Annotated in this window: 47 protein-coding genes and 2 pseudogenes (2 of these 49 cut by a window edge); 21 read left to right on the top strand and 28 right to left on the bottom strand. The window is 58.1% G+C overall.

Going from position 1 to position 57,671, the window contains the following annotated elements:
- Positions 1-538, top strand: the 3' portion of a protein-coding gene (locus tag HMPREF0045_RS03970) for an ATP-binding cassette domain-containing protein (RefSeq protein ID WP_005985738.1). It extends 998 nt beyond the left edge of the window; only the last 538 of its 1,536 coding nucleotides appear in the window; its start codon lies beyond the left edge, outside the window; it ends in the stop codon at positions 536-538.
- A 72-nt stretch (positions 539-610) separates the two neighbouring features.
- Here HMPREF0045_RS03970 and HMPREF0045_RS03975 read toward each other — a convergent pair whose 3' ends face one another.
- The 8 genes from HMPREF0045_RS03975 to HMPREF0045_RS10410 all read right to left on the bottom strand — a co-directional run bounded on the left by HMPREF0045_RS03975 (position 611) and on the right by HMPREF0045_RS10410 (position 5,656).
- On the bottom strand, positions 611-1,081 hold the full coding sequence (locus tag HMPREF0045_RS03975; protein WP_005985740.1) for a hypothetical protein: 471 nt from the start codon (positions 1,079-1,081) through the stop codon (positions 611-613).
- Entirely contained in the window at positions 1,081-1,515 is a 435-nt protein-coding gene (locus HMPREF0045_RS03980) for a hypothetical protein (protein WP_005985742.1), read from the bottom strand. Before HMPREF0045_RS03980 ends, HMPREF0045_RS03975 begins: the two co-directional genes overlap by 1 nt.
- A gap of 8 nt (positions 1,516-1,523) precedes the next feature.
- Entirely contained in the window at positions 1,524-2,090 is a 567-nt protein-coding gene (locus tag HMPREF0045_RS10025) for a TadE/TadG family type IV pilus assembly protein (RefSeq protein ID WP_005985744.1), read from the bottom strand.
- The gene (locus HMPREF0045_RS03990; RefSeq protein ID WP_050807460.1) at positions 2,059-2,250 is read right to left on the bottom strand and encodes a hypothetical protein; all 192 of its coding nucleotides are present in this window, start codon (positions 2,248-2,250) and stop codon (positions 2,059-2,061) included. Before HMPREF0045_RS03990 ends, HMPREF0045_RS10025 begins: the two co-directional genes overlap by 32 nt.
- A gap of 72 nt (positions 2,251-2,322) precedes the next feature.
- Entirely contained in the window at positions 2,323-3,240 is a 918-nt protein-coding gene (locus HMPREF0045_RS03995) for a type II secretion system F family protein (protein ID WP_005985747.1), read from the bottom strand.
- The gene (locus HMPREF0045_RS04000; protein WP_005985749.1) at positions 3,240-4,088 is read right to left on the bottom strand and encodes a type II secretion system F family protein; all 849 of its coding nucleotides are present in this window, start codon (positions 4,086-4,088) and stop codon (positions 3,240-3,242) included. Before HMPREF0045_RS04000 ends, HMPREF0045_RS03995 begins: the two co-directional genes overlap by 1 nt.
- Entirely contained in the window at positions 4,079-5,311 is a 1,233-nt protein-coding gene (locus HMPREF0045_RS04005) for a CpaF family protein (protein ID WP_005985751.1), read from the bottom strand. Before HMPREF0045_RS04005 ends, HMPREF0045_RS04000 begins: the two co-directional genes overlap by 10 nt.
- 165 nt (positions 5,312-5,476) lie before the next feature.
- A complete protein-coding gene (locus HMPREF0045_RS10410) occupies positions 5,477-5,656 on the bottom strand; it encodes a hypothetical protein (protein WP_155813088.1) in 180 nt (59 codons plus the stop codon).
- Between the two features lie 105 nt (positions 5,657-5,761).
- On the opposite strand from HMPREF0045_RS10410, the gene HMPREF0045_RS09555 reads away from it, so the two are divergent.
- A complete protein-coding gene (locus tag HMPREF0045_RS09555) occupies positions 5,762-7,567 on the top strand; it encodes a phosphotransferase (RefSeq protein WP_005985753.1) in 1,806 nt (601 codons plus the stop codon).
- A gap of 216 nt (positions 7,568-7,783) precedes the next feature.
- On the opposite strand, the gene HMPREF0045_RS04015 is transcribed toward HMPREF0045_RS09555, so the two are convergent.
- Both HMPREF0045_RS04015 and HMPREF0045_RS04020 read right to left on the bottom strand, forming a co-directional pair.
- A complete protein-coding gene (locus HMPREF0045_RS04015; protein WP_005985755.1) occupies positions 7,784-11,212 on the bottom strand; it encodes an ATP-dependent DNA helicase in 3,429 nt (1,142 codons plus the stop codon).
- Positions 11,209-14,853, bottom strand: a complete 3,645-nt coding sequence (locus HMPREF0045_RS04020) for a PD-(D/E)XK nuclease family protein (RefSeq protein ID WP_005985757.1) — start codon at positions 14,851-14,853, stop codon at positions 11,209-11,211. Before HMPREF0045_RS04020 ends, HMPREF0045_RS04015 begins: the two co-directional genes overlap by 4 nt.
- 121 nt (positions 14,854-14,974) lie before the next feature.
- Here HMPREF0045_RS04020 and HMPREF0045_RS04025 point away from each other — a divergent pair, with 121 nt between their 5' ends.
- Positions 14,975-15,193 carry a DUF3107 domain-containing protein gene (locus tag HMPREF0045_RS04025; RefSeq protein WP_005985759.1) on the top strand — a complete coding sequence of 73 codons (219 nt, stop codon included), beginning with the start codon at positions 14,975-14,977 and terminating at the stop codon, positions 15,191-15,193.
- Between the two features lie 133 nt (positions 15,194-15,326).
- Here HMPREF0045_RS04025 and HMPREF0045_RS04030 read toward each other — a convergent pair whose 3' ends face one another.
- On the bottom strand, positions 15,327-15,974 hold the full coding sequence (locus HMPREF0045_RS04030; RefSeq protein WP_005985761.1) for a ferritin-like fold-containing protein: 648 nt from the start codon (positions 15,972-15,974) through the stop codon (positions 15,327-15,329).
- Positions 15,975-16,078: 104 nt separating this feature from the next.
- On the opposite strand from HMPREF0045_RS04030, the gene HMPREF0045_RS04035 reads away from it, so the two are divergent.
- The gene (locus HMPREF0045_RS04035) at positions 16,079-17,632 is read left to right on the top strand and encodes a DEAD/DEAH box helicase (RefSeq protein WP_050807462.1); all 1,554 of its coding nucleotides are present in this window, start codon (positions 16,079-16,081) and stop codon (positions 17,630-17,632) included.
- 390 nt (positions 17,633-18,022) lie between these two features.
- Here HMPREF0045_RS04035 and HMPREF0045_RS04040 read toward each other — a convergent pair whose 3' ends face one another.
- Positions 18,023-18,649, bottom strand: coding sequence for a MarC family protein (locus HMPREF0045_RS04040; protein WP_005985766.1), 627 nt, complete (start codon positions 18,647-18,649; stop codon positions 18,023-18,025).
- The gene (locus HMPREF0045_RS04045) at positions 18,649-19,494 is read right to left on the bottom strand and encodes a PHP domain-containing protein (RefSeq protein ID WP_005985768.1); all 846 of its coding nucleotides are present in this window, start codon (positions 19,492-19,494) and stop codon (positions 18,649-18,651) included. Before HMPREF0045_RS04045 ends, HMPREF0045_RS04040 begins: the two co-directional genes overlap by 1 nt.
- A gap of 229 nt (positions 19,495-19,723) precedes the next feature.
- Here HMPREF0045_RS04045 and HMPREF0045_RS04050 point away from each other — a divergent pair, with 229 nt between their 5' ends.
- From HMPREF0045_RS04050 to HMPREF0045_RS04065, 4 genes are all read left to right on the top strand, one after another.
- Positions 19,724-21,265 carry an aminopeptidase P family protein gene (locus HMPREF0045_RS04050; RefSeq protein WP_005985770.1) on the top strand — a complete coding sequence of 514 codons (1,542 nt, stop codon included), beginning with the start codon at positions 19,724-19,726 and terminating at the stop codon, positions 21,263-21,265.
- A gap of 174 nt (positions 21,266-21,439) precedes the next feature.
- A complete protein-coding gene (locus HMPREF0045_RS04055) occupies positions 21,440-22,732 on the top strand; it encodes a magnesium transporter MgtE N-terminal domain-containing protein (protein ID WP_005985772.1) in 1,293 nt (430 codons plus the stop codon).
- Entirely contained in the window at positions 22,725-23,333 is a 609-nt protein-coding gene (locus HMPREF0045_RS04060) for a DUF1003 domain-containing protein (protein WP_005985774.1), read from the top strand. The genes HMPREF0045_RS04055 and HMPREF0045_RS04060 overlap by 8 nt, the downstream gene beginning before the upstream one ends.
- Positions 23,334-23,459: 126 nt before the next feature.
- On the top strand, positions 23,460-24,602 hold the full coding sequence (locus tag HMPREF0045_RS04065) for a P-loop NTPase (RefSeq protein ID WP_005985776.1): 1,143 nt from the start codon (positions 23,460-23,462) through the stop codon (positions 24,600-24,602).
- A 295-nt stretch (positions 24,603-24,897) separates the two neighbouring features.
- Here the strand turns inward: HMPREF0045_RS04065 and HMPREF0045_RS04070 are convergent, their stop codons facing one another.
- The gene (locus HMPREF0045_RS04070; RefSeq protein WP_005985778.1) at positions 24,898-25,533 is read right to left on the bottom strand and encodes an O-methyltransferase; all 636 of its coding nucleotides are present in this window, start codon (positions 25,531-25,533) and stop codon (positions 24,898-24,900) included.
- A 167-nt stretch (positions 25,534-25,700) separates the two neighbouring features.
- On the opposite strand from HMPREF0045_RS04070, the gene HMPREF0045_RS09560 reads away from it, so the two are divergent.
- Positions 25,701-26,630, top strand: a complete 930-nt coding sequence (locus HMPREF0045_RS09560) for a twin-arginine translocase TatA/TatE family subunit (protein ID WP_005985781.1) — start codon at positions 25,701-25,703, stop codon at positions 26,628-26,630.
- A gap of 88 nt (positions 26,631-26,718) precedes the next feature.
- Here HMPREF0045_RS09560 and HMPREF0045_RS10030 read toward each other — a convergent pair whose 3' ends face one another.
- Entirely contained in the window at positions 26,719-26,880 is a 162-nt protein-coding gene (locus tag HMPREF0045_RS10030; protein ID WP_005985783.1) for a DUF3117 domain-containing protein, read from the bottom strand.
- A gap of 136 nt (positions 26,881-27,016) precedes the next feature.
- Positions 27,017-27,802, bottom strand: a complete 786-nt coding sequence (locus HMPREF0045_RS04080) for an LOG family protein (protein ID WP_005985786.1) — start codon at positions 27,800-27,802, stop codon at positions 27,017-27,019.
- Positions 27,803-28,047: 245 nt separating this feature from the next.
- Here HMPREF0045_RS04080 and HMPREF0045_RS04085 point away from each other — a divergent pair, with 245 nt between their 5' ends.
- Entirely contained in the window at positions 28,048-29,829 is a 1,782-nt protein-coding gene (locus HMPREF0045_RS04085) for a hypothetical protein (RefSeq protein ID WP_005985788.1), read from the top strand.
- An 18-nt stretch (positions 29,830-29,847) separates the two neighbouring features.
- The gene (locus HMPREF0045_RS04090) at positions 29,848-30,333 is read left to right on the top strand and encodes a metallopeptidase family protein (RefSeq protein ID WP_005985790.1); all 486 of its coding nucleotides are present in this window, start codon (positions 29,848-29,850) and stop codon (positions 30,331-30,333) included.
- A gap of 26 nt (positions 30,334-30,359) precedes the next feature.
- Here HMPREF0045_RS04090 and HMPREF0045_RS10415 read toward each other — a convergent pair whose 3' ends face one another.
- From HMPREF0045_RS10415 to HMPREF0045_RS10680, 3 genes are read right to left on the bottom strand one after another with little or no spacing between them, the layout of a single operon-like run.
- Entirely contained in the window at positions 30,360-32,120 is a 1,761-nt protein-coding gene (locus HMPREF0045_RS10415) for a DUF5719 family protein (RefSeq protein ID WP_005985792.1), read from the bottom strand.
- Complete coding sequence (locus HMPREF0045_RS04100; RefSeq protein ID WP_005985793.1) at positions 32,117-35,485, bottom strand: glycosyltransferase; 3,369 nt, start codon at positions 35,483-35,485, stop codon at positions 32,117-32,119. The genes HMPREF0045_RS10415 and HMPREF0045_RS04100 overlap by 4 nt, the downstream gene beginning before the upstream one ends.
- Positions 35,482-35,850, bottom strand: a complete 369-nt coding sequence (locus HMPREF0045_RS10680) for a WhiB family transcriptional regulator (protein ID WP_005985795.1) — start codon at positions 35,848-35,850, stop codon at positions 35,482-35,484. The genes HMPREF0045_RS04100 and HMPREF0045_RS10680 overlap by 4 nt, the downstream gene beginning before the upstream one ends.
- Positions 35,851-36,019: 169 nt before the next feature.
- Between HMPREF0045_RS10680 and HMPREF0045_RS09565 the strand changes: the two genes are divergently transcribed.
- The gene (locus tag HMPREF0045_RS09565) at positions 36,020-36,847 is read left to right on the top strand and encodes a TIGR03089 family protein (protein WP_155813089.1); all 828 of its coding nucleotides are present in this window, start codon (positions 36,020-36,022) and stop codon (positions 36,845-36,847) included.
- Between the two features lie 48 nt (positions 36,848-36,895).
- Here HMPREF0045_RS09565 and HMPREF0045_RS04115 read toward each other — a convergent pair whose 3' ends face one another.
- From HMPREF0045_RS04115 to manA, 3 genes are all read right to left on the bottom strand, one after another.
- Entirely contained in the window at positions 36,896-37,822 is a 927-nt protein-coding gene (locus tag HMPREF0045_RS04115) for a hypothetical protein (protein WP_005985799.1), read from the bottom strand.
- Complete coding sequence (locus HMPREF0045_RS10425) at positions 37,801-38,235, bottom strand: peptidase inhibitor family I36 protein (RefSeq protein ID WP_005985801.1); 435 nt, start codon at positions 38,233-38,235, stop codon at positions 37,801-37,803. The genes HMPREF0045_RS04115 and HMPREF0045_RS10425 overlap by 22 nt, the downstream gene beginning before the upstream one ends.
- Before the next feature lie 450 nt (positions 38,236-38,685).
- The gene (gene manA / locus HMPREF0045_RS04120; RefSeq protein WP_005985805.1) at positions 38,686-39,903 is read right to left on the bottom strand and encodes a mannose-6-phosphate isomerase, class I; all 1,218 of its coding nucleotides are present in this window, start codon (positions 39,901-39,903) and stop codon (positions 38,686-38,688) included.
- A gap of 224 nt (positions 39,904-40,127) precedes the next feature.
- On the opposite strand from manA, the gene rfbA reads away from it, so the two are divergent.
- The 7 genes and pseudogenes from rfbA to HMPREF0045_RS04150 all read left to right on the top strand — a co-directional run bounded on the left by rfbA (position 40,128) and on the right by HMPREF0045_RS04150 (position 48,348).
- Complete coding sequence (gene rfbA / locus HMPREF0045_RS04125) at positions 40,128-40,997, top strand: glucose-1-phosphate thymidylyltransferase RfbA (RefSeq protein WP_005985807.1); 870 nt, start codon at positions 40,128-40,130, stop codon at positions 40,995-40,997.
- A gap of 280 nt (positions 40,998-41,277) precedes the next feature.
- Positions 41,278-43,137 carry a phosphotransferase gene (locus tag HMPREF0045_RS04130; protein WP_005985809.1) on the top strand — a complete coding sequence of 620 codons (1,860 nt, stop codon included), beginning with the start codon at positions 41,278-41,280 and terminating at the stop codon, positions 43,135-43,137.
- Positions 43,138-43,177: 40 nt separating this feature from the next.
- Positions 43,178-44,110, top strand: coding sequence for a DMT family transporter (locus HMPREF0045_RS04135; RefSeq protein WP_005985811.1), 933 nt, complete (start codon positions 43,178-43,180; stop codon positions 44,108-44,110).
- Positions 44,111-44,146: 36 nt separating this feature from the next.
- Positions 44,147-44,998, top strand: a pseudogene (locus tag HMPREF0045_RS11310) (LicD family protein); the annotation flags it as partial.
- A 228-nt stretch (positions 44,999-45,226) separates the two neighbouring features.
- Positions 45,227-46,027, top strand: a pseudogene (locus HMPREF0045_RS11315) (LicD family protein); the annotation flags it as partial.
- Entirely contained in the window at positions 46,024-47,247 is a 1,224-nt protein-coding gene (locus HMPREF0045_RS04145; RefSeq protein ID WP_005985814.1) for a lipopolysaccharide biosynthesis protein, read from the top strand. The pseudogene HMPREF0045_RS11315 and the gene HMPREF0045_RS04145, both read left to right, overlap by 4 nt.
- Entirely contained in the window at positions 47,248-48,348 is a 1,101-nt protein-coding gene (locus HMPREF0045_RS04150) for a glycosyltransferase family 4 protein (RefSeq protein ID WP_005985816.1), read from the top strand.
- 61 nt (positions 48,349-48,409) lie between these two features.
- Here HMPREF0045_RS04150 and HMPREF0045_RS04155 read toward each other — a convergent pair whose 3' ends face one another.
- The 6 genes from HMPREF0045_RS04155 to HMPREF0045_RS04180 all read right to left on the bottom strand — a co-directional run bounded on the left by HMPREF0045_RS04155 (position 48,410) and on the right by HMPREF0045_RS04180 (position 56,421).
- Positions 48,410-48,790 carry a DUF2304 domain-containing protein gene (locus HMPREF0045_RS04155; RefSeq protein WP_005985818.1) on the bottom strand — a complete coding sequence of 127 codons (381 nt, stop codon included), beginning with the start codon at positions 48,788-48,790 and terminating at the stop codon, positions 48,410-48,412.
- Positions 48,790-49,512 carry a glycosyltransferase family 2 protein gene (locus HMPREF0045_RS04160; protein WP_005985821.1) on the bottom strand — a complete coding sequence of 241 codons (723 nt, stop codon included), beginning with the start codon at positions 49,510-49,512 and terminating at the stop codon, positions 48,790-48,792. The genes HMPREF0045_RS04155 and HMPREF0045_RS04160 overlap by 1 nt, the downstream gene beginning before the upstream one ends.
- 15 nt (positions 49,513-49,527) lie before the next feature.
- Positions 49,528-51,102, bottom strand: coding sequence for a DUF2142 domain-containing protein (locus HMPREF0045_RS04165; protein ID WP_005985823.1), 1,575 nt, complete (start codon positions 51,100-51,102; stop codon positions 49,528-49,530).
- A gap of 68 nt (positions 51,103-51,170) precedes the next feature.
- A complete protein-coding gene (locus HMPREF0045_RS04170; protein ID WP_005985825.1) occupies positions 51,171-52,580 on the bottom strand; it encodes a sugar nucleotide-binding protein in 1,410 nt (469 codons plus the stop codon).
- 81 nt (positions 52,581-52,661) lie between these two features.
- Positions 52,662-55,283, bottom strand: a complete 2,622-nt coding sequence (locus HMPREF0045_RS04175; RefSeq protein WP_231196673.1) for a DUF6541 family protein — start codon at positions 55,281-55,283, stop codon at positions 52,662-52,664.
- Between the two features lies 1 nt (position 55,284).
- On the bottom strand, positions 55,285-56,421 hold the full coding sequence (locus tag HMPREF0045_RS04180) for a glycosyltransferase family 4 protein (protein ID WP_005985828.1): 1,137 nt from the start codon (positions 56,419-56,421) through the stop codon (positions 55,285-55,287).
- A gap of 142 nt (positions 56,422-56,563) precedes the next feature.
- On the opposite strand from HMPREF0045_RS04180, the gene HMPREF0045_RS04185 reads away from it, so the two are divergent.
- Both HMPREF0045_RS04185 and HMPREF0045_RS04190 read left to right on the top strand, forming a co-directional pair.
- Entirely contained in the window at positions 56,564-57,670 is a 1,107-nt protein-coding gene (locus tag HMPREF0045_RS04185; RefSeq protein ID WP_196793413.1) for a glycosyltransferase family 4 protein, read from the top strand.
- A protein-coding gene (locus tag HMPREF0045_RS04190) for a glycosyltransferase family 2 protein (protein ID WP_005985832.1) crosses the window boundary here: on the top strand, positions 57,667-57,671 show its 5' portion. Its footprint extends 1,129 nt past the window's final position; the window shows 5 of its 1,134 coding nt (coding positions 1-5); the start codon lies at positions 57,667-57,669; its stop codon lies off the right edge, out of view. Before HMPREF0045_RS04185 ends, HMPREF0045_RS04190 begins: the two co-directional genes overlap by 4 nt.

Genomic DNA, 57,671 nt, shown 5'->3' on the forward strand with positions numbered 1-57,671 from the left:
TGCTGTCTCGCCGGGTGAAATTGTGGGTTTAATTGGCGCTAATGGCGCCGGTAAATCCACCAGTATGCGCATTATTTTGGGTCTCGAAGCAGCCTCTTCGGGCCAGGTTAGCGTGCTGGGCCAACGCCCCGGTAGCTTGCAGGCACGCAAGCTTTTAGGGTACGTACCCCAGTTTGTGGGTTTGGCGCCATCGTTGAGCGCAAGTGAAAACTTGATTTTCAATGCGCGCCAGTATCAGTGCCAGGTCCCCACCCAGGTGGGCCGGTGGGCCAGCAGTTTTGGCGCCAACCCAGTAGTTAACTTGCCACTGTCTACTAGGCGCATGTTGGCCTGTATGAACGCCACTATGCACGCTCCGCAGCTGCTGATTATGGATGAGCCTACTTCCGGCATGGATCCGCTAGCCCGACTGCGGCTTTGGCAGTATCTGCGTCAGTTGGCCTCCAGTGGGGTGGGGATTTTGATTTCCACCCACTACTCCTCTGAGGCGGCCCAGTGCGATCGGGTGGTACGCATGCGTGCCGGCCAGGTTATTTAGGGCTCGACGGCGCCCGCGCCTTAGCGCGCCTGCGTAGTCAGCGGCTGTCCGATCCTCAGCAACGCCCGCGCCTTACTGGAGCAAGCTGAGGTGAGAAGAGGCGTTAGCGTGCAGGTTAAAGCCACTGGCAGGCAGCAAGCCCCAAGGAATCAGGGCCGGGCTGGTGCGGGCCGAAAGCTGCACCTGCACTTTGTCTCCCTGCACGCTTAAACCGCTAAGACTAACTGAGCTAAGGCGCGAACCAGCCAAGGGGCCATTAGGGTCACTGCCTTGCTGTGCCACGCATGAGCTGGCTGTTTTTTGGGCGGCAAGCGCATCTAACTGACCCTCACTGCCAACTTCACGGGCCGCTAAGGCCACGCAGTTGTCGGCCAGGTAGGTTAGGCGTTTAAGGTCAAGGTAAATCGCAGTGGCAGTAGCCAAAATCAGGATCAAAGCCAGCACCACTGCCCCTACCCCAATTCCTAGCAGCATGGTGCTGCCGGACTGGCTCGCACAGGCCCGGCGCATTCGAGAGGGCACTTGACAGTGTAAGGTGTGCATTATTTAGCCCCTTTCCAGCCGCGTGTGTCAGCTAGCTGCACCTGCCGAGTAGCACTTAAACTCACCGGAGCTAAGCCCTGACCTGCCCGGCCAGTTCCTGGCAGGGCCACTTTGGCGCTAATCGAAATGCTCACGCGCCCATCATCGCAACCTGGGCTAAGGCAACTAATGTGCATGGCTTGGCGGGCATCAGCGGGCACATCTTGATCATCCAAGGCCAGTTGGGCGGCGGTGTAGGCCTGCGAAACCTGTTCCGGGGTGCGTGCGTGCATAGCCACCTGACCCGCTGCCTGCACCGCAGACTCTAAAGCCAGCGCCGTGGCCTGCAGATACGACAGGTAAATAATGAAATACACCAGTGGGATCACGATTATGGCGGTCCAACCAATAAATTCCACTGTGGCACTGCCGCGTTGAAAATCTAGCTTGCGCATGCGAGCCCCTAACGCTGATAGCTACGCTGATCAACCGCATGGCCGCGCACCACCACGCTACCCGTGGGAGACCATAAGCCAATCACCGGTAAAGGGGCACTGACCTGCACCTGTACCAGCGACACTGAGCCGCGTTGCAGGTGAGAAACCTCAGATTTAGTCGGGTAGTTGGCACGCAAAGCCCCGTGGCATAGCTGTTGTACGCGCGCATTGGCTTCAGCGTCACTGGCCCCCACCAACGCAGCGTGACGGGCGGCGTCGGAGGCGGCGTCGGCCAAAATATTGCGCACATACAAGCTAAGCGTCAGCTGCAGCAAGGCCGCAGTTACCGCCATGACCAGCACCGCCACTAGCGACCATTCCACCAGCACCGAGCCTGCCTGATTAGAGCGCACTACCCGGTCTGCCTGGTTAGAGTCTGCCTGGTTAGCGCGCGCTTGGCGCAGCCGACAAGCCTGGCGTACCCGGGAAACTAGGCATACCCGACAAGCCTGGCACGCCTGGGAAACCGGATGTAGCCCGAAAACCTGGCGCAGCTGGTCGTTAACCCATGCCAGCGACTTTAGAGATGGCATTGTTGAACACTTCCACAAGTACCTTGCCGGCAACAGTCCACAACGCCACCACCAAACCGGCGCTCATCAAGGTGACCAGCACCCATCCGGGCACATCACCGCGCTGGGAGCCAACGGCCCCACGCAGCGCACGCAGCTTTGAGGCAGCCTTAACCACCATGTTTTTCATCAGTCATTCTCCTTTGAATTTCTTTATGGGTGCGCCCGCCCCGCCTTGAGACGGGCGTAAATTTCACAGCTTAAAGTGCAACACCGCCAATCCCGGGTAGAGCGCAAACACCACCGTTACCGGCAGCACTAGGAAAACCACCGGCACCATTTGGGCGATCTCTTTACGCCCGCCCTCCTCCATCAAGGCACGGCGGGCAGCTTCACGCGCGTCATAGGCTTGGGCGCGCAACACCTCAGCCATAGGCGTGCCGCGTTCAATAGCCACAATCATGGCCTGGCAAAAGCGGCTTAGGGCCGGCAACTGATTGCGTTCAGACAGATCCTCCAGGGCCACAGCCAAGCGGCTACCGGCACGCATCTGCGACAAGGTGGCTTGCAGCTGGTCATGCATAGGCCCGCTGGACTGCATACATACGCGCTCAATCGCGTTTTGCGGACTCAGCCCCGCCCCCACCGCCAGGGCCAACAGCTCTACCGTGTCAGGCAACTGATCCACCAGCTGTTTTTGGTAGCGGCGCACCTTAACACTCAGATACCAGTCGCGCGCAGACAGTCCCACAACCGCTGCGATCAACGCCAGCACCACTACCCCCAGCGGGGCCACATGGGTGAAACGGCTCGCCCCCACCCCAAAGGCGATGGTGGCTACCAGCGCGGCCACAGCGCAGGCCAGCTGTTGCAGGCGGAAATCCTCCACGCTCAGGGGGCTGTTAATGCGGTTTAGCCGACGACGCACCGAACCAGAGGAGGAACCAGTATTTTCTACCGCCCGCCCCAACTGCGCCACCAGGGCCCCCATAAAGGAACTGAAAGAACGCGAATTTTCCGCGCTAACGCTACGTTTACGTAGATGCACATAGGGCTCCACGCGGCTAGCCAAGGTAGGTGGGGAAGGGAAAAGGGCGCGGTAAATCAGCCATACCCCGCTAGAACCCAAGGCGCAGATAACAAAACCCAGTGCAGTTACTTGTCGCATCATCACCGCACCCGCTGTTCTTCATGCAAACGCCCCAGGCGCAGCATCAGCCAGTAGGCTCCCGCGCAGGTAAGCGCCCCAATCAGTAGCACCAGGGCACCTTGGCGGGTGGCGTAGGCACTGGCGGCACTAGGTTTAGTGGAAAGAAGCAGCAGCACAATCCAGGGCGCAGCCACGGCCACCTTAGCGCCGTTAACTGTCCAAGATTGGCGCGCTTCCAGCTCGCCGCGCGTGTGTAAATCAGCGCGCAGCATTTGCGAAAGTGACTGTAGTACCTGGTAAAGATCGTTGCCGCCCACCTCATGAGCCAGCGCCAGGGCTTGGGCAATACGGTCAGCTACCGGGTCTGCGCTGCGACGCTTGAAAGCTTCCAGCGAGTTTTCAAAGCTGGAGGAAACCGCATAGTCCACTGCGAAGGCAGCAAATTCGCCGCGTAGCTGCACCGGGCCATGCTCAGCTAAGTTAGCTAGGGCTTCGGGCAGGCTTAACCCGGCCCGGATGGAAGAAACCAGGGTGTCAATTGCGTCTGGCCACAGAGTGCGCAGCTCAGTGCGGTGTTTGCGGGCCCTGGAGTTAATCCAAACCACCGGCATGATCAAGGTGATTAGCGCAAATGCTAAAGCAATCGGCCAAGCTCCACTGACACCTAAAAAGACCAGGCCCACCACCAGCGCCCCCACCAGGCAGCCTGCACTAAAAGCAGCTGGCGAGGTTTTACCTACCCCGGCTTGACGCAAGTTGCGTTCCATGGCTTCGTTTAGGCGCGTCAGTCGTGGATTAGGTTCCGAAGTGCACGCGGCCAGAATGCTTAAACACCCCAGCGCAAATATCAGGCCTATGACTATCCCCATGGGCGCTCCTGTCGCAGTAGCTCGCTTAGGTCAAAACCGGCGCGGCTAAAGCGCTGTGCATCAGGCGCCCCTAGCCCCCGACGCAGCACGCCGTCGCTATCGGTTTTATAGACACTGGCAAGCTCTATCACACCATTCTCAACGCGACCTGAGAGTGAAGCGATTTCTTCTACGCGCCGCCTGCCACTGCGATCCTGGTTTAAATGCACCACCAAATCCACGCAGCTAGCTACCGTGGGCACAACGAATGCGGCAGAGACGTTTTCGCCAGCCAGCAGCGGCAAAGTGCATAGTTTCACCACGGCTTCACGCGCAGAATTAGCGTGAATTGTGGACATTGAAGGCAGCCCCGAGTTCATGGCGATCAGCAAATCCAGGGCTTCAGCTTCACGCACCTCGCCGATAAGCAGCCGGTTGGGGCGCATACGTAAAGATTCTTTAATTAAGCGTCGCAGTGGAATTTCACCGCGATCTTCAATATTGGCGCTGCGCGTTTGCATAGCCACACAGTCGCGGTTACGCAGCCCCAGCTCAAAGACTTCTTCGCAGGTCACCACCCGTTCTTGGGGTGGAATGGCGGCCGCCAGGGCCCGCACCATGGTGGTTTTTCCGGCTTGCGTGGCCCCTGAAACCACCACGTTTAAACCCACGGCCACGGCGGCGTCGAGAAAGCGGGCAGCTTGGGCGGTTAAAGAGCCCAAGCGCACCAGGTCGGCTGTGCGCGCCACTCTAGCTACGTGTTTGCGGATATTTACCGCCCATTTACCTGCGGTGATAGGTGGGATCACTACGTGCAGACGTTCGCCGCCGCGCAGTTGGGCGTCCACGAAGGGGCTAGACAGGTCTAGACGCCGTCCAGAGGCGCGCAGCAGACGCTCAATTATTTGCTCTAATTCTTGGCTTTCGAGGATGGTGGTAGTTAGTTCGCTGCGTCCACCGCGCGAAATAAACACCTGGCCGGGGCCGTTAACCCAAACTTCTTCAATGGAATCGTCGTCCAGGTAGCCTTGCAGCACCCCGGCGCCGGTCAGTTCTGCGCGGATTTGGCGGGAAAGCTGGTCTAAATCAACATCGCTGGGTACCAGCCCGGCATCTGCGCGCGCTACGTATTCTTCACGCACGTAGTTGATGATGTTATTGAGCTCGACGCTGTCTTTGAGCGGGTCAATTCCGGCCCGGCGCACAGCTTTGCGTACCTGCGTACCAAAAAAGTCTGTTGCCACCTTGGCCCCTAACTTCCCGCTCGATACCCCTATGAGCTGGGTAAATACCTTTCCAATTCCAGATTAACGCGCCCTTTAGTTTCCTGCATCACTTTTTTTGAACTTTGTCCGATTGTGACTTGATTGTGTCTTTCTTAAGGTAAAGCATGTGGGCATTACTTGGTACTAAAGTCCTATTTTGTTGCTGCTTACTTCTTCGTCAACGACGACGGCGCCCACCTGGCACCCGCCCGGTCCGGCATTTGAGCCCACCCTGGCACTCACTGCGGCGTCGCCGTCGAGCTTGACCCCCAGGCGCCGTCGAGACCAAACTGTGCCGGTGGCGTCGGCCCTAGGACCCAGCAAACCAGCCCACCAGCCACGCTAGCAACAGGCGTATCACGGGGGCTTATTCCCCAAGCGGCGGCGCGGCAAGGGTGCAACCACTAAGCCGTGTTTTACGCTATAGGCATGTCTCGTGAGCGTTCCTACCTGAACCTGGCTGCGCTGGCGGTTGTTGCCGCCCCCAATGTGATCCCCGCGCGGTTGGCCCTTCCCCAGCACCGAGACGCAGATCAGACCCTCACTGGACTGATTGACGTGCAAGGACGGCACTGGGAAGTAATCCACACCACCAACCCCACCATTGGCGCCGCACTGATTGCGGAGTCGCGGGTGCTTAAACAGATTGGCCGGCGTGTAGACGGTGGCTACGTGGACTTTGACGTGCCGCGCCCTGAAGGTGGGGTGACTCTTCCAGACAAGTCGTATGTGCAGGTCCGTAGCCACATCCCCGGTCACCCACTAGCGATTGAATCCCTGCGACCTGGCCCCGGCCTGGCTGCCGGCCTGGGACGCGCGCTAGCTCAGCTGCATGAAATTCCCCCCACCCTGATCGAAGAGGCCGGCCTGCCGGTGCTCACTGCCGCCGATGTGCGCAGCAACTGGCAGTCTTTATTCGACGATGCTGCCATGACCGGCAAGGTTGATTCCAACCTGTTGGCCCGCTGGGAGTCGGCGCTGGATGAGGATCTGTGGTGGCGCTTCCACCCCGTGGTAGTGCACGGTGACCTGGCCGAAGAGAACATCATTACCGGCGGCGGCTCAATTTTGGCTTTCAAAGGGCTAAGCCAAATGCGTGTAGGTGACCCGGCTGAGGATCTGGCCTGGGTTTATTCCAGCGCCCCGATTGACACTTTGGATGTGATCGAGGAAGCCTATGACCGTGGCCGCATTGAGGGCGTGGATAAATACCTGCGGTTGCGCGCAGAGCTGGTCAGCGAGCTGAACCTGGCGCGTTGGCTGCTGCACGGGGTGCGTACCAAGGATGACGCAATCATTGATGAAGCTGTAGAAATGCTCGAAGACCTGGCCGAGCAGGTGGGCGACGAGCTATTTGTGGAGCGCTCAAGGCCCATGGCGGTGGTGGCTTCCAACGCTTCGCCGGATATTTCCCCTGATGACGACCATAGCTATGACAGTGCTTATAGCGACGACGGCGATGACATGTCTAGCGACAGCACTTACGGCACTGATTACGACTCTGATGCCAAGACAGTTGGTAAAGAAGCTAATTACGACGACGCCGGGAACTATGCGAGTGCTGACAGCGCAGATGACTACCACACTGCGGATGGCTACCACACTGCGGATGGCTACCACACTAATGCTGGGGGCCAAGACGAGTCCGGCTCTGGGACTAGGGCCGATGAAGACTACTACGACGATTTAGATTACGAGTCCTACTCTGGCAACTACGGTAGCTCTTCTGGCCATGACGAAGAAAAACAGCCCGAAGCTAAGAAGTCTGAGAAGCTCAGTGTTGGCGCTCTGGGGTCAAAACTTAGCGCTAGCTTTAGTTCGAGGTTCAGCGCTGGCACTTGGCGCGGGCGAGAACCCAGCGCGGAGAGCAGCTCTACCTTGGATCTAAATACCGGGGGCCGCAGCGCAAGAAGCGCACAAGATGCAGCAGAGCAAACCCCGGATGTTCACAGCCCAATCATGGGGCTTAGCGCAGCTAGCCCAGATCTAGGTTTTGACACCTCAAGCCTGGGTATTGCCCGCAGTCCTTATAGCCCCTACAGCCCGTACACGCCTGCAAGTGCGCAGATCGAAATCGTCAGTGAAGAAAAGTTTACTGGCGGCGTCGATCTGCTGGCCCAGCGGGAGAAGAGCGCTAAAAACCAGGCCTGGGCGCGGCGTCATGCAGCCACACCAGACACGGCCACGGAGATCTACCGCATGGACACAGCGCCGATTGAAACTGAGGAGCGTTGAGCTTGCTGCCCTGAGTGATATCGGGCCGGGGCTCAAGCGCCGGCGCAGGCTTGCCAGCCACGATTACCGGCTCAGCATTTGATAACTGTGGGTCACATTTTGAAATGCCGCCCACAAATACTGACATTTCATCCCTTCCCTATAAAACCCCATGGAATTTTTATAGGGAAGGGATGATTTTGCCTGTGTTTGTTTACCTGTGTTTGTTTGCCTGAGTTAGTGCTGAGCGCGCAGGGTTTCTAGGCGCTCCTTGAAGACATCTAGGCCAATGATTTGGCGCGGTCGCAGCTCATCAACATGGCCGTCTTGCACATACACATAGGCCGCGCGCACCTGGCTGATATCCACGTTTTGGCTGGCCGCCCAGGCATGCACATACAGCGAAAGCTGATCTACCCGCACGCGCTGACCACCGGTTTTCCAGTCCACAATCAGCCACTGGGCGCGGCCTTTTTCAACCGCTTTAAACACGGCGTCAATACGACAACGCACATTGAATCCAGCCAACCTAATTTCCTGGTCAATTTCGGTAGCGTAGGGACTATAGCCTTGCAGTATCTCCAGGTCAGCGACGTTATCAAGCCAGTCGTTAACCTGCTTGCGGTCAGCGGGGCTCAGGCGGTCACTGCCGGCTTCAGCTAGCGAAAGCAAAGTGCCTTCACTGTTTAGACGCTGCGACATTTCCTCATGGAAGGCTGTACCTAACCGCGCTGCCTTGGAAGGTGGCGGCGGCAGGGGGCGACGCAAAGACATGATGAAGTCTTCTTTACCCACTTTGGCCATGGCCGTGGCAGCCAGGTGACTAGGCAAAACAATTTCCTGCCCGTTTTCTTGGCGGATTTGGCGCTCTTGCAGCAGCAGGCGGGCTTGGCGCCACCAATCATCAAGCTGCGGCGCTAAACCTTCCGGTATTTGTAAAGCCTCTTCGGAGCCAGCACCCTGGCAGCCGCCCGCCGCGCTGACTAGGGCAGCTGCGCGCAGCCGCAAACTCAGCCCAGCCTGCTTGCCCGGCACAGCTTGGCCCGGCACATCTGCAACACCTGGCTCTTCCAGACCGGCCAGGGCGTCGAGCTGGTGCGGCCATACAGACACCGAGCTTTGGTCTAAGGCGCGATTGCTTAAATCATCGTCGCGTTCATCATCTGCTAGGAACTGCACCATCTGTGAACGCTCTAGCTCTTTCAAAAACCGACTGGTCATCTTGGGGGTCTTTGAAAGCGCCGCATAGTGGCTGGTAGTCAGCAGCAGCTGGCTACGGGCCCGAGTGTAGGCCACATAGGCCAGGCGCCGTTCCTCAGCCACCTCCCATTTACCAAGCTCACTGCGGTATTCCTCGCCGGCAGCCAAAATCGCATCTTTACCGGCCTGGGGGCTAAGCCCAATAAATGGGCACGGCGGCAATGAGTCATAGTCGCGGCGCAGGGTATGGGGGAACTCGCTCACCTGGGTGATCCAGCTGTTTGCCAGCACCGTGTAGTCCTCTTTAGGCCGGCTACGGTAGCTGGGGAAATTGGCTTCCACCAGGCCGGGAACCACCACTATGTCCCATTCCAAACCTTTGGAGGCGTGCACGGTTAGCACTTGCACCGCGCCGGGGGCGGGCTCAACTTCAGGTAGTTCCAGCCCGCGTTCTTGGTCTTGGGCCGCGTTTAGCCAGCCTAAGAACACTTGCGCCCCAGCTTCAGGGTTTTGGGCTTTGAACGACGTCGCCTGGGCTCGCAGCGCTGCTAGCGCCCGCGCCCCCACCTCATTTACATCCACGCGCGCAGCAGCTTCAACATCCAACCCCAGGGCGCGCTCAGCCCAGGAGATGAAGTCCACCAGTTCCAAGTTGGCGGCCCCATTAGCTTCTTGCAGTATGCGCCCTAGGCGTTTGGCTTGGTATAGGCCCGCCGGTGACAGCGCGCAGGCATATTTTTTGCAGAAAGCTTCAAATGCTGCAAAGTTAACCACTATTTCGCTTAGGGCCTCAGCTAGTAGCGGCTCAGCGCTACTTTGCCCAGTGTTAGCGCGGGCGTTAACCAGTTCGCGGGCAAAGCTCCACACCACGTCTAGATCGGCGGCGTCGATCCCTACCAGGTCAATTAGCCGCATTAAGCGGTCGGCGCTGGTGGGGTCTAAAGCCACGCTCATCAGGGCGCGCACGTCAGCCACTTCAGGCACATCCAGCAGGCCCCCTAAACCCACCACCTCTACTGGAATGCCACGCTCAATCAGGGCGGCCACGATCGGGGTGAATTGGCTGCGGGTACGGCACAGCACCGCCATGGATTTGCTTGGAGACCAACGCTGGGCCAGGAATTTGGCGATCAGCTCAGCTTCAGCCAGGCCATCTTGCACTCTGGCAGCCCACACTTTGCCGCGCTCATCGCCCACCCCGGGGCGTTTAACCAGTTTTTCTACTTTCACCTGACCACTGGCACGCAGCGGATCACTGATGCGGTTGGCTGCCTGCAAGATTTGTGGATCGTTACGCCAGGCAGTGGATAGTTGCAGCACCGGGCCGGCACCGTTGCTGAAGTGGCGGTGGAACTGGCCTAGCGCCGCTGAGCTGGCGCCGCGCCAACCATAAATGGCCTGGTTGGGGTCACCCACAGCCACTACCCCGCAGCCGGCAAAGAGTCTGGAGAGCAAAATGGTTTGTGCCACCGAGGTGTCTTGGAACTCATCTAGCAGTACCGCTTTGAAGCGGTCACGGTATTGGGCGATTACGCGCGGCCCCACCCGCTCATCAGTAACGATCCGGCAGGCCAGTGCCACCTGGTCGCCAAAGTCCACCAGTGAGTTTTCACGTTTGTAGTCAATGTAGCGCTCTACCAGATCCAGCACTTGGATACGTTTGGTCATGGCTGGCAGGCTTTTGGCGTCAATGGCTTTGGCTGCCCCGCGCACTGAGCGCAGGTCTTTTAGGTTCTGGCTCAGATCTGCCATCAGTTCGCGGGCTTCATCTACGCTAAGTAGGTTTTCGTTAAGCGAGTTGGCTACCTGCAGGGCTAGTTCGGTGGCTGAATCTAGGGAACTGAAGGGTTCTTCAAATTCTTGGCCCCAGTTTTCCATCAGCTCATACATGATCTGCCAGGAGCTGGCGGGGGTCAGTACGGCGGTGTCGGTTTCCAGGCCTACTTCTAGGCCCCATTCGCGCACTAGGGAGCCGGCAAAGGAGTTGTAGGTGGCTACGGTGGCCTCCCCCGCCACTGCTGTAAGCTCTTGTACTTGGCTGTTACTGCCTCCTACCTCGGCAGCTGTGGACGGGGCGTCAGCTGACGCCGACTCAGCAGCATTAGAGCGAGTACTTGACGGTGTCCAGCCAGGATAGCGATACAGCTGGCCAAGCCGGTTTTCGATGCGTTCGCGCAGCTCATGGGTGGCTTTACGGGTGAAGGTTAGACCCAGTACTTGGCTAGGGTCCACCTGCCCACTGGCCACCAGGTAGGTTACGCGCGCACTCATGGTGGCGGTTTTACCTGAGCCGGCCCCGGCCACCACCAAAGTTGGTTTTAGGGGCGCAGTAATTACCTTTTCTTGCTGATCAGTGGGCATATGCTTTTCACCCAACGCCGTAAATAGCTGAGCGGGGGTTAAGCGTTGCGGCGGCGTAGGTAGGGCTAGAAACTGGGCCCCGGCTGCTGGTTTTGGTGCGCTCATAGGTAGTTCCGATCGCTTAGGGCGGGGCAGAAATCTTGGTAGGCGCAGTGGCGGCAGTGTTCTCCGGTGCGGGCCTGATAGCTGGGCCCTAAACTGTCGCGGGCGGCGGCGCTGATCAGGTCCGTGTCCCAGCCTTGGCCAGTTTCTAGGTAGTCACTGGGGGCTAATTCGCGCGAGCCGGGATAGGTTAAAGCATCCACCTGGGCTTTTTTGTTTTCTTTACCCAGCATGATGAGCGCCCCACCATGCACGTTTTCGCCGCGTGCCTGCAGGGCTACACGGTAAGTGGCCAGCTGAGCGTTGGTTTGGGCACCGGCAGAGTCCACACTGGCGCCGGTTTTAAAGTCGATTACGTCTATGCCTTGACTGGTGTGTTCTAGGCGGTCTGCGCGCCCGGAAATTTTGATTTTAAGCGGGGCGCCATCCACTTCTAGTTCCACCTGAGCGCGCACTGGGCACTCCACTTCTACCTGCATGTTTGCGGGACTGTTGGCCAGGTAAAGGGCCAGGTTTTCCACCATTTTCTCTACCCGCTGGTTTTCTTGGCGCCCATACCAACCCCCGGGTAGCTGCAGGCTGGAGCGTTCACGATAGAACAGGTCTAGTAGCTGTTCGCGGCTCAGCCCATGTTCTTGACCTTGCTGGGCCAGCCAGTGGATTAGCGCCCCGATCTGCTGGGCGCTGGAGCTTGCCGGCGAGCCCCCGTGGCGTTGCAGGTACCAGCGCAGCGGGCAGGTTTCAATGTTTTCCACGTCTGAGGGTGAGAGCCTAGCCCCGCGTTGGCGGGCTTGGTTTACGCGCTGGGCTTGCAATTGTTTAAGGGCGACGACGGCGTGGGTGGCCACCTGCGTGCCCAGGCGGTCTTGGCTTTCTAGCTGGGCGGGCAGCTCGGTGAGGAATTGACTGGCCCCAGCGATCCCCAGCCAGCTGCGTGGATCGGCTCCGGGCACCCCACGCTGGGCTAGGGCGGCTAGTAGCGCGGCGATTTGTGGGGCCCCGGCGCCGTCGTTGTGTTTTAAATCAAGCATTAGTTGCCGACGCAGCGTAGCTACCAGGCCGCGCAGAGTGTAGGCACCGCCAGGTTGGATTGGTTCAACCGGGATGCCGCTTTGGCGGCTTAGGTAGTTGAAGAAACTGGAAGGCCCTTGTTCGCCACCGTTAACTGCCCCTAACCACAGTTGACTGTTGGCTCGCGACATGGCGGCCACCAGCAGGCGCATCTCGTCGCTGCAAATCTGGGCGCGGGCTTGAGCTAGGGCTTGGGGGTCCAAGCTGGCAGTTAAGCTAGATAAGTTGACAGTGTCAGCTATGCGTTGGGAGACAATGTCGGTTAGTAAACCGGTTTGGGTGAGGCTGTCACGCAGGCGCAGGTTAGGCCACACGCCGTCGTCGATACCTAAAACCGCCACAAACTCCCACTGACGCCCCGCACAGGCCGCCACCGTCAGCACCGAAACACCTTGCGGCCGCGCCCCTAGAGCCGCCACCGAGTCCGAGGCCACCTGCTGGGCCTCTAGCTCATCAAGGAACTGCTGGCCGGGAGCTGAGGGGTTGCGTTCACTCCACACCTCTAGGCGTTTAAACAGGGAGATAACCACGTCCAGGTCGTGGTCGGCGCGTTGGCGCAGCAGCGAGTCAGCCTCAAGATCTAGGGCCAGTTGGCGCCAGTATTGGGCTTTGCCGCTGGCCTGCCAGGCCCCCCATACCAGGGCCTCTAAGCCCTCGCTGCGTTCTTTAGCCAGAGCCTCATTAATGGCTTGGGCCACTTTAGCTTTGGCGGCCAAGGTGGGGGCTGCCTCTAGCTGGTCAAATAGTTCTGAGTCACTAAGCACCCGGATGCTTAGGTGGTCTGGGCTCTCCCCCAAAATGCGTCGCAGCCGGCGTAGCTCAATGGCACTAAAGCCCACCAGGGGACTTAGTAGCAGGGCGCGGGCTGCTTCTTCTTGCACCACCGGCACGCCCAGTAGCTGCTCTAGGGCGGCGCGGGCGCAGTCAAGTAGGGCCTTCGCGGCTGGTTCACTGCGCAGCAGCAGGGCAGGGGTGTCTGGGGCTAGGGGTACTCCGCCTCGGCGTAGTTCTTGGCGGATCAGCTCCACCGAACTGCTTTGGCGCACAATCACCGCCATTTGCCCCCAGGCCAGGCCTTGCTCTAGATGCAGCGAGCGCATATGTGCGGCCACAGCCCCCACCTGGACAGTGTCATCTGGCGCCACTTTAAAGCACACACTTTGGCTGTTTTGCACCAAATGCTGGTAATTGGGGCGGCGTTGGCTGATGCATCCGGCTACCTGTACTTGCTGCACGGCCAGTTCAATTAGAGCAGCGATTTGGCGTGAGCCGCGATGCACTTGCGGCAGGGTTAGGGCGACGGCGTCAAAATCGCGTGCGGCACTGGCTAGCATTAACGGGTCTCCGCCACGGAAGGTTTCAACCGCCTCATCCGGGTTGCCTAGCACCACTATTTGGGTGCTGCGCCCGTCCTTGTGCTCGACGTCGCCGGGGCTAGTCACGCCGACGCCGCCAGGCTCCCCCGCACCAGTGGCGTCACCAGATCCATTCGCACTGCTGCGGCTGCCAGGTCCTTGCGCGCCACTGGCGCCACCGAGGCCAGCGCTTGGCATCTGGCCAGCAGACCAGCCTTGTCCCTCAGCCTCGCCAAGGTTTAGGGCAGCTAAAGCGTGCAGTAGGCGGGCGGTGGCCGCCGTGCAGTCTTGGTAGTCGTCTACCACCACCAGATCTGGCAGCTGCGGCGGAGCGGTTACATCGGCTTGATACCAATGCTCTAGTGCATATAGGGCCCGATCTTGCAGGCGGGCAGTGTCTAGTTTCAGCGCCATGGCCCGGTTGGCGGCGCTGATGTCACTTTGGCTGTCCCACAGTTTTAACAGTGGCGCCGCCTCACACCACAGCTGTACCTGGGCGGCCTGGCCCAGTTGCTCTAGCAGCTGGTAGTCAACCCCCAGCTCACCGCAGCGCGAGAACAGGTTACGGATTTGGGCGCGAAAACCGCGTGTTTGAGTTACTTCAGCTGGTTGAGACCAGCTGACCTGGCCAATTAGCTGTTCTAGGGCGGCGTCCTCATCAGCGCCCATCAGCAACACCGGGGCTGGCAGGGGTTGTAGGCGCTGGCTAAACCACTGGCTTAGGATACGCAGCGCAAAAGCCGCCGGGGTAAACACGCGCGGGGTGTCCACCTGCACCGACGCCGCCGGGGCGGCCCCCGCAGCATCCTGGGTATAGGTTTGGGCTGACGCCGCCGGGCCGGTCTGGGCCGGGCCGGACTTATCCGCTGGGACGCCTGAGTCTGCCGTCGGGCCGGTCTGAGCTGGGCTGGGCTGAGTTTGGGGTGACTGCGACGCCGCTTGGCCCTGGCGGCTGGCCAGCTGGGTTTGAGCCTGCACCAAATAAGTGCGCAGCTGATCTGCACGCACGCGTGTGGGGCTAAGCAACACTGCTTGACGCCCCTGCGCCACCGCCTGGGCCACCAGGGACACCGCTAAAGTAGTTTTGCCACTGCCCGGCGCCCCCAAAGCCACCAAATTTCGCCCTTCGCCAACTAGCTGGGAGGCTTTAGTGGTGAAAGCGTCTGGTTGTGGCAGCTCAAAGCGCTGCGACGGCGGCGTTAAGCAGAATTTGCTCATGTAACTATTGGAACACAGCTTATACACGCCAATTCGTGTATTTTTTGCATTGCAGTAGCATTATGTAAGTAAATTTCCCGCATTCCCTGCCGGCCCACTACTTCTTTACTAGGAGCTTTACATGCAGGTCACCATCGGCATCACCAACGTTGCGCGCGAGCTAACCTTCGAGACCAATGACAGCCAAGAGCGCGTACTTTCCACCATCAAGGCCGCTCAGGGCTCCCCCGCCGTAGTTCTCGACGACGACAAGGGCCGCAAGGTTTATGTGCCCACCTCCGCTATTGCCTACGTAGTGCTGGGTGAAAGCGAGCCGCGTCGCGTGGGCTTCGCCCTCTGATTCTTCAGGCGCCTTCTTTAGACTGCTGCTGGGCGCCACTTTTTAGGCGCCCCTAGGCGCCGCGCCGCCAGCTAGAGGCGCGCACAAAACCCCACCGGCCTAGCCGGTGGGGTTTGTTTTTATGCAGATAGCCTCATACGCGCAGGCCCAGGCCCTTCATGCGGGTGGCCGCCCCAGCAGACAGAGCGTCGTGGTAGCCCTGGCGGGCGGCGTCGTCGGCAGCTAAACCCTTAAAACGTGCCAGCAAAGCGTGGAAAGTACCCACTTCCTCACCAACCACGCGCCGCCCCCACAGCCCCAAGCGGGCCGCCAGCTGCGGGTCAGAACCGGCTGCACCCAAAATACTGGCAGAAGCAAAAGCATCCAGCTCACGGTGGTCCAGATAGGGCGCCAGCTCAGAGGCCAGCGCCGGAGGCAGCAGCGAAACCGCATGGGCCGCAAAGTCGCCCAGCAAACCCATACCCAAATAAGTCTTAAGCACACGCTCAGGCCAGTCAGCCGGGCGAGTACGCTCATCGTAATCACCCAGCGCCCCCATAAACGGCTGCGCATTATCTAGCGCATCAACCCCCAGCTCACGGCTACGGGTAGAAACCGCCTTAAAATCCTGCGTGGTTTGGGCACTTAGCCGCATCAACGCGGCCCGCGTGACCATGTCGGGAGCCATATAAGCATCCTTGCCCAGGCGAATGGATTGCACCGATAAAGACCAGGTAACCAGCCCAGCCACCAAATTAAACGCGGGGGCCCCAGAGGCTGAAACATTAGAAGCAGTGTCCATGGCAACAGTTTAGTCAAAGCCGCTCACATTAGTGAGGCGCTGACGTGAACTACCCCATTTACACTGCCATAAAGCCAAAAAAGCGCCTAAAGTTGAAGGCATATATGAGCGAGAACAATACTAACATTGAGGCCACAAACACTGGCCTAATTAACTCCGCTGCCGCCACCGCTGTGCGCCCCGATGAGGTAGACGCAGACATCAGCGCCACCGCCGACAGCCTTGATTTAGAGACCAAAACCTTCGCCCAGTACGGCGTAGAAGAGGAAATTACCAAGGCCCTAGACGAACGCGGCATCACCCACCCCTTCCCGATCCAGGCATTAACCCTGCCGGTGGCGTTAGATGGGGCAGACATTATCGGTCAAGCCAAAACCGGTACCGGTAAAACCCTAGGCTTCGGTATTCCGCTGCTAATGGACACCCTAGGCCCCGGCGAGGAAGGTTGGGATGAAGACCCAGCCTCCGGCAGCGCCCAGGCCCTGGTTATTCTGCCCACCCGTGAGCTGGCCAAACAGGTAGCTGAAGAGCTCAGCGCCGCCGCCAAATACCGCACCGTGCGCATCGCCCAGGTTTATGGCGGGCGTGCCTATGAGCCCCAAATTGAGGCCATTAAAGCTGGTGCGGAGGTTATTGTGGGTACCCCCGGGCGCCTGCTAGACCTGATTAATCGCGGCATTTTGCGTCTAGACCACGTCACCACCGTGGTGCTTGATGAGGCCGATGAAATGCTTGACCTGGGTTTCTTGCCTGACGTGGAAAAGATCCTGGCCGCTACCCGCCCCGACCGCCAAACCATGCTCTTTAGCGCCACCATGCCGGCCGCAGTGATTGCCCTGGCCAGGCGCTACATGAACCAGCCCACCCATATTCGGGCCCAGGAAGATCCCGCAGACGACACCCTCACAGTGCGCAGCGTCTCCCAGTACGCCTACCGCGTGCACGCCATGAACAAGGTGGAGGTTATCTGCCGCATTTTGCAGGCCCGCGAGCGCGAAGGCTGCATTATTTTCTGCCGCACCAAGCGCACCGCCGACACGGTCACCCGGGAGCTGTCCAGGCAGGGTTTCGCCGTGGCCGCGCTGCATGGTGACTTGGGCCAAGGTGCCCGCGAGCAGGCCATGCGTGCCCTGCGTAACGGCAAGGTGGATGTGCTGGTAGCTACCGATGTGGCCGCCCGTGGTATCGACGTCGACGACGTCACCCACGTTATTAACTATGAGTGCCCCGAAGACGCCATGACCTACGTGCACCGCATCGGCCGCACTGGGCGCGCCGGCAAGCACGGCACGGCGGTCACCTTTGTGGATTGGGAGGACCTGCCGCGTTGGCGCCTGAACTGCAAGACGCTGGGCTTGGAGTATAAGGAGCCGGTAGAGACCTACCACACCAGTCCTCACCTCTACAGTGACCTGGATATTCCTGAGAATGTGGGTAACCGCCTGCCACGCTCGCAGCGTAAGCGTGAGGGTTTAAGCGCTGAATATATTGAGGATCTGGGCACCACTGGCTCTCGCTCTGCCGCCCGTTCTCGCGGCCGCTCTCGGGGCCGGGGGCGCGCTCACCGTAAGGCCGACGACGCCGTGCGCACTAAGCAGGCTAAGTCGCGTCGTCCCCGTAAGCGCACTCGCGGTGCTCGCCGCACTAAAGCTGAGTAAAACCAACTGGGCAAAACCAGCTTGAAGCCGACTAGAAGCCTGCCGAAAAGGCTGCTTAGCCAAGGCTGCTGGTTAAGCCTGCTAGCCAAGCCACAAAAACTGGGTAGCTTCTTAAAACCCACTGAGTGAGCTCTAAGGAGTACACTGGCTCAGGTAGGCTCCTTTAAACGCCGCAAACCCCCGTGCTCTAACGAGCCGGGGGTTTGTTCTTGGTTTTGCAGCCAGCGGCATACGGTTTTGATTGGCCACGCGCCTAGGCGCCCTGAGCTGGGCCCTTGGCCTCCCGCACGGCGAACGGTTTGGCCGCCCGCGCGGCGGGATGCTTGTTGCGCACGGCGGGGCCAGCCGCTATGGACGGGCCAGTCCCAAGGACAGGCCCCACCGCTGAGGCTAGGCCCCGAACTGCTTTACAAAGGTCTCTACCGCGTCCACCATCATCTGCACCGCAATAGCTGCCAGCAGCAAACCGGCAATACGGGTTAGCAGGGTGATACCAGACTGCTTAAGAATCCGGTTAAGCACCGTGGAGAAGTGCAGGGTGAGCCAAATGACCACGTGTGACATCACGATAGCCACACCCACACTAATCCAACCGGCGGTGGAGCCAGAAGAATCAGCTGCCACCATGGCGGCCACAATCGCACCGGGCCCAGCCAGTAGGGGCGTACCTAGGGGCACTAGGGCTGCGTTAACCCCACCGGTAGCGTCAGGGTCAGGATGCTCATCCATTTTGTCAGTAAGCAGCTCCAAGGCCACCAACAGTAGCAACAGACCACCAGATAGCTGCAAAGCGGGCACGCTAATACCTAGAAACTCTAGAATGTAACGTCCAGCTAAGGCGAATACTAAAATTACGCCAAGGCTAACTAGCGTAGCTGTGCGGGCAGATCTTTTACGCTGCGCATCAGACTGTTTTCCAGTTAGTGACAGGAAGATCGGGATGGCCCCCACCGGGTCTTGAATAACTACCAGCGTAGCTAGCGAGGTAGCAAACACATGGGGTTCAAAGATTTCCACTACCCCTCCAGAATGGGTAGCAGCCCCTGCTCCACAACGCGCTCGTAGAACTCTACCGGCATTAGGTTTTCGCCTAAACGGTTAGGTTTACCCGCCCCGTGGTAGTCGCTTGAACCGCTAATTCCCAGCCCCAGATCCTTAGCAAGACGCAGGGCCTGCGCACGGGCGGCGTCGTCGTGATCGCGGTGATAAACCTCAAGACCAGCCAAACCAACCTCAGCCATGCGAGCAAATACCTCATCGGGAATTAGGCGCTTGCTGCGGCTAGCGGCACGCGGGTGAGCCACCACCGGCACTCCCCCAGCTGCGCGTACCAGGGCGCAGGCTTTGACCGGGTCGGGGGCGTAACGCTCCACGGTGTAGGGCGAGCCAGGCTTAAGCGGGCCGGCAAAAACCTCGCTGCGGTTTTTAAAAGCCCCGGCAGCTACCAGCGCGTCAGCAATGTGAGGGCGTCCCAAAGTGGCTCCGGGAGCTGTCTGAGCGACAACTTCTTCCCAGGTGATGGGGTAATCCTTGCTTAGTCGCTCAACCATAAGGCGGGCGCGCTCATGGCGGGCTTCATGCGAGCGCCTAAGCTCCCGATTTAAAGCCACATTGTCGGGGTCGTGTAGGTAAGAGAGCAGATGCAGGGTAATTCCCTGGTAGGAGCAGGAAATTTCCATGCCGCGCAGCAGTTTCAGGCTGGTGCCTTCGATTGCTTGCGCAGCTTGGTGCCATCCATCTGTGGTGTCATGGTCGGTCAACCCAATAACGTCCAGGCCGCATTCGAGAGCGGAAGCGACTAACTGTGCTGGGGTTTGGGTGCCATCGGAACAACTTGAATGAGTATGAGGATCAATGCGCACACTTGGATTGTATGGCCTAGGTGGCTCAGGCGCCGTTAGGCTCACCCGGTTGTTAAGATGCCGGCCCTAGAAGTCTTAACGCCTCACTGTCAGCGAGGTCCCAGCCTCGCCGCCCCCGCACTAGGAGCCGTAGCGCCCAACCCCACCGCCAGCACCGAGCCCAGCCGCGCCGGGGTCCAGCGTTTAAACGGCTTAGGGCCCAGCGCGTTAAACGGCTTATGATGGCTTTATGACTGAGGAAAAATCCGCCGCTTCCAGCGACAACCAGACTTTAGCTGACCGTGGTAACAACCGTTCACGTCAGCCTGCCAACTCCGCTTTCCGCGAGTTCATTGGCTCTAACTGGGGCCCGCGCCCGGAAAACACGCAGGGTCGTAATGAGTCTGCTCCTTGGGCTGCTGCCCGCCGTGAGGCTTTGGGCAAGCTGTTCCCCAACAAGCGCCTAGTGATTCCTGCCGGCCCGCTTAAGGTACGCAACAATGACTGCGATTACCGCTTCCGCCCACACTCGGCTTTTGCGCATCTGACCGGTACCGGCACTGATTTTGAGCCCGACGCCGTGCTGGTGCTTGACCCCATCCGTGACGGCGGTCAGGGCCCCACTCACACCGCTGTGCTTTACTTCCGTCCGCGCGCTTCACGTTCAAGCGAAGAGTTTTATGGCGACCCGCGCTACGGCGAGCTGTGGGTAGGGGTGCGTCCTTCCCTGGAGGAAGTTGAGCACGCCACCGGTATTGCTTGCGCCCACATTGACTCTCTAGGTGACGCCCTAGCTAAGGATGCGGGCACGCTAGAACTGTGTGTGGTTAGCGAGGCCGACCCCAGTGTCACTGAGCTGGTTAACCAGGTGCGCAGCCAAAACGGTGCAGTAGACGCCCAGGTTAACGCCGCTAACGACGCCAAGCTGCTAGAGGCTTTGGCTGAGCTACGTTTAATTAAGGACCAGTGGGAAATTGAGCAGCTGGAACTGGCTGTCTCGGTCACCAAGTCCGGTTTTGAAAAGCTGATTCGTTCCCTGCCGCGCGCCACTGAGCACTGGCGTGGTGAGCGTGTGCTGGAGGGTGCTTTTGGCGCCGTGGCCCGCGAAGAGGGTAACGGCCTGGGCTATGACACCATTGCCGCCTCCGGTAACCACGCCAACACGCTGCACTGGATTAACAACGATGGGCGCGTGCTTGAGTCTGACATGGTACTGGTTGACGCCGGCGCCGAGGTGGACTCGCTCTACACCGCTGACGTGACCCGTACCCTGCCGGTTTCGGGTACTTTCTCTGAGGCTCAGCGCAAGATTTATCAGGCAGTTCTCGACGCCGCCGATGCTTCTTTCGCTAAGGCTAACGAGCCCGGGGTGCGTTTCCGCGACCTGCACAATGCCGCCATGGAGGTTCTGGCTGAGCGTCTAGAGTCTTGGGGCTGCCTGCCTGAGGGCGTCACTGCTGCCCAGTCGCTTTCGGCTGAGGGCCAGTACCACCGCCGCTGGATGGTGCACGGCACCAGCCACCACCTGGGTCTGGATGTGCACGACTGCGCCCAGGCACGCCGGGAAATGTACATGGATGCGCTGCTAGAGCCGGGCATGTGCTTCACCATTGAGCCGGGCCTGTACTTCCGCGCCGATGACCTGCAGGTACCTGAGGAGCTGCGCGGCCAGGCTGTGCGCATTGAGGACGACATTGTCATTGACCCTGATGGCAGCGCCCGTCGCATCACCGCCGATATTCCGCGTGACACCGACGACGTCGAAAACTGGGTACGTTCTCTGCGCGGCTGATACGTAGTTAAGACCGGCGAAATTTAGCCATTAAAACTGTCTTTACTGGCTGATCTAGGTTTTGGGGTGGCACTTACTAAGAGGTGCCACCCCAAAACTATTTGGTTTATTTAGCCGATCTTTTCACACTTTTGAGGTTAGCTCTGGCCATAGCTAGGGGGCTAACCTAAGACCATGGAGGTTATGCGCACCCATTCCACAACCCGCGTCTACATCGCTCGCCTAGCCGGCACAGCGGTCTTTGACCCGCTTGGTGATCAGGTAGGCAAAGTGGTTGACGTGGTCGTTTTAATTAACCTACGCTCAGCCCCCCGCGCAGTTGGGCTGGTAGTTGAGGTACCCGGGCGCCGTCGAGTATTTGTGCCCCTTTCCCGCGTAACCGCCATGGAACCGGGGGCGGTAATTACTACCGGCGTACTTAACGTACGCCGTTTCTCCCAGCGTTCACTAGAGACCCTGGTGGTGGGTGAGCTTTTAGATAAGCGCGTAACCCTGCGTGACGGGTCTGGCACCGTGGAAATTCGCGACGTGTGCATCGAAAAAGACCGCAACCATGACTGGAATGTGACGCGCCTATTTGTGCAGCGCCCGGTCACTGGGCGCCTGGGGCTACGCAAGGGCGAAACTTTCACCGTTGAGGTGGGCGACGTCATCGGCCTGTCGCTACGCCCCAATGAGCAGGGGGTTAGCGCACTGCTGGCCACCATGGAGGATCTAAAGCCTGCTGACCTGGCTGATGCCCTGCACGAGTTACCCCCGGTACGCCGCCTTGAGGTGGCCACGGCCCTAACCGATGAGCGCCTAGCTGACGCCCTGGAGGAGCTTTCGGCTGAGGATTCGCTAGCTATTTTGTCTAAGCTTGAGGCCCCACGCGCCGCCGACGTTTTGGATGTTATGCAGCCTGACGACGCCGCCGACCTAGTCTCCGAGCTGCCCTTACCTAAAGCTGAAGCCCTACTGGCCCTGATGGAGCCCGATGAGGCTGCCGACGTGCGCCGCCTGATGGCTTATGACGACTACACCGCCGGTGGTTTGATGACCACTGAGCCTATTATTTTGCCTCCCGAGGCCACTGTAGCCACCTTCCTGGCCCACGCCCGTAAGGAGGAGGGCAGCCCGGCCCTGGCCACCATGGGTTTTGTGGCTCGCCCCCCGCTAGAGTCACCTACCGGCCGTTTTATTGGCGTGGTGCATTTACAGCGGGCCCTACGCGAGCCTCCCCAAACCCTGGTGGGCTCCATTATTGATCGGGATCTGGAATCAGTTTCCCCGAGTGACTCTATTGGTACGGTTACCCGTATTTTGGCTACCTATAACCTAACCGCCTTGGCTGTAGTAGATGATGCAGACCGCCTGGTGGGAGCCGTCAGCGTCGATGACGTTTTGGACCACCTCATGCCCGATGACTGGCGTGACGCTGACGATGACGTAACCGATGAGGCCATCGAAAAGAGTGCAAATGGCTGACTCTCTAGACACTCCCCTAGACCCTTCACAGCGCGGCTGGAAGCCGTGGCGGCGCGGCGGCGGCGATAAGGACGGTTTTGGCCGTTTTGCTGAGGCCACCGCCCGATTTATGGGTTCACCCTCATTCGTGCTGTATATGACCATTTTCGTAACCGCCTGGATCGTTGCGAATGTGGCCCTAGCTAGCGTGGGTTATGCCTGGGATGAGTACCCATTCATCCTGCTTAACCTGGCTTTTTCTACCCAGGCTTCATATTCAGCGCCGCTGATTATGTTGGCACAGAACCGCCAAGATGACCGCGACCGCGTAACTGCTGAGCAGGATCGTCAGCGCGCTGAGCGCAACCTGGCTGACACCGAGTTTCTGACCCGTGAAATTGCGGCGCTGCGTCTAGCTATGAACGATGTGGCCACCCGCGACTTTGTGCGTTCAGAGATGCGTGACTTGCTGATGGAGATTGTGGCTGAGGAAAGTAACCTGATCCAGGCCGCCGCCCAGCAGCAAGCCGAGTTTGCTCAGCGCCAAGCTCAGCTAGAGCAGCAGCATCAGTTAGATCAGCAGTGCCAACAGCAAAACAACCCTACTTCCAACCACGACTAGACGCCGTCTATCGGCCCAGCTAACACCCTTTTGGGGGCGGCAGCTTTTTCGCTGCTAGATATCTCAAATGTGATCTATGACCGCACTGCTTCTATAGAAGTGTTAGCTGGGCTTTAGTATTAGCTCATGACACTACCCACCCAAGAGGCTATTGAGGCCGCTCTAGAGCGCGTCATCGATCCTGAAATTCGCCGCCCAGTTACGCAGCTGGGCATGGTGCGTTCTATTGATATTGCCGACGACGGCGCAGTTACTATCGGTTTGAACCTCACCGTGGCAGGTTGCCCGCTTAAAGACACCCTAACCGCTGACACCCAACGCGAGGTTGGCGCCGTCGCTGGCGTAACCAGCGTCAAGGTGGAGCTGGGGGTTATGAACGACGAGGAGCGTGCCGCCCTACGCACAAAGCTGCGCGGTGGCGTGGCCGAGCCGGAAATTCCTTTCACCAAGCCCGGCAACCTGACCCGCGTCTATGCGGTCACCTCCGGTAAGGGCGGCGTTGGTAAATCTTCGGTAACCGCCAACTTGGCTGCCGCCATGGCCGCCCAGGGACTCAGCGTTGGCGTAGTTGACGCCGATATTTACGGTTTCTCTATCCCCCGCATGTTGGGCGTGGACCACGTACCCACCCAGCTTGACGGCATGATTGTGCCCCCGGTTTCCCACGGGGTGAAGGTTATTTCTATCGGCATGTTTGTGGGCGAACACCAGCCAGTGGTGTGGCGTGGCCCGATGCTGCACCGCGCCGTGCAGCAATTCCTCACCGACGTGTTCTGGGGTGACCTAGACGTGCTGCTGCTAGACCTACCTCCGGGAACCGGTGACGTGACCATTTCGGTGGCTCAGCTGCTACCTAACGCCGAGATTTTGGTAGTAACCACCCCGCAGACAGCTGCCGCTGAGGTGGCTGAGCGTACCGGCCTGATTGCCAGCCAAACCAAACAGAAGGTGGTTGGGGTAATCGAGAACATGTCCTACATTGAGCAGCCCGACGGCACCACCCTAGAGATTTTCGGTTCCGGTGGAGGCGCCCAGGTGGCCGCTAACCTGAGCCGTGAGCTGGGTTATGAGGTGCCGGTGCTAGCGCAGCTGCCGCTGGACATTAATGTGCGTGAGGGCTCTGACTGTGGGGTACCGGCTTCTATTGCCGACGACGGCCGCCCCGCCGCTGGCTCCAGCGCCGCCCAGGGTCTAGCTGGGGTGGCGCGCAAGCTGGGTCACCGTGCACGCGGCCTGGCTGGCCGCAGCCTAGGCGTCAGCCCGGTTTAAAGACACCGCGCCTTAAGCTGCACTTTTAAATCGCCTCTTTAATCTGGCGTTTTTTAACGAGCACGCTTTGAAACGAACGCGCTTTGACAAACCAAACCTTCACCAAACCAAGCTGTGGGGGGCCCGCTTGCAATGCAAGCGGGCCCCCCACGTCTAACCTGGTTTCGGACCTGATCAGTTTTAGACCTATTCGGTTTTGGACCTAACCAGTCTTGAGCCTAACCAGTTTTGGCCCTAAGTGGTTTTGGCTCTAATTAGGTCTAATCAGTTTGGGTCTCTAGCCGGGTTTGGCTATCTAGCTGAGTTTGACGCTAACTAGCAAGCCGTCGCCCACTGGCAAGATATTGGTCAGCAGTTGCTCGTGAGCGATAAGTTCACGCCCCAGTTGACGCATGATTACGGTTTGCGGATCGCGACGGGCCGGGTCAGCCACATTGTCGTTCCATAGCGCGCGCGTGATGGCTAGGATGCCGCCTACGCGCAGCATACGTAGCGCCATGTTGACTAGGTTGGCGCTTTCGCTGGGGCCGCAATCGAGTACCACCATGTCGTAAGAGTTGGCTGCCATACGTGGCATCACGTCGCTGGCGCGTCCGTTAATCATGCGGAAACGCGAAGCTTGGTAACCGGCATTCATAAACATGCGCCTAGCTTGGCGATGTAGTTCAGCCTCCAGATCAATGGTGGTTAGTACGCCGTCGGAACCCATGCCTGAAAGCAACCACAAGCCTGAGACTCCAACCCCGGTACCAACCTCAGCTACAGCCTTGGCTCGCGATGCGGCTGCCAGCATACGCAGCGCTGCACCTGTACCGCTGGAGACCGGGGTGGCCCCCAGTTCAGTGCCGCGCAGACGGGCCAGCGTCAGCACCTCGTCTTCGAAAGCCTGCTCCTCGGTATAGACCCAGGTGAGGTTTTTATCAGCACGCAACAGACACTCCTGGCATATGACGGGTGGGAACAGCGCTTACATAGTATCGCCTTAAGGAAGAAAATATGGCCAACTAGCTCACCAGGTGGGCAAGGCCATCATTCCTAGGGCATAAATTGGCCCCGGTTAGGCGCCGCAGCTGCATAGGGGAATTTATACTAGGAGACGTGTTTGGTATTAGCGGTGGCGAGTTCCTAGTAATCCTGCTGGTGATCATGGTGGTGATCGGCCCCTCCCGGCTGCCTGAATACACGCGTACTTTCGCCCAGTTTGTGCGTAAAGCCCGCGTGAGCTTGGAAGGCGCTAAGGCTTCGGTACGCGAGGAGCTAGGCCCAGAGTTGTCAGATCTGAAGCTGGCTGATTTTGACCCGCGCAATTACGACCCGCGCAAAATTGTGCGTGACGTTATGGGTGAGGATCTTGAGGCTATTAAGCGTGATCTGAGCAATCCGCTTGAGGCCCTTAAAGAAACTGTCACCGACACGGTTTCTGTAGCCGACGACGTCGCCACTAGCGGCCGCGATGCCCTGCAGTCCCAGCCTGGGCAAGCTCCCCTGGCTGAGCCCACTGATACTAATGACACTGCCGGGGTTAACGCTGACCAGGCCAGCGCGGCTGACACTGACGCTGAACAGGCCAGCACCAGCGCTAGCGCACAGGCTACTGACAGTGACGCAGCCAGCACTGAGACTGATTTTGCCCCTGCCGTTACTGACGCCCCCGAGGCCGCCGAGAGCGGCAATTTTGATGACACTGCCTACATAAACCCGCCCGACTCGGTCACTAGTGCCCAAGTAGACACCGGCAACTCAGCTAGCGCACTCAACCAGGCACTAGAGGGCCAGAGTCTTGATGATGAGCCTAGCGATGCTGACAGCGACGCTACAACCAACGCTGACGCCCCAGCGGCCACCGCCCCCACTGCGGCGGCTGTAGACGCTGCCGCAGCCAATATTGCGCTGGCTCCCCTAAGCGATGCTGATGCGGCTCTGCTAGCGCAGCTACGCAGCCAGGTGGAGCTAAGCCCGCGCGATATTTTGCGGGCCGCTAACGCGGCCAAGCGCCCCGCCCCGGCCGCAGCCGGCGTCGAGCTTTAAACTACGCAAAATTGGCTTAAAACCGCTATTTATAAAGCAAAAGGGTCACTCACAAAGAGTGACCCTTTATGTATGTTAGCGCTGAGACTTAGATGGCCTCTAACGCTGCGGCGAGGTCTTTGACCTCTTCGGGGCTAATTTCAAGCACCAGTCGGCCGCCGCCTTCTAGAGGCATACGCATAATGATGGAACGACCTTCCTTGACTACCTCAAGCGGACCGTCGCCAGTCCGAGGTTTCATGGCTGCCATGGCATCACCTTTCGCTAATCACGAGTATGGATCCCAAAACGCACACTCAACTGCTGCCAGTATAGTCTTGTAAACCTTTAAATGTGATCGCTAGGTGCGTAAAAACACCAAATTTCATGGCTGCTATTTAACGCTATCAGCACTGCTCAGCACGGCGATGAGCGCGGTTTTCTGCGGCTTTAGCGGCAATCCTGGCGCTAGCGCCAGAAACCACCAGGTCAACCGCCTGCTCAGCATTATCAGCTAGCTGCAATAAATTCATGTCATCAGCACTAATCATGCCTTCCGCAACCATTGTGGTAGACATCCAATCTAACAATGGCCCCCAATAATCTTCTCCCACTAACACAATTGGGAAAGAGCGGGCCTTTTGAGTTTGCACTAAGGTAGTAGCTTCAAACAATTCGTCCATGGTGCCAAATCCCCCTGGCATAACCACGAAACCATCCGAATACTTAATGAACATAGTTTTGCGTGCGAAGAAATAGCGGAAGTTAACGCCTAAATCAACATATTCGTTTAGGCCTTGTTCGTGCGGCAACTCAATTCCTAAGCCAACACTTAAACCGCCTGCCTCATGAGCCCCACGGTTAGCCGCTTCCATCATGCCCGGACCGCCACCGGTGATAACCGCATAACCGGCATTAGCTAAACTGGCCCCTACAGCGCGAGCTTGCTCATAGGCGGCCGCGTCTTTAGGAGTGCGGGCTGAACCAAAGACGCTGATAGCCGGGCCAATGCCAGTAAGCGCCCCAAAGCCTTCTACAAACTCAGACTGGATACGCAACACCCGCCAGGGGTCCTCATGCAGCCAGGCGGCGTCGTCGGAGCTAGCTAGCAGGCGAGCATCGGAGGTGTCTCGCGGGATCTGGCTACCACGCAGCAGCACTGGGCCACGGCGATAGGCTTCACGTTTGCTCAATTATAATTTCCTAACCTTAGGGCAAATGCCGTTCCATTACTAACAAAGTGCCACTAAAACCATACCGCCGATATCACTATCTGAACGCTTTTTGCGCCACCGGCGTGTAACAAAGTAAGGGTATGCAAATCCCCCGAGGTTGATTTGTATTACAACACGGTCTCTTTAGGACCTAATCGCTAACAGCCTTTTATCAGCTTTGCTAGGATACACACAGGTTAATTACTCCCTTAAGAGAGGAAGCCATGGTCCCGTCGTGGTTACTCGCCGCAAACCGGCGTCGCAACAGTGCGCTAGCTGGGCTTTGCATTGCAGCTCTAGCGCTCCCCACGCTAGCTAATGCAGCCCCTGAACAATCTGTCGAAAACGAGCGTACCTGGGTAGGTACGCAGATCGGCTCTACCATCGCCAAGGATCGGTTCTGTGATGTCAATGGCGATGGCAGGGGCTATGGCTCTACCAGCTCTGGTAAGCAAGACATCGTTACGGCCTCCCCTTCCGGCCTGGTTACCGTCATTCCGGGCGGCAACCCCGGCGGCAAAATGCCGGTGGCGGGCACAAGCAGCTTCAAGATTCCTGCTTCACCTAATGTTTCTGTCTCCTGCGTAGCTGACGTTGACCATGATGGCAAAGATGAGATCCTGGTTTCCTCATCAACTGCCGGTAAAGCTTGGCTAATTTACGGCAGGACTGACTTTTCTGACGTTGACTACACCAAGCTCTCAGAAAAAGGCCAGGGTTTCACTATCACCGGTACCCCGGGTACCACCAACTTCTCAGCCGTCTTCGCGAATAGAAAATACGACGGCGAGTACACTAGTGACATCGTCGTACTTAACCCTGAAGGCGACCACTCAGTGGCTTATCGTCTGAGTGCTGATAGGCGGGTCGATATAGATTTAAACGATCCCGAACACTATACGACCAACCAGAAGTTGTACAGCCCTACAGGCATGTTCTTTGATTCCATTCAACCCGTCAGCAATGTTGATGTTGGTGGCCGTACCTACTACGTGATTACCGCCTCTGATGCTAATGGCAAGCACGGTAAAGCTTGGTTAGTAGCCGATATTATAAGCTATCCTGACCTAGACGACCCTCTCCGTAGGGCCGTTGAAATCACTCTGGAAGGCAACACCTACCTGGGTAAGGCCACTACAGCTGCTAGCGCCGGAGACGTTAACGGCGATGGCTACGATGACACCCTGATTGGTTTTAATGGCGGCGTGGCGCTGCTTTATAGCGGTCACAGCACCTACACGATTAACAGCGCTAACCAGACTGACCCCAATGTTGCGGTGCTTACCGGCACCGGCTCTGGCTGGTCAGTGGCTTCTTATGCCCGTGAGGGTAAGCCTAATTTGGTGGCTGTAGGTGCCCCCCATGCAGGCGACGGCGAGGTCTACTACTTCCCGACCACTGCTTTTACCGCTGGTTCTCACCCCATCAGCGGTTTGGGTGACCAGGTAACCACCATTAAGGCTAAGCAGCCAGGTACTCGCTTTGGTATTTCTGTGGCCTTCTCTGGCGCGTGGCCTACCGAAACCCCTATTTTGGTAGCTGGCGCAGACAATGCCACCAAGGAAACGCCTGCTAGCGCCGCTGATTTTGGCCCCAACGCCTATATTCAGGCTGTGTATTTGGGCCCGGCAGCAACCCCCACGCCTGCCCCCACCGAGACAGCGCCCGCAGCCCCCACGCAGGAGCCCACGGCGGAACCTAGCCAGGAGCCTACTGCGGCCCCCACGCAGGAGCCCACGGCTATCGCTATCCCGCAGGAGCCTAGGACCCCGCTTTCGCCGCTGCCGGTTGTGCCCGCTAAGCCTTCACCGCTACCTGCCCCGGTTGACGCTGGCGTGTTGGTAACTGACAAGCTGCCTAGCGCTAACGCCAAGGTTAAGACTGGTGCTGTGCACTCTTCTAAGCTGGCTATCACCGGTTTGGATGCCGCCGCTGGCCTATTTGCCCTAGCTTTGTTGGCTACTGGTGCGGGCGCGCTGGTTTTGCGTTCTCGCCGTAGCGCCTGAGCTGAGTAAACTGAGGGCGTGAAAGACCCTCAGATTGCTCGCCGTAATCTATATGTACGCGTAGCCGCCTCACCTGGTTTCAGTGGGGCGGCTCGTGCTAAACGCGCACGTAGACGCGCGCGCCACGGGCGAAACCTGGGTCTACCTCTGCTGCGTCCCAACCACCCGGGCTGGAATACTCGCTCAGCCCAGTTTGATCAGGTGGCAGTGGAGATTTTTAGGGAGCTATCCCAGCGCCACTCTAAGCTTGGCCAAGTTGAGCTGGCAGTGGAGGCAGTGCCGGCTTCAGATCCGGCCCCCTGGGAGGATGCCACCTGCCTGGCCCGGTTCTTCCCGGCTGAACATAAAGCAGGTTTGCACGCTCGAATTGTGCTCTACCAGCGCCCTATCCGCTCCCAGTGTATTAGCCCTGAGCAGTTGCAAGAGGTGCTTTATATCGTGCTGTTAGAGCAGTGTGCCCAGGCCCTTGGGGTTTTACCCCAAGACCTGGACCCTGATTACTAAGCTGGACCCTGATTACTAAGCGAGTACTACAGCCGAATACGCCGCTGGGCGGTGGCTTCAGTCACTTCAATTCGGTCAATCACCGAGATCAGTGTGCCCGCCTGATCACCAGAGGTTTCGCGGCTAACCAAGGTGGCTGGAACTGCGCCGCTAACACTAACCGCCTGCACACTTTCAGGAACCTGCGCCACCTGGGTTGACAGCGCCGGCAAGGTCAGCGTGCTGGTCCAGTTAGAGCCGATCGCGCTAAGCGTGACCTGCTTGGGCTGGGCTGAGGGGTTAGTTAGCAGCAGCTGGCTAGTTACGTCTTGGCGCGGCAGCATAGCCACCCCACCTTGGCCAGTTTGGGCCTGAGACCAGGTGAAATCGTGGATGTGCTGGCCTGACAGCTCCGGGTATTCACTACCCTGCGAGGTAGACAGCGCGGCGGCGCTTACCGGCTGGTCAGAGTCAATTTTGACGCCGTAAGTACCCTGAGCTAGCCCGCCTAGCGGCAGGTCAGCCACTTGGCCAGCCTTAACGTTTAGGCCACTGGCGGGCGCGAACTGTACCGGCCCGCTTTTACCCAGCAGGGTTACTTTCACATGCGCGGTTTTGTCCCCGGGGTTAAGCACCCGCAGGCGCGGCTCGTTAAGGGCCCCGCTTAGGTCCAGGCTGTCTGCGCTTGCGCTGGGCGATGGCGTCGCTGCGGCTGTAGTCGCAGTAGCGCTGGGGGTCGCAGTGGCGCTGGGCTTAGCGGTAGCGCTAGGGGTAGCTTTGGCGCTGGGCTTAGCGGTAGCGCTAGGGGTAGCTTTGGCGCTTGCCTTAGCGCTGGGGGTGGCACTTGCTTTAGCAGCGCTGCTAGCTTTTGCACTCGCCTTGGCAGTGGCTTTAGCGCTGGGGGTAGCTGTGGCGCTGGCAGCTGCGCTGGGCGACGGCGTCGCAGCGGCATCAGCAGCAGCTGCCTGGGGGGTGATTTGCGAGGCAGCCTTATCAATACTTAGCGCCCCAATGGTCAGTGAAGTGCCCGCCGAAGCCGTAGAAGTAATAATGTCACTGCCTGCCGCAGATTCGCCGTCGAGCTTTTGTGAGGCTACCCAGGCGGCCACGCGACCACCTTCAGCCTGTACCCGTAAAGCTAGCTGAGGGTCGGCGTCGGCAGAGTTCTCCAAAGCCAACTGGGTGGCTTTACCGGGAGCAATAGACAGCTGGCCGTCGCTAGGCAAGGAAATCTCGCCGCTAGCACCCCAGGCGGTGACCTTAACGTTAACAGTGGTGTTACCCGGGTTGGCCACATACAGCGTCGAGGAGCTACCCACAATAGTGGCTCCACCAACAATCCAGCTGGTCACTGAGCTTTGAACGCAGCCGCCGGCAGTTAAAGAACGCAGGTCTCCACTATCGGAGTAAGCCACCATGGCCCCACCCGCTTTAGTTCGGGAGGCGGATTGATCCAGCTTAATGGTGGCGCCTGAAATGTCGTAGCTAGAGACTACTCCGTCTTTAATGGAGGCCTGGCTACCGCCGGCACGTTTAATGTCGCCAACGCTTAGGGTGTAGCCCACCGGCTGGGTGTAAGCCGGGGCCTGTAGGTTATTTTCGGCGCTAGCAGGGCAAATCAGATCATCACTGGCACTAGTAACCGTAACTGTTTGCTCAATACCAGGCGCGTATTTATATACCGACCAGCCATTAGCTTGCCAGGCCAGCGCTCCCCCACTGCAGGTCAAGGCTAGGGCCCCCACGCTAGAGAGGGCACCTTTCCAGGTCAGACGCTCAGGGCGGGTAAATATTTTGAGCTGCTTCATGACTGCTTCCTAAACGGCACGGCTGCCAACACATAGAGCCCGGCAAAAACCATCAGGGCCAGGCCCAGCGGGGCGCTAGTGCCGTATTTAATTTCAACGCGTCCAGTTTGAGAGGGCAAAACATAGGCTTGACGCCACTTATCCACCTTGGTGGGGGTTAAAGCCTGACCGTTGAAGCTAGCTTTCCAATGGCTAGAGGCACGTTCGTTAAGAATCAGGGTGCGGCTAGCGGAGCTGGCTGGCAGCTGAGCTCCAGAAGTGAGTATGGAGGCAGAAACTGCTTTGACCGTATTATCTGCGCCCTGCGCATGTACCCGCGCCGACAGGTCCGCATGGGAGGGGTTAACGCGCCAAACCATGGCGGTGGGGGTGTCAGCTAGACGCTCCAGGCCCGGGGTAGCATCCAGGGCGCTGGCGGTATCTGCCGCGATCGCGGTGGACTGGCCTTTTTGCAGCAAAATCAGGCTGACACCGTGGCTAGCTAGGCTATCGACAGCCCCTGACTGCTGGCCTTTAAGTAGCGCACCAACACTGTTGAGCAAAGCCAGGTTAGCTTCGTCGTAGCTACGGGCCGCGTTAATGACACTAGCCGGAGCTACATCAGCCAGCTGGACGCCGTCGCCACGCCACAACTGCACCCGCAGCTGATCTGCCTGGCTGGAAAGGTACAAAACCCGCTGCTTAGTGGTTGAATGCTGGGACTCTAAACCAATCGCGTTTAGCTGCGTGGAGCTTTGGCTAACCTCCAGCTGGGGGGCACTTAGCACGCCACCCACGCCGGCAGCCAAAATCGCTAAGGCACTAAAAGCGCTAATAGTGCGGCCAGGGCGAGCCAGGGTGAAACGCTTAGCGCGGCTAAACACGTCGGCGCTTACCAAAGCCCCAGCCAGGCTCAGCGCGAAGGCAAAACTGACCAGGCCAAAGGGGGTCTGCCCAAAGCGGTGGGCAAATACCACCAGCGCCAGGGCGAGCACCCAACCAGTTAGGGTCAGTCGCGCTAAGGCCAGCGCCCGCATTCCGCTAAGCGCCCCGATAACCATCAAAGTCAGCGCCAACAGCACGGTAAAGGCAGCCAGCACCCAGCCAGCTGGGCTCAGATCAGTACCCACCAGCAGTTGGTAGAGGCCGCGACGCGGGCCGTTAAGCTCCCCGGCTTGTCCCCAGGTAAGCGCCAGGGCACTGCCGCGCATACCGCTGCGCAGCAAGGACAAGCTGGCACCAATGGTGGGGATTAATACCACCAGGGTGGGAGCGGCCAGAACCCCTAAACGCACCCACTCTTTGTGATGCCACAGCCCATATAGCAGGGTCATTAGCACTACCACCGGGCCCACTAGCGGGGCCAGGCAGGTAATTAGCGCCCAGGCTAGGGCGGCGCTGGCTAGCGCATGGTAGTTAACGTCCCAGCGTTTGAGCGGGCGGGCCAGGGCCAGGGGCAGGGCTGTTTCGGGGGCCTCAGCTTCAGTGGCGTCCTCATCGTGTTCACGTGAGCCCACGGTTCCGGGTGCCACCGCTTCACGGCGTGCCCAACCCAGGCCACGCAAAGTGGCAGCTAGGGCGAAGGGAAGCAGTAGGTGTACTAGCGCCGAGTTAATACGCCCCTGCATCAGGTAGGTCAGGCTCAGCGGGTTAATCACCCAGGCAGCCGCCGCCCAGGCGCGCAGCGCGATACGCCGAGTTAACGCCCCGGCTGCTACCCAGGCGCCTAGCAGGCTCAGCGGTAGGAAGGCCACCAGCAGCACGTAGTTCAGGTTTGCACTGGTTAGGGCTAGGGGCGCGGTGATTGTGCGCAGCAGTGCAAAAGGAATGAAGGCGGTTACTGGCCAGGTGGCCACGCCGTCGCCGCTGGGCAACCAGTTACTGGTGACTAACTGCCAGCCCTCGTGCACGGAGTAGTCGTAACCAAAGGTGAAGTGGCCTGAAACTGCGCCTGCTAGCGCCACTGAGCGCAGCAGCCAGCCGCCCACTCCTAGCGTTAGCACCAGCAGTAGGCTGAAAACCTGTAGCCGGCGGCGAGCGATGAAGGTCAGTTCGCGGCTTTCGAGTTCGCTGGGGGCCTGTTCACGTTCGCGCTGTTGGCGCACCTGACGCACCTGGTCGCGGTTGACCTGGCGAATTTCGCTGGCCGGCAGGTACAGCTCATTTAGGGCGCGCCTGGGCAGGCGGGCGTTGCGCATAAGCCGGGCGCGCAGCCCGTGCACCACACGCGGGTGGCTTACTAGCCAGTAGGCTGAGGCGATTTCGTCTCGCGCCAGTTGCCCCTGGCCAGCCAGGGCGCGAGCCAAGCCACGGCCTAGACCTAAGGGAAGAATCCACAGCCACACCAAAATCGGTGCGGGCACTGCGCTTACCTGCAGCCAGTTCAGCAGCTGGGCGATGCGGCGCTGACGGAAGGAAAGTTCCGGGTTGGGGGTGGTTGCCACCTTGGTGCGCTCAGTGGTTTCGCTGTCGCCTACCTCGCTGGCACCTGCCGCGCCCGTTGCGTCAGGTGCAGTTTCTGCCCCCTGCGCGTCGTCGACGTCGTCAGGGCTGCCTGCGCTCTCAGCGTCTGTGACGAGCTTGGCGCCGTCGTCTGACGCATCTACAGCGGCGTCGGCATTGGAGCCAAACCCACGCAAGCCTAAATAGCTGGCTTGCCGGTGACGAATCACGGCCTCGGGAACCACAATTACGCGGTAACCAGCCAGGCGCATGACTTTAGACAGTTCCAGGCCGTCACCGAAGGGACCAAAGTGCTCACTAAAGCCACCAAGCTTAATGAAGGGGTGGTAATCCACCAGAACACCGGCGCTACCAACCGCTAGCACGTCAACGCGGTCATCGTATTGGCCCTGGTCAATCTCGCCGGGCACGATCTCATTGGCGCGGCGAGCACTGGCGGTAACGCGCAGCCCCACCTCTAAAAGTTTGCCGGGGTTATCCCAGTCCACCTGTTTGGGCCCAGCCATAGCTACTGAGCGGGCATTGGCGGTGGCGCTTTGTAGATTCTCTAGGCAGTCAACCTGTGGGGCACTGTCGTCATGGAGTAGCCACAGCCAAAGGGGCGTGTTGGTGTTTACGTGGCTGCGGTAGTGTCCGCTTTCAATTAATTCGACGGCGCGCGCTACAGCCTGACCAAAATTCATGGCTTCGGGGGCGTTTATCAGCTCTGTATGGCTTAGCGCGGTTAAACCGGAGGCTTGCACCAGTGCCTGTAAATCTGCGGTAGAGGCACTGGTGGCCTCAACATTAACCACCAGGATCAGCTGCGGAGTGCGGGTTTGTAGCGCCAGCGCAGTTAAAGTCTGGTTCAGATACGGGCTAACACCCGACGTAACCAGGATGGCAATGGTTTGGGTCAGGCTTTTAGTCGTTAGCACACTCATCGATTCTGCTTAATATCACGCCTTTCGCGCTCAGACAAGCCACCCCAGATACCGAAGCGTTCATCATACGCGAGTGCATATTCTAAACATTCGCGTCGCACCTTGCAGGTCTTGCATACGCTCTTAGCGTCGCGAGTGGAGCCGCCTTTTTCGGGGAAGAAAATATCTCCGGGCATGCCCTCGCAAGGTGCGCCTGCCTGCCAGCTTATATCACCCTTTTTGAAAATGGAGGTGAATACGATGGTTGGCTTGCGCGAAGAGTCTGCGCAGTCATCAGTTGACTGGACATCGACGTCACTGTCGGTGGTGTCCTCATCGCTGAGGCCACCACTAGCAATCGGTCCATTCGAGAAGATCTCGTACATAACACGCCCTAACGTTTTGTAATGATGAGCATAGTTGGGGTCAGTTAAAGACACATAGGTCTAGCTGGGACTAGATACCTACGCATCATTGACGTGATCCGCGTGTGGGGGAAAGGGGGGAATCTGGTCTAATTTTGCCATGGTCTCTAGAAGCTTGTCATTTGAACATTTGTTCGATTTGTTACCGAACCTTTATAAACCGGCCATCATCTGGTATGGGGTTGGCGAGCGCATCGAATTGAGTGGACACGTAGTCAATATGTGGTCCTCGAAGGTGGCCGCGCTACTAGATAGTGAGATTGGCACCCCCAGTCTAACCGTTCATATGGCTCTGCCGCCACACTGGCGTTCGATTGTGTGGGCGACTGGAATTTGGCGTGCTGGCAACGTTTTAACGCTAGACAGTGACCAGGAAGCAGAGTTGTCACTGGCTTGCAGCGAGGAAAATTTAAATCCTGGAGCTGAAGTTAGCGTGCTCACTCCCCTGGCTTCTTTGGCACTACGCTGGCCCGGAACACTGCCGCCACTTACTCTCGACGGCGCTGCCGATTTGATGTCTTATCCCGACAGTTTTGCACCAATCGCCTGCGCGCCAGGCGCGCCCGCTTGGCTAAGTAATGGCGAGCTTGAGTCGCGCCAGCAGATTTTGGATCGAGCGGGACTTTATGCCCAAACATTAGCGGACATTAACGATTCACAAAAACCCCAGGAGATAACAGCTTTAACAGCATCAAGCCCAAATCAAGCCACTATCAACCCCGGACAAACAAATAGGACCAGCCAGTCTTTGAGCCTGAACTCCAAGACGACACGCCCGAACAGCGAAGAAAGTTACGCTAACGAGATTACGCCATTAGCGATATCTACTTCGGATACCGGCCAGGCCCTGCTGGCAACCTTGGGGGCTTGGCTAAATGGACGCACCGCCCTACTGCTAGACCCGCAACTACCGGCAGACCAGATGCGCCGCGCCCTAGCCCAAGAAGGCTGCAGTTAGGCACAAACCATAGGGGCGAAAGCTAAGCTTTCGCCCCTATAGCACGCATTATGAAACGTAGTTGCCGTTTTCTTTTAAGAATTCGACCGCCCTAGCCTGAATTTTCTGCGATTTCTGGCGTAATGCAGTCAATTCAGATAAGTGCTTTTGTACATATATATAGCTAGCACTCCATTCGGTTTCATATTGCAATTTGGTGTATCCGCTTTCTGTGCGACACTTGGCATCTTGGGTAGCGACTTTTAACTCATAAGCCGATACAGGGTGCACAAATGGATCCTTGTACTGCACTTCGCCCGAAACCCCATTGAATTTGTCGTATAGCGATTTGGAAGGGATTCCATCAGGGTGCTCTGCTAAATCAGTTATTCCTAATGGTTCCATGCATTTACGCCAACGCTGGGCAGCTTCTTTAAGGCCGTCAGGTTCAGAGTACTGCGCTGAGGAAGGAGAAATTCCCCCATCATGTTCGATCTGCTGTGCAAGTGGCTCTTTAGTGGCCTCTTGCGAGCACTTTTCTTGAGCCCGTTTCCAAGCCTGGGGTTGCTGATCCTGCTTTTTCCAACGATCCAAGCGGGGTTGAATACTGTCTTCGCGCGGAACCGAATAGCCATATTTTGCAGCTATCTTTTCGTTAAATAGCAGCCGCCCACCGCCTGAAGCCACAATTGAGGTTCCTTGCGAGGGACTATAAGGCTCCACTTCGTACGACAAACCCTGTTTATTCATACAAATCTGAATATAGGTTTCAGTAACCGCAACTATCATGCCGTTATTGCTGCCAACATAAGGGTCTGTAGCAAGCGCCCAAGTTTCCTGATTCTTGGTCACTAAACCATCTGGAGAAACAGTGGCAGACACGCTTGGGGCAGATTGCTTAGAACCAATAATTCCACAGCCGCAGCAGTAGATGCATAGGCATAAGCAGAAAAACACGGCAAGTGGGCGCAAAATTACAGCTTTTGCGGTTTGCATGACATCCAGCTTTCTGTATAAGAACGGAAATAAGCGGATTTTGCTTTGTCATTCCAGTAGTACCGGCTTAGGGCTACAGTGTGATTACCCTTTGCTAGCTCCAAATGGGTACCATGTCCGCCAGTTTCTGAAAATAGGCAGGCATTATAGGTAGTCCCAAGATTTATTGTAGAGGATACTTCTTCTCCACCCCAGGTATAGGTACCTTCGAAAAAGAAATTATCCAGGTTTGGAATGTACCACTGAAAGTCTATCTGTCCACCACTATAACCTGCATCTTTATATAGACAAGTATAGCCGGTAGTGCAGCCGTGATCACTTGCTGATGCTGTAGGAACAACAGAAACAGTAAGCACTAAGCCTAGCGTCGCAGCAAATAAAAGTCGCAGACATTTGCTGAACAAGGTGTCCATGATAATTCTCCTATGAACTAGAGGGATGGGGAGGCCCTGTGATTAACATCTTAGTTGTGACGAACGTTCGTCATACAAGAGAATTTTCTAAATGTGATATTTATTATATTATATAACTCAAAGTAGTTATGTTTGTACATAATTTTTTGCACATAACTGCAGGTAGGAGCCACTTTGGTTACAATTACAGCAACACCAATCGAAATTATGACAACCAGAATGACTGCTAACACGAGCATGAAAAATGTTAGCAACTTACTTTAATGTTTATCGCGCTTCTTTAACTGGACCAGATCATATTTGTTACATAGATTGACGGTGGCCTAGTAACAATACAGAGCACCCGTCTACCACATAGGGGGCGAAAGCTAAGCTTTCGCCCCCTTGTTTAAGCGCAGCGTTTAGAGCGCCTTTGCAGTTAGCACAGGACAGCTGACCGCTTTAGCTGGTTTACGGTACGTCAGCCTGGACCAAGGTGCCGTGACCGCTAACGCTAACGGCGCCGTCGTCGGCACGCACAAAAACAGCCTGACCGCGACGCAGCAGCAAACTCTTACCGCCTGCATCAACAGTTAGCTCACCATCAACGTTTAGCAGCGTACGCGGCCCACGTCCGGGCACCTTAACAGAGCCATCTGCCTCACTGACCTTGGTAACTACCAGCTCAAAATCCTCCACCGGCACGTTATAGGCGCGGCAGTGCTCGCTGAGGCACTCTGGGGCCGGACGCATAGGCGGGGCCGCCACATAGTCCACGCAGGCCAGCATCTCGGGGGCATCAACATGCTTGTGAGTCAGGCCCGCACGCAGCACATTGTCACTGGCAGACATGATCTCCACAGCCAAACCAGAAATATATGCGTGCACCGCACCTGCGGGCACAAACAATGCCTCCCCCGGGTGCAAAGTAACCGGGTTTAATAGCAGCGCCGCCGCCACCCCCGGGTCGCCCGGGAAAGCCGCCTGCATAGCCATGATGTAAGTATCAAGGCGAGGAGACGGCGAGGCCCCCGCCGCCGCTCGCGCCGCAACCTCATCCACCAGCTGCTCAACCTGCTCAGCTGTAGGGCGAGTTTGCGGGCTAAGCAGCCAGCTAAAAGCCTTCTTAATCCCAAAACGGGTGGGGTTAGCGTGCAAGAACTCCGCTACCGCGCAAGCCAGCGGCGACTTAAGGCCGTCAACCACCTCAATGGCACGGCGGGGAGTACGGAAACCACTAACCGCCTCATAGCGGGTCAGGGCCAGTACCATTTCCGGCTTGTGGTTGCGGTCCTTGTAATTGCGGTTAGGGGCATCAATGGCAATCCCAGCCGCATCCTCATCATCAAAGCGAATGCGTGCCCGCTCAATATCAGGGTGTACCTGCAACGACAGCGGCTGGTTAGGAGCAATCACCTTAAACAAGTAAGGCAGCTGATCGCCAAAGCGCGCCACAATATCAGCGCCCATCACCCCCACCGGGTCGCTAGCTACCAGCTGGTCCAAGGTGGTAGGCGAGGTGGTTAATGCGCTGCCGTCATCTGCGAGCAGCTGGGTTGGGCCGCCAGCATGGCCGCCAAACCACAACTCCCCGAAGGGTTTACCGTCTGCGGGAACATTCAAAAACTCGGGGATAGCATTTGGGGAGCCCCAGTCATAGTTCTTAACCGCACCACTGAGTCGATCCATCGAATTTGCTTTCATCTGGTGTGTAAGACAGATCTACGCTAGCCGATAAGTCCTAAATTGTCAGTTAAACGTGGCCCGCTGTACCCGTTTTGTGGCGCACACAAGCCTTTAACCAGCATTTTCGCCTTAGCAAGGCCCCTTATGCCCCAACCACTACCCGCATTTAGCAAGCCCACCGGGGCAAATAGGTGCATTTAGAGCGCAAATAAGAAACAATGGGACTTATGCGTGGCATCGTACTAGCCGGTGGTTCCGGCACTCGACTAAACCCCATCACCCTTGGCACCTCAAAGCAGCTGGTGCCCGTCTACGACAAGCCCATGATTTACTACCCGCTGAGCACTCTTATGATTGCCGGCATTAGTGAAATCCTGGTTATCACTACCCCCCACGACGCACCGGCTTTCCACCGTCTACTAGGCGACGGCTCGCAGCTGGGCGTAAACCTGTCCTACACCGTACAAAAAGAACCCAACGGCCTGGCTCAGGCTTTCGTGCTGGGTGCAGACTTCATCGGTAATGAGTCTGCCGCTCTGGTACTGGGTGACAACATCTTCTACGGCCCCGGCATGGGTACGCGCCTGCGCCGCCACACCCAGCCCGACGGCGGCGTGGTCTTTGCCTACCAGGTGGCCAACCCCCGCGATTACGGCGTGGTGGAGTTTGACGCTGATTTCAAGGCTCTGTCCATTGAAGAAAAGCCGGCTAAGCCGCGCTCCAACTGGGCTGTGCCCGGCCTGTACTTCTACGACAATGACGTGGTTTCCATCGCCCGCGACCTCAAGCCCAGCGCTCGCGGCGAATACGAAATCACCGACATTAACCGCACTTACCTTGAACAGGGCCGCCTGCAGGTAGAGCCGCTGCCGCGTGGCACCGCCTGGCTAGACACCGGTACTTTCGACTCCCTGGCTGACGCCACCAGCTTCGTGCGTACCATCCAGGCCCGTCAGGGTCTGAGCGTGGGTTGCCCCGAGGAGATCGCCTGGCGCAACGGCTTTATCGACGACGACGGCCTGCGTCAGCGCGCCGAGCCGCTGGTTAAGTCCGGTTACGGCCAGTACCTACTAGACCTACTAGAGCGCGGCAAGTAAATCAGCGTCCTATTAGCGTCGCACCAGCTAACCGGCTTTAGCTGAAAGCTACTAATGCCGGCTAACGCCACAGCCTTTTAGGCTCCTAGGCCCCGCCAATGGCGGGGCCTATTTAGTGCTCACCCAGGCTTTAACTGCGCTTTAAGCGGGCCCTAAGCGGGCCTAGCACAAGGCAACTTTGTACAGTGTGACACTTTTAGAGCCTAGCCTGTTCACATTTGCTGCCCGTAGTAATATATTCGAACGCGCAAGTTAGTAACGCTACGGTGAACGGATTGTTATGAGTTCCTCCAGCCCCACCACATTATCGCAGCTGCAATTTGAGGTTTTACGAGCCCTGCTGCACGCAGATAAACCCCTCACCCAGCGTGAACTGCACCAGCTCACCGATATCTCCCTGGGCAGCGTCAACTCCACCGTGCGCCAATGCGAAGCCGCCGGTTACATCAGCGAGCGCGCCCTAACTGAATCCGGTCGCCAAGCCCTAGCCCCCTACAAGGTGGATAACGCCATCATTATGGCGGCGGGCCTATCCCAGCGTTTTGCCCCTATCTCCTATGAGCGCCCCAAGGGCACCTTACGCGTGCGCGGCCAGGCCCTAATCGACCGCCAAATTGAGCAGCTGCGCGAGGCTGGCATTGACGACATCACGGTAGTGGTGGGCTACAAGAAAGAGCATTTCTTCTACCTGGCCGCCAAGTACGGGGTCAAAATCGTGGTCAACTCTGACTACGCCACCCGCAACAATAACGGCTCACTGTGGCTGGTGCGTGAGCAGCTAGCTAACACCTACATTTGCTCCTCGGATGACTACTTCACGGTCAATCCTTTCGAAGACTATGTTTACCAGGCCTACTACTCGGCCCAGTACGCTCAGGGCCCCACGGCTGAATGGTGCATTACTACCGGCGCTGGTGGACGTATTACTGGCGTTAGCGTAGGCGGCGCCAACGCCTGGTACATGCTTGGCCATGTCTACTTTGACCGGGCTTTTTCAGCTACTTTCCGCCGTATTTTGGAAAGTGTCTACCACCTGCCTGAAACTGCCCCCAAGCTGTGGGAGTCAATCTACCTAGACCACATTCGTGAACTGAATATGGTTATGCGTCCCTACCCGGAGGGGGTAATTAACGAGTTTGATTCAGTCGATGAGATTCGCTCCTTTGACCCGATGTTCCTGGAGAATCTCGACTCTGATATTTTCACCAACATCACCTCCACACTGGGCTGCCAGGTTGATGAGATCACCGATTTTTACCCGCTTAAGCAGGGCATCACTAACCTGTCTTGCCACTTTAGGGTGGGCGATCAGGAGTACGTCTACCGCCACCCGGGTGCGGGCACGGACAAGATCGTGGATCGCGCCGCTGAGTTTGAGGCCCTAAATTTGGCCCGCGACCTGGGCATTGACCACACCTTCATCACCGGCGACACGGTTAAGGGCTGGAAGATTTCACGTTTCATTCCCGACGCCGCCAACCTAGACGTTAACGATCCGGCCCAGCTCACCCGGGCTATGGATATGGCCCGCACGCTGCACAGCAGTGACATGCGCCTGTCGCGCCACTTTGACTTTGTCACCGAGGGCCTAAAGTATGAGGCGATTTTGCGCCAGTTTGGGCCGATTGATGTGCCCGACTATCAGGTGATGCGCGACAAGATCATGCGTCTAAAGCGTTTCACTGAGGCCGATGGCTACCAGTTGGTGCCCAGCCACAATGACTTCTTCCCGCTCAACTTCCTGGTTTCTAACGACGCCTCTAACAATGAAATCGATCTAATCGACTGGGAGTATGCGGGCATGTCAGACCCGGCTGCCGATTTTGGGACCATGGTGGTTTGCGCCAGCTTGAGCCGTGCCCAGTCCGACGCCGCCTTGGCCGCCTATCTTGAGGCTGAACCCACCGCCGCTCAGCAGCGTCACTTCTACGCCTACGTAGTTTTCGCTGGTTGGTGCTGGTACGTGTGGTCTTTGGTTAAGGAGGCTGAAGGCGACGACGTGGGCCAGTGGCTCTACATCTACTACCAGGCCGCCAGCGACAACATTGACTGGGTACTAGCCGCCTATGAGCAGGCCGCCCAAGCCGAGACCGCTAGTGACGTCGTCGCCACGGCGTACCAAACCAGCGTGAACCGCTAAAACCAGCGCAAATAATTACGCAAATAATTAGGAGTAAACCATGCGTTACGGAATTGGTTCAGGAGCCCTGTGGGGCCTAGACACCGTCATTTTAGCTATCGCGCTGGCGCTTAACCCCTTCGCCACCGACGCCCACGCCTCCCTAGTCTCAGCGGCTTTACACGACGCTATTTGCGCCCTGATCCTGCTGATCTTTATGGCCATGCGCGGGCGCCTAAAGGACACTTGGCGGGCAGTGCACACGCGCAGTGGCCGCGCCGTTATGGTGGCCGCGCTGCTGGGCGGGCCTATCGGTATGAGCGGTTACCTGCTGGCTATTGACCAGATCGGCGCCGGTTACACCGCCATCATCTCCACCTTCTACCCGGCTTTGGGCACGGCCCTGGCAGTGCTAGTGCTTAAAGAGCGGATGCGTCCGCGTCAGGTAATCGCCCTGGCCGTAGCTATTGGGGCCATTATTGCCACCAGCTACACCTCCACCAGTGTTTCTGGCTCAGCGCTTTGGGGTGTGCTCGGCGCCCTGGCGGCAGTGGTCGGCTGGGGCTGTGAAGCCGTGATTTTGGCTTGGGGTATGCGCGACGACGCCGTCGACAATGAGACGGCCCTGCAGATCCGCGAAACCACCTCGGGGCTAACCTACCTGGTGCTAGTGGTGCCGTTAGGTGGCGCTTTAAGCAGCACCGGGCAGGCTTTAACCAGCCCCGGCGCGATGGGACTGGTAGCTTTGGCCGCCGCCGCCGGCACCGCCTCCTACCTGTTCTATTACAAGGCCATTGACCTGCTGGGGGCCGCGCGGGCCATGGCGCTTAACATTTCCTACTCGGCTTGGGCAGTGCTGTTTGCCTTCCTTTTGCAGTCGATCGTGCCTGCGCCTATCCAAATCGTGCTGTGTGTAGTGATTTTGGTTGGCACCGTACTGGCGGCTACCGAAAACTGGCGTGAGCTGACTTCTTTCAAGCGTCAAAGCCGCTAGAATCGCTGTATCGCCCACCTGCAAGTTAGGAAACCTATGAGCGACCAGCAGCTCCTAGACAATATTCACGCCCTGCTGAAAGAAATTTTGGCGGAGTTTGACCGTGTATGCACCAAGCTGGATATTCCTTACGCCGTCTATGGAGGCACCGCCATTGGCGCGGTGCGTCACCAGGGCTTTATCCCTTGGGACGACGACGTAGACGTGCTTATGCGGCGCAGTGACTATGAACGCTTCTTAAGCCTGGCCCCCCAGGTTATAGATGAACGCTTTGCGCTACACAACACGCGCACAGTAGTTAACTTCCCGTTCATGTTCACCAAGATGGTGCTTAAAGACACCCTGCTGATTCCTGACTTCGCGGTGGACAGCGACTACCGGATGCCTTTCTTTATCGATGTGCTGCCGGTAGACAATATTCCGGCCGATCCGGTTGCCTTTAAGCGCATGTCTAGGGCCTCTTGGCTGTGGGGGCGGCTACTGTTCCTGCACGGCACTGCCAAGCCTTTCCTGCCCGGCATTAGCGGCACTAAAAAACAGCTCATTTACACCGCCACCACCGGCGCTAACTGGGCTCTTAAAGCCGCTAAGCTCTCGCCGCAAACCTTGCAGCGGCGTTGGGAAAAAGCTGTACGGGCCTGGGAGCACACCCCCACCACGCGCATGGCTGACTTCACTATGCGCGACCCGGAAAACTGGATTATCACTAACTCTGAGCTGCTGCCTACCGTGCGGGTGCCCTTTGAGGACATCACCGTGCAGCTGCCGGCCCAGTATGATGCCTGGCTGCGACGCGGCTACGGCGACTATATGCAATTGCCCCCGCCCGAGGCGCGTATCGGTCACATCCCACGCATCGTGGATTTTGGCCCCTACACGGATCTACTGCCTTACCCGCAGGTAACCGGTATTGGTTTAGAGGCCTCCCCTGGTGCGGCTACCAGCCCCGCAGCTAACGGGCAAGGTAGGCGCAAAGCCGGCGCCGACGTCGGCACTGGGGCCGCTGTCAGCAGCGCTATTGACCCAGATGAGGGCCTGGACCTAGCCAGTTTGCGCCAGGTACAGCTAGCCACCACCTATGTTCTAGGTGAGCTTGACCGGGTATGCAACCAGCTGGGGCTAAACTACGCGGCCTACGGGGGCACTGCCATTGGCGCGGTACGTCACCAGGGCTTTATCCCTTGGGACGACGACGCCGACGTGTGCATGGTGCGCGCCGACTACGAAAAGCTACTGGCCCAAGCCCCGGCCCTACTGGGTGAGGACTTTGAGCTACTCAGCCACCACAGCCACGCCAACTACCCTGGCACTGTGGCCGTACTTGGGCTTAAAGGCACCAAGTTCATCTCGCAGGCAGCTGCCGGGCGTGACTTTGAGATGCCAATCGGTGTGGACATTTTCCCGCTTGATGCACGCCCAGCCAACCAGCGGGCTTTTAAAGCCCAATGCGCCCGCACCTGGGTGTGGTCGCGGGCCCTGTACCTGCGCGGTAGTGCCACCGCCTCCACCGGTTTAAGCGGCGGCGTGGATAAGGCCGTGCAACTAGCTATGCGCACAGTACACACGGGCCTGAAAACTGCCCGTCTAAGCCAAGCCAAGCTCATTAAGCACTGGGAACGCGCTGCCCGCAGCTACGAAAAACAGGCCGGGGCCAAGACGTGGCTGGCAGATTTCTCCACCCGCAACCCCCAGCAGTGGTCGCTGCCGGCAGCAGAGCTTAAAAACACGGTTGAGCTGCCTTTTGAGCACCTGACCATTAAACTGCCGGCTAACTATGACACTTGGCTTAAGCGCGGTTTTGGTGACTATATGACTCCTCCCCCGCCCCAGCAGCGCGTAGGTCACCGTCCCTACCGGCTAGAGTTTGGCGGCTGGCACTTTAACGAAGACGGTAGCCACAGCCGGGATCCCCAGTGAGCGCTTCGCAGCTTAGCCGCGACTATTTTTGGAACACCGCCTCCAGCCTGATCAGCTCATTTTCTATTGTGATCATGCTGGCGGTGGTCACCCATAGCGCCGGTGTGGCCGCAGGTGGGGTGTTCTCACTGGCTATCGCTATTGGTCAACAATGGCAGACCCTGGGCATGTATGAGGTGCGTACCTTCCACGTCACCGATGTGCGTCGCGAGTTTGATTTCCCTATCTACCTGGCCACACGCATACTCACTGTGGCCGCCATGATCGCCGGTATTGTGGTCTACTCGCTGTTTTCTGGCGGGCTGAGCACCAGCGTAGGGCTGGTTATTGCGATCGCTTTGCTGCGTGTTTTTGACGCCTACGAGGATGTTTTTTACAGCGAGTTTCAGCGTGAAGGGCGCCTAGATTTAGGGGCGCGCGCCTCATTTTGGCGTATTTTCACCACCATGGCGGTTTTCTGCCTGCTGGTGGTGCTAACCGATTCACTGTTTATCGCTTCCCTAGTTTCCCTGGTGGTATCAGTGGTGGCGCTAGTGGTGGCCTTCTACCCCGGCGCACGCGCCAGTTTTGGTATCACCCCCAGCTGGAATTGGGCGGCTATTAAGCGTCTCTTGATTGAATGCGCTCCCCTGTTTTTGGCGTCATTTACAGCTATGTACCTGTCTAACGCCCCGCGTTATGGCATCAAGTACTTCATGGATTTCACCGCCCAGGGCTACTTCGCGATCATCTACATGCCGGCGGTGGCTATCAATATGCTTTCTCTGCTGGTGTTTAGGCCGCTACTGACCCGCATGGCCACCTACTGGGTGGAAAATAATTGGAGTGGTTTTAGCGCTATTGTGCGCCGGGGTCTACTGGCCACAGTGGGGGCTTTCGCCATAGTGGCTTTAGCTACAGTAACTATTGGCGTGCCTATCTTGAATCTTTTCTTTGGCCAGGACATTTCAGGTTACCGCCTGGAATTGGTGGTACTGGTAGGGGGCGGGGCCCTGAACGCCGCCGCTGTAATTTTGTATTACGCGCTTACCACCATGCGCCTGCAGCGGGCTGTATTCTGGGGTTACGCTGCCGCCGCTGTGGTCATTACCGTACTAGTGGTAGTAGCTATCCCACCATTAGGGTTACTAGGTGCCTCATTAGCCTACCTAGGCGCAATGGCCACCACCGTAATCTGTTTTTGGCTCACTATGCAGCTGCGTCGCCCTAAGGAGAAGTAAATGCGTTTCGCAATGGTGTTGAACACCTACCCGCCGCGTTTGGGTGGCGTAGAGATGCACGCATTCAACCTGGCTGATCAGCTCACCCAACTGGGCCATAAGGTGTGGGTGCTGACTTTGGACTCTGAGCGCTCTATCCGCCAGGACGGTAAAGTGCAGGTGCTTACCGGTATCGGTCATCTGCCTATCGCAGAAGTAATCAGCTACCCCGCCCTGGGCAGTACCAACGCTATCAGCCGCTTCCTTAAAGCCAAGCAGATCGATGTGGTTTCCACCCACACTCGCTTTTTCCCGATGAGTTTTGTGGGGGCCCGCGCCGCGCAAAAAGCAGGTCTTCCCTATATTCACACCGAGCACGGCTCCAACTTTGTTAACAACTCCAACCCGATTATTGCTATCGGTTCGCGGGTTGTGGACCTGAGTTTAGGCCGCTACGTAACCACCCACGCCGCCCAGGTTTTGGGGGTTTCTGAGGCTGCCGCTGATTTTGCTGGTCGCCTAGGTGCTAAAGATCCACAGGTGTTCTACAACGCCATCAACCTGCCTGAAACCTCCTATGCTGGCCCGCAGCGCCCCAATCACCTGGTGTTTATTGGCCGCATGGTGGAGGGTAAAGGTTGGGAAACCTACCTGCGTTGCTTGGCTCAGCTGCGCGACGCAGGCCAGCAGCTAACTGGGCAGATGCTCGGTGATGGCGCTCAGCTGCAGGCGGCCCGTGACTTGGCGGCTAAGCTCAAGCTCGACGACGTCGTCGACATCCCCGGACGCGTCAGCCCCGCCCAAGTGCGCCAAGCCATTGCGGGAGCTACCCTAGTGAACCCCACAGTCTTGTCTGAGGGCTTCCAAACCACCTTGCTGGAGGCAATCGCTGAAGGTGGACGGGTAGTTACCTTCCCCGTTCCTGGGGCACAACTGCTTGAGGCCCAGGGGGCGCCGGTAAACATCACTAGCGCCCGCACGGTTGACTCCCTTAACAAAGCTGTCACCGCTATGCTGCGTGCCCCTAAGGCTCCCGCTAGCCGTGAGCTGCTTGAGCAGTGGAGTTGGCCGGTGCGCGCACGCCAGTATCAGCAGATCGCCGCCCGGGTACTGGCTAACTGAGCTTGCTCTGATGCGCTAACTAGCGGAGTGCCTGCTCTAACTAGCGGGGCTGGTTTGCCGGCTAGCTGAGTGGCTTAGGTGGGCGCTGGTCACGTTCTTGTTTTAGCTGCTCTACCTCTTGGCGTAGCAGGGCAATTTCTTCAGCTAGACGCCGGCGTTCTTCGTCGTCGTGAGATAAATCAACACTTAAGCGCAGCGATAGCAGCAGTAGCACCACCCCGGCACCAAAAAATGCCAGGTTCATGGAGGAGAGCACCCCCAGGGCCCGCGACAAGCCGTTTAGCAGGTTGGGGAACACTGAAAACAGCACTGAACCAACCGCAATAACAATCCACCAGGTGGAGTAGCGTTCCTTCATACCGTAGTTACGCAGGCGAATAAATACCGTCACAAACACAATGACGCCAAAAACAACGCCTAACCAGTAGCTTGACTGATGCATTATGCCTCCTCAGCGCTAGCCTTGGTTTGGGTTAGGGCCACACCCAAGGCCAAAATAGCGCGCAGCAAGAACTTGGCGGCTGCCAGGGGGTTCTGGGAGGGTTCTCCCCCGGCGCGTGGACGCATCTGTACCGGCACCTGGGTGACTTTTAGGCCTGAGCGAGCCGCAATAACCAGGGCTTCTACTGTGTCGCCTAGATATTCCGCCGGGTAGTTAGCTGCAAACAGTTTAATTGCGCGTTTATCGCAGAGTTTAAAGCCACTAGTGGTATCAGTAAGGCGGGTGTGAGTTACTCGTGAAAGCACCACTGAAAGCAGCTTCATGGCCCAGGCACGCGGGCCGCGTACCTTGTAGTTACCCTTGCCAGCAAAGCGAGCCCCAATCACCACATTGGCGCCGCTTTGGGTAGCTGCCTGTAGCAGCTGGGGAATATCAGCGGGGTTATGTTGGCCGTCGGCGTCAAGCTGCAGGGCATAGTCATAGCCGTGGCGGTGAGCGTACAGGTAGCCGGCGCGCATAGCTCCGCCCACCCCCAGGTTGTAGGGCAGTTCTAGCACTTTAGCGCCATGGTCGCGGGCCACTTGGGCGGTGGCATCAGTGGAGCCGTCAGAGACCACCAACACCTGAGCGTCAGGGTAGAAACCGGTAAGCTCTTCAAGCACTGAGCCAATAACCTCAGCCTCATTCCAGGCCGGGATAATAATCAGCAAAGAGTTAAGCACTGATTTCCTTAAATTTTAGGCTGATGCGTTGGTGGCTTCAGAGTCGACGCCGACCTCAGTAGCGACGTCGGCAGCAGGCTTAGGGGCGCCGGCGGCTATAGCAGCGACGCTTGGGGCCGCTAACTCAGCGGGCGCACTAATAGCTCCGGGCCCAAACAGCAGCCAGATAACAATTCCTGAGGTTAGCGCGAAAGCCAGAGCCCCCACCATCCAGGTACTCATGGGGGTCAGCAAAGCATCTTGCCACCACCAGCGCACATCAAAGTTGAGGTTTAAGAAGTGGCGTCCCCCCACCAGGCCGTGGGTGTAGCGGAAAATCAGTTTGTGCATGAACACCGCGTTGACGGCCACCATGCCAGCCCAGTACAGCGCCGCCTGTGAACGGGTCAGCAGCGGGCGTTTAATACCCAGGAACAACCAGGGCAGCAGCCAGGCAAACAGTAGCGGCTGAGCGTAGCGCGGCTGGTAGGCAAACATGTTGGGGAAAGCCGGCGGGGTAGCTACCAGCACCGAAATACCGACCATAGCTCCCAGGGTAATAATTGCCCCCATAGCCTTGCGCCAACCAATACGCTCAGCGCCCAGCATGACAATGAAGCCCACCAGCAAAATGGCGATCATGCCCGAGTAGCCGTCAGAAGGAATATCCTTCCAGCCGGCCCCAGCCCACAGACCCCAAAAACCGGAGAAGAACTTAGCTAGGTGGGTTACGTTAAGTTCTATAGCTTCAAGCTTCTGCTGCGGGGAAACTGCCTCAGCGTGCCCCTCAGCGATAGTGGCAGAGCCTGAGGATAACATCAGATACACGCCAATTACGCTGGCCAAGGTGGCCACAGCCAGCTGTACCTTGTGAGTGCGCCACTTAGCGCAGGCAACGCAGATAGCTAGCGCCACCACAAAGATATGGAAAGAGGCATCCGCCCGCGAGGTGTAGCACAGCAGCGCCCCCACGCAAGCCAAAGCCAGCAGGTACCAGCGCCGTCGTCCACTGGCATAAAGGGAGGCCAGCAACCCCGCGCTAAAGCCGGCCACGCCCGTAACGGACCAGCTAGAGGGGTTATTAGAAGTTATGAAATAGATGCCAATTGGCATCCAGGCCGCCCCCATTGCCAGCAGGTAAGCCCCGCGTAGCTTAGGCGGCGCCAGCAGGCCAATTGACCCCAGCAAAGCCAGCGCTATAACCATATTGGCGGTGCGTGAAGCTATAACCAGGCCCTGCACCCCCAGGGGCTTAAACATGTGGTGGAAATGGTAGTAGCCGTAAGGGTAGTTACCGTCGTCGTAACGCAGCGAGTAGCTAATACGCTTATCGGAGTAGCGGTTACACATAGCCTGCGAAATATCGACATGGAAAGAAGAGCAGGTAGCACCGGGTAAAGCCTCGGGCACACCCACCCGCAGCTGGCCCTGCACTACCTTAGTAGCGCAGCTTTCAGTAACCGGGCGCGGACACCACATGGACACCAAGTGGTAGTCGTCGTCAGGGCTAGAGCCAGGCGCAGAGGCCACAACCCAGCTAAAGCCACTGACTAAAGCGAAGCAAAAAGCCAGCACCACCAATGCTGCTCGGGGTACACGCGGTAGCTTCACGAGGCTGCACCTTTCATATATAAACTTAACCCTGGACCTAAATTAACAGGTCCAGGGTTAGTTAATGCTTAGGAACGCAGGGTTTGCACGTATGTTTCTAGCAACTGCATGGAATCAGAAGGCTTAAAGCCAATGGCCTCAATCTTGCTCAGATCCATGGTGGATACCAGCGGGCGGGGAGCTACCTGCTTACCAGCAAAGTACTCGGCGGTGCTGATGGGAGTTACGTCAGCGGGATCATGACCGGTTAGCTCATAAACACGCTTAGCTACCTGCGCCCAAGACACTACTTCGCCGCCACCGGTGAGGTTGTAGGTGCCGTAGGGGGCCTGCTGACCCAGCAGGTAGATAATGCCGCTGGCCAGATCACTGGTGAAGGTTAGGCGCCCCACCTGGTCATCAACCACGGACGGCTTAACGCCGCGCTCAGCTAGGCCAGCCATAGTGCGGATGAAGTTCTTGCCGTCACCCACCACCCAGCTGGTGCGTACCAGGTAGTGCTTGGGAGCGGCGCTGACGGCGGCGTCACCACCAGCCTTGGACTGGGCGTATACACCTAGCGGGCTGGGCGGCTCAGTTTCAGTGTGAGCCTGGGCGGTGCCGTCAAAAACATACTCGGTGGAGATGTGCACCAGGGTGAAGCCGTGCTTGGCGGCGGCGCGGGCCAGGTTAGCCGGGCCAGTGGCGTTAGCCTTCCAAGCCAGCGGGCGGCCCTGGGCAGTTTCGGCGCCATCCACGTCAGTCCAGGCGGCGGCGTTGATCACCACGTCGTAGGCGGAGAAATCAAAAGCCTCCATGGCCTCAGTGTCAGAAATGTCTACCTCAGGTAGATCCACCCCCGTGACCTGGTAGCCGGCCTGGGGTAGCTGACGCATCAGCTCGCGGCCCAGCTGACCGTGGGCGCCGGTTACCAGCGCACGCTTGACTGCCGGCGGGAAGGGGGTCACTGCTTCTAGGCGCGGGTGAGCCAGGTCTTTGTCAGACAGGATGGCTTTATCCAGGCTGATGGGCCAGTCAATAGCCACAGTTTCATCAGCTAGGTTCAAGAAAGTGTATTCGGCATCCGGCGACCAGTGGTCGTTGACCAGGTAAGTGTAGGCCGTGTTGGGCTCTAGGGTCTGGTAGGAGTTACCCACCCCGCGCGGCACATAGACGGCCACACCCGGCTCAATGATGGTGGTGTAGACCTGGCCGAAGCTAGGACCTTCACGCAAATCCACCCAGGCACCAAAAACCTTACCGGTGGCTACCGAAACGTACTTGTCCCAGGGCTCGGCGTGAATACCGCGGGTAACACCCACCTCATCGTTAAATGAGATGTTGTTTTGCACCGGGCCAAAATCGGGCAGACCCAGCGCCACCATCTTTTCACGCTGCCAGTTTTCCTTGAACCAACCGCGGTTGTCTCCATGGACAGGCAAAGTCAGGCGTAGGAATCCGGGGATAGGAGTAGATTCAACGGTTAACTGATCGGGCATTACTTTTCCGTTCTCAAACTGACGCGGCCTAATAATAGGTTAGCCGCTACCGTGACTTTATGCTTTAAAAAGCTAGAAATATTACACATAGAAGCGCTCGAAGATAACCCCCAGCCCCGCTAAGTTCAGCGCCATGACTGCGGCGAAAACCGCTAAGGCCACGGCTGGCACTAGTTTATCTAGCCACGCGCCACGCACTGGACGCCAGGGATTATTTTGTAGGCTTTGCACTGCTGCCTGGGTTAACAGGGCAGGCAGAGCGTATAGCCCTGCCACGGCAGGCAGGATATAGCGGCCTTGGAGCAGGTCGTCGTGTCCAGCCATGATGGAGTAGATAAAGCCCAGCAGGTTAATAGCTACCAGGTAGCCTACGGTTAACGCCAGGCACCACCAAATCCAGGTGGCGGTTTGGTTGCGTATAGCTCCCAGCTGTCGGCCTGCGTGCTTTTTGGCGACGACGGCGCCCTCCTCTGAGCTCTGAGCAGTGTCCGTAGCCGCAACGTCACCACTTACCCCAGCAGCGTCGTCGGCCTTTACCGCCAGGGGACGCAAGCGGTTAAGCACCAGCCGCACACAGCGCTGGGCCACCCAGAGCAAGCAGACAAGCACAAACAACGTCATAATTTGAGCCAGCCAGTTATAGATACGTGTTGGGTAGAACACATCCAGCCAGCCAAAGTTACCGAAGAACTGCTTAATCCAGCGGGCTTTAAACAGGGCGTAGTCATCTGCGCTCTGGTCATTCCAGAACAGCTGCCACTGCTCCCACAAGCTACGCTGACGCACAGCCCCCATAGCTAGGCCTCCCCCGGCGTTTACCAGGTTCACCTGTGGGCGCGGGGCGGCAATCACTGAACCAAAACCCACTATGACGCGATAGATAGGCCACCAGATATACACGGCAATGAACCCGCCGCCGCTAAGCAAGCCGCCTTTAAGAGCTAGCTTGAAGCTACGAGCACGCACCGCCACCACAATGAGCGCCAAAGCCACCATGGCCGCAATCAAAATGCCTTGCGGTTTAGCCATAGCAATACCGGTAGCCACACCTGCACCAGCTAGCCAACGCAGGGGGCGCTGCGCATTTAGGGCACGGGTAGCTAAAGCCAGGGCCCAGATACTGGCGCTAATCACCAAAATGTCGTTGTTAATAATGGCGCTTTGGTGGGCCATCATCGGGTGAGCTAGCGCCGACAAAGACACGAGCGTGGCCACCAAAGCCCGGCGCGGGAACAGCTGGCGGGCAAAGTAAGCCATGCCCAGTGCCCCCACTACCGCTAAAGCCACCGATAGTAGGCGCACATCGTAGTACTGGCTTAGACCCGTGTGCGGTGAAAGCTTATAAACCAGCGCCCCGGCCAGGTAATAGCCGGGCGGGTACTGGGTTACTTGCGGCCGTACCAGCGCCCGCTCAGGCAGCTGATTCAGCTGGCTATTTAGCGAGGAAATCTGGCTGTAGTCAAAACGGTCTGTGCCCCAGGCATAAAACAGGTTGGAGGCTTCATAGACGTGTACTAGCTGCGGAGAGTAGTTAGCTTTCCCCTGAGTTAGGCCACTGTCAGGGCCATTGTGGGTAGCTAAATACTGGATGTAGGACACATGCTGGTACTCGTCCATCCCGTTGAAGATAGGGATAACTGCCGCCCACACTAGCGCCTGGAACAGGGTAAAAGCCCCCACCAGCGCCACAGTCCACCGCGAGCGCCGCACCGCTAGGACGGCGGCTGCCACGGCGCTGACCGCTGTGGCCGCAAACCAAATCACTAACGCGGGGGTGCTGACCCACCAGGGTCCTAGCGCTTGGGAGCGTTGCAGGCCGCGCTGTAAAGTGCCCCACCAGCCGGCGTCTGAATAGATAGGTAGTAGGCCGGTGGTGGTGATTTCTCCGGTGCCGCGTAGGTTTTCTTCGCGCCCGGCTAGTTCTTGGTTGTTGAGAGTGGCCCCGCCGGCTTTAAGTACCTGTTCACCGGTTTTGACCTGGTAGTTGGGCTGGTTGTCTACGTGGCGTTTGCGTTTTTCGTTGGGGCGGTCGGGGTCTGTAGCTGAGACCGGGTTGTAGTAGCGGGTGACTACCACGGTGGGTTTGTCAGCTTTAACGCTGAGCGACACTTGGTAGGTTTTGCCTTTGGAGTTGGCGATGGGTTTAAAACCCATAATTTTGGTGCCTGACTCATTAACCATGGCTTGAGCGCATGGCAAGCTTTGACTGGCTACTTGCGTGGTGGTCGGGCTGGGGGTGGCTGCGGAGTTTTGGCTAGCCGCGTTTTGGCTAGCCGTGCTTGGGGCAGCGACGTTTGGGGCCGACGCCGCCGCCTGCGCTTGGACGTTACCTTGCGCTTGGGTGCTGCCTTGCGCTTGGGATTTACTCGGCGGGGGCAGCAAAGCTTGGGTGCCGGGGAGAGGGTGGACTTCACTCAGGCGCAGCTCTAGGCGGCAGCTAGAGTCCATAATGCCCAGTTTGAACTGGCCTTGTAGGCCGTCTAAACCGTTTTCGGCGGCAGTAAAGCGCTGTTGAATGGTGTCACCGTTTTTGACTGACACAAAACCACCCGAAAGCGAGTCACGCAGTAACTGTTGCTTATCGGATAGGTGCCCGCCTTTGACGGGAATAATTAGCACCGCTGCCGCGAAAGCTGCCGCCAGCGCTGCTACTACCGCCAAGGCGGTTAGAAAAGCAGTGTTTTGTCGCAGTTTTGCCAGCATTTTAGGATTTAGCTGCAGCGGCATACTCATAGGCCTTAATGTGTTCTACCGCCGCGCGCTGCCAGGTAAATTCGCTGGCGCGCTTTTGGGCGGCTACCCCTAGCTGCTGGCGTAGCGTGGCGTCAGCGCTAAGTGAGCTTAGAGCCTCGGCGATAGAGTCGACGTCGGGCTCACAGTAAGCTACGGCGTCGCCACCCACCTCAGGCAAAGACAGCTCCCGGGTGGTTAGCACGGCCGCGCCGCAAGCCATGGCTTCTAGCACCGGTAGGCCAAAGCCTTCGCCCACACTGGGGTAGGCCAAAACTTGGCAGCCGGAGAGGAAACCGGGTAGATCCTCTAGCGGCAGGTAGCCCGGGCGCAGCACGCGCATGTGGCTGGGCACGCCCGCTAGGGCCGGCTCGATTTCTTCATCCCAGCCTTTACCGCCCGCTAGCACCAGGGCCGGCGGGTTGGGCTGTTGACTAAAGGCTTGCACCCAGGCGCGTACCAGTGCGGGCACATTCTTGCGCGGCTCTAGTGTGCCCAGGAAACCAATGTAGGGCTGGCCGGCTAGGCCTAGGGAGGCGGCTACGCGCTCGCGTTCAGCATCTGAGACCGGGTAGAAACGCTTGGTGTCTACCCCGTGGTAGGCCACGAAGTAGTTTTCGGGGCTACCCCCGGCGTATTTGATGGATTCGTCGCGGGTGGCAATGGAGGGCACAATCAGCGCGTCGGCGTGGTTGGAGGCGCGGGTGATGGCGGCGGTGAAGTACCGCTGCTTTAGCGGCGAGTGGGCCTGGGGGTGGGAGAAGAACGTGGCGTCATGCAAGGTTACGGCCACGCCCACATTGGGTAGCGCCATGCGCGTGGGGTAGGAGTAGTGGGGGCAGTGCAGTACATCTGGGCGCCATTTACGTACCAGGGCCGGTAGGCCGGTCTGTTCCCAAGCCATGCGCACTGGGCGGCGTTCAAGCAGGTGTGGCACGGTGATGATGTGAGCACGCGGGGCGCGGGCGGCGAAATGCTCGGCGTCGCGGCTTTGCACCGCCAAAGCCAAGTTAACGCCTTGGGATACCAAACATGGCACCAAATCATCTACATAACGTCCCACGCCGCCCAAATTTGCAGGGATGGCCGTGGCATCTAGCAGCACCTTCATGTCACTAGCATAAAGGTAAAGGCCTGGGCGGTAGTCTTGGCACATGCGATTGTCGTTTGCTTCCGCCCCCGCCACTGAGTCTTCAACCGCTAAAGACGCCGTTCAAGGCGATTTTCAGGCGCCTAATGATGTGCGCGTGGCCATGGTGGTAGAGCAAATGTGGCAGCCGGTACCTGGTGGTTCTGGCACTTATATCACTAACCTGGCCCACAGCCTGCGCGCCCAGGGGGTGAAGGTTGCCGGTATTGCCGCCCGCCGTAGCCATAATGATCCGGGCGCCAGCGCGGTGGGTTTGGAGACTATGCCGGTGCGTTACGCGAATTTGCCACGCCCGGCCCTGTATGAGGCCTGGAACCGTTTGCACTCTCCCCTGGCTGAGTCCATTTTGCCGGCTTCTGACCTGGTTCACGCCACTACCTGGGCTATTCCCCCCACCCGTAAGCCGCTCGTGGTAACCGTGCATGACCTGGCGTTTTTGCGTAACCCGGAGCATTTCACTAAGCGCGGTAACAGCTATTTCCGTAAGTCTTTACAGCGCACCATTAATGAGGCCCAGGCAGTGATTGTGCCCTCCCAGGCCACCGCCGATGACTGCTATGAGGCCGGGATTAACTCTGAGCGCGTGCATGTGATTCCTCACGGCGTTAGTGTTCAGGAGGTAAGCGCCTCCCAGATTGATCTTTTCCGCACTGCCTATGGGCTTTCGCGCCCCTATGTATTGTGGACTGGCACCCGTGAGCCGCGTAAAAACCTGCCCGGCTTGCTGCATGCTTTTTCCCGTATTGCCGGCGAGTTCCCGCAGTTGGATCTGGTTTTGGTGGGCCCCAGCGGGTGGGGCGACGACGCCGTGGAACGCCAGTTGATTCAGGCTATCGGCACTTCCCGCGTGCACGTGCTCGGACACCTGGCCCAAGACACTTTGCAGCAAGCCTATGCGGGGGCGCGTGCCTTTGTGTTCCCCTCCTATTGGGAAGGTTTTGGCTTGCCGGTGCTTGAGGCTATGGCCCATTCAGTGCCGGTGGTGACTTCACTGGGTACTTCCACCGCTGAGGTGGCCGGAGATTGCGGAATTTTGGTGGAGCCTAGCGACCCCGACCAGATTGCTGCCGGGCTGCGCCGGGTACTTGGCCGTGAGCATGACCATTTTGCTTTGGCTGGCTATGAGCGCGCCCAAACCATGACTTGGAAGGCTTGTGCTAAGGCGCATCTGCGCGTCTACCAGCAGGTTATGGAGCAGGCCCAAAAGTGAG

Origin of the sequence: Actinomyces graevenitzii C83, from assembly GCF_000239695.1 — a bacterium.
GTDB lineage: Bacteria > Actinomycetota > Actinomycetes > Actinomycetales > Actinomycetaceae > Actinomyces > Actinomyces graevenitzii.

Bases quoted from the DNA above. Each gene is read 5' to 3' on its own strand.
- HMPREF0045_RS04020 (WP_005985757.1), bottom strand. From the start codon at position 14,853: ATGAGCAAATTCTGCTTAACGCCGCCGTCGCAGCGCTTTGAGCTGCCA.
- HMPREF0045_RS04030 (WP_005985761.1), bottom strand. From the start codon at position 15,974: ATGGACACTGCTTCTAATGTTTCAGCCTCTGGGGCCCCCGCGTTTAAT.
- HMPREF0045_RS04050 (WP_005985770.1), top strand. From the start codon at position 19,724: ATGACTGAGGAAAAATCCGCCGCTTCCAGCGACAACCAGACTTTAGCT.
- HMPREF0045_RS04130 (WP_005985809.1), top strand. From the start codon at position 41,278: ATGAGTTCCTCCAGCCCCACCACATTATCGCAGCTGCAATTTGAGGTT.
- HMPREF0045_RS04065 (WP_005985776.1), top strand. From the start codon at position 23,460: ATGACACTACCCACCCAAGAGGCTATTGAGGCCGCTCTAGAGCGCGTC.
- HMPREF0045_RS04170 (WP_005985825.1), bottom strand. From the start codon at position 52,580: ATGCCCGATCAGTTAACCGTTGAATCTACTCCTATCCCCGGATTCCTA.
- HMPREF0045_RS09555 (WP_005985753.1), top strand. From the start codon at position 5,762: ATGTCTCGTGAGCGTTCCTACCTGAACCTGGCTGCGCTGGCGGTTGTT.
- HMPREF0045_RS10415 (WP_005985792.1), bottom strand. From the start codon at position 32,120: ATGAAGCAGCTCAAAATATTTACCCGCCCTGAGCGTCTGACCTGGAAA.
- HMPREF0045_RS04115 (WP_005985799.1), bottom strand. From the start codon at position 37,822: ATGCAAACCGCAAAAGCTGTAATTTTGCGCCCACTTGCCGTGTTTTTC.
- HMPREF0045_RS04175 (WP_231196673.1), bottom strand. From the start codon at position 55,283: ATGCTGGCAAAACTGCGACAAAACACTGCTTTTCTAACCGCCTTGGCG.
- HMPREF0045_RS04085 (WP_005985788.1), top strand. From the start codon at position 28,048: ATGGTCCCGTCGTGGTTACTCGCCGCAAACCGGCGTCGCAACAGTGCG.
- HMPREF0045_RS04025 (WP_005985759.1), top strand. From the start codon at position 14,975: ATGCAGGTCACCATCGGCATCACCAACGTTGCGCGCGAGCTAACCTTC.
- HMPREF0045_RS10680 (WP_005985795.1), bottom strand. From the start codon at position 35,850: ATGTACGAGATCTTCTCGAATGGACCGATTGCTAGTGGTGGCCTCAGC.
- manA (WP_005985805.1), bottom strand. From the start codon at position 39,903: ATGGATCGACTCAGTGGTGCGGTTAAGAACTATGACTGGGGCTCCCCA.
- HMPREF0045_RS04150 (WP_005985816.1), top strand. From the start codon at position 47,248: ATGCGTTTCGCAATGGTGTTGAACACCTACCCGCCGCGTTTGGGTGGC.
- HMPREF0045_RS04060 (WP_005985774.1), top strand. From the start codon at position 22,725: ATGGCTGACTCTCTAGACACTCCCCTAGACCCTTCACAGCGCGGCTGG.
- HMPREF0045_RS03995 (WP_005985747.1), bottom strand. From the start codon at position 3,240: ATGATGCGACAAGTAACTGCACTGGGTTTTGTTATCTGCGCCTTGGGT.
- HMPREF0045_RS04135 (WP_005985811.1), top strand. From the start codon at position 43,178: ATGCGTTACGGAATTGGTTCAGGAGCCCTGTGGGGCCTAGACACCGTC.
- HMPREF0045_RS03990 (WP_050807460.1), bottom strand. From the start codon at position 2,250: ATGGTGGTTAAGGCTGCCTCAAAGCTGCGTGCGCTGCGTGGGGCCGTT.
- HMPREF0045_RS04000 (WP_005985749.1), bottom strand. From the start codon at position 4,088: ATGGGGATAGTCATAGGCCTGATATTTGCGCTGGGGTGTTTAAGCATT.
- HMPREF0045_RS10025 (WP_005985744.1), bottom strand. From the start codon at position 2,090: ATGCCATCTCTAAAGTCGCTGGCATGGGTTAACGACCAGCTGCGCCAG.
- HMPREF0045_RS03975 (WP_005985740.1), bottom strand. From the start codon at position 1,081: ATGCACACCTTACACTGTCAAGTGCCCTCTCGAATGCGCCGGGCCTGT.
- HMPREF0045_RS04185 (WP_196793413.1), top strand. From the start codon at position 56,564: ATGGTGGTAGAGCAAATGTGGCAGCCGGTACCTGGTGGTTCTGGCACT.
- HMPREF0045_RS04180 (WP_005985828.1), bottom strand. From the start codon at position 56,421: ATGAAGGTGCTGCTAGATGCCACGGCCATCCCTGCAAATTTGGGCGGC.
- HMPREF0045_RS04035 (WP_050807462.1), top strand. From the start codon at position 16,079: ATGAGCGAGAACAATACTAACATTGAGGCCACAAACACTGGCCTAATT.
- HMPREF0045_RS04015 (WP_005985755.1), bottom strand. From the start codon at position 11,212: ATGAGCGCACCAAAACCAGCAGCCGGGGCCCAGTTTCTAGCCCTACCT.
- HMPREF0045_RS04055 (WP_005985772.1), top strand. From the start codon at position 21,440: ATGGAGGTTATGCGCACCCATTCCACAACCCGCGTCTACATCGCTCGC.
- rfbA (WP_005985807.1), top strand. From the start codon at position 40,128: ATGCGTGGCATCGTACTAGCCGGTGGTTCCGGCACTCGACTAAACCCC.
- HMPREF0045_RS04100 (WP_005985793.1), bottom strand. From the start codon at position 35,485: ATGAGTGTGCTAACGACTAAAAGCCTGACCCAAACCATTGCCATCCTG.
- HMPREF0045_RS03980 (WP_005985742.1), bottom strand. From the start codon at position 1,515: ATGCGCAAGCTAGATTTTCAACGCGGCAGTGCCACAGTGGAATTTATT.
- HMPREF0045_RS10030 (WP_005985783.1), bottom strand. From the start codon at position 26,880: ATGGCAGCCATGAAACCTCGGACTGGCGACGGTCCGCTTGAGGTAGTC.
- HMPREF0045_RS10425 (WP_005985801.1), bottom strand. From the start codon at position 38,235: ATGGACACCTTGTTCAGCAAATGTCTGCGACTTTTATTTGCTGCGACG.
- HMPREF0045_RS04155 (WP_005985818.1), bottom strand. From the start codon at position 48,790: ATGCATCAGTCAAGCTACTGGTTAGGCGTTGTTTTTGGCGTCATTGTG.